Source organism: Methylorubrum thiocyanatum (assembly GCA_014138645.1).
In the GTDB taxonomy this organism is placed as follows: domain Bacteria; phylum Pseudomonadota; class Alphaproteobacteria; order Rhizobiales; family Beijerinckiaceae; genus Methylobacterium; species Methylobacterium thiocyanatum.
Map to the genome: position 1 here is coordinate 112,383 of JACJIB010000006.1, position 55,351 is coordinate 167,733.

At 70.4% G+C, this 55,351-nt stretch carries 53 protein-coding genes and 1 tRNA gene (2 of these 54 only partly in view); 32 read left to right on the forward strand and 22 right to left on the reverse strand.

What is annotated here, in order from left to right:
• Positions 1–443: the 3' portion of a lipid A biosynthesis lauroyl acyltransferase gene (locus HNR51_RS17220; RefSeq protein ID WP_012455533.1), read on the forward strand. Its footprint begins 532 nt before the window's first position; only the last 443 of its 975 coding nucleotides appear in the window; its start codon lies beyond the left edge, outside the window; the stop codon is at positions 441–443.
• Positions 444–471: 28 nt separating this feature from the next.
• On the opposite strand, the gene HNR51_RS17225 is transcribed toward HNR51_RS17220, so the two are convergent.
• The 3 genes from HNR51_RS17225 to HNR51_RS17235 all read right to left on the reverse strand — a co-directional run bounded on the left by HNR51_RS17225 (position 472) and on the right by HNR51_RS17235 (position 3,953).
• On the reverse strand, positions 472–1,731 hold the full coding sequence (locus HNR51_RS17225) for an aminopeptidase (RefSeq protein WP_012455534.1): 1,260 nt from the start codon (positions 1,729–1,731) through the stop codon (positions 472–474).
• A gap of 72 nt (positions 1,732–1,803) precedes the next feature.
• Entirely contained in the window at positions 1,804–2,097 is a 294-nt protein-coding gene (locus tag HNR51_RS17230) for a DUF2218 domain-containing protein (protein ID WP_012455535.1), read from the reverse strand.
• A 401-nt stretch (positions 2,098–2,498) separates the two neighbouring features.
• Complete coding sequence (locus HNR51_RS17235; protein ID WP_182555735.1) at positions 2,499–3,953, reverse strand: FAD-binding oxidoreductase; 1,455 nt, start codon at positions 3,951–3,953, stop codon at positions 2,499–2,501.
• Between the two features lie 204 nt (positions 3,954–4,157).
• On the opposite strand from HNR51_RS17235, the gene HNR51_RS17240 reads away from it, so the two are divergent.
• The 11 genes from HNR51_RS17240 (at position 4,158) to HNR51_RS17290 (ending at position 13,746) form a co-directional block, all read left to right on the forward strand.
• Positions 4,158–4,853: a fumarylacetoacetate hydrolase family protein gene (locus HNR51_RS17240; protein ID WP_182555736.1), complete on the forward strand. Its 696-nt coding sequence runs from the start codon at positions 4,158–4,160 to the stop codon at positions 4,851–4,853.
• Positions 4,854–4,900: 47 nt separating this feature from the next.
• Positions 4,901–5,377, forward strand: a complete 477-nt coding sequence (locus HNR51_RS17245) for an NUDIX domain-containing protein (protein WP_182555960.1) — start codon at positions 4,901–4,903, stop codon at positions 5,375–5,377.
• A gap of 153 nt (positions 5,378–5,530) precedes the next feature.
• A tRNA-Gly gene (locus tag HNR51_RS17250) sits at positions 5,531–5,605 on the forward strand.
• Between the two features lie 150 nt (positions 5,606–5,755).
• Positions 5,756–7,921: a tetratricopeptide repeat protein gene (locus HNR51_RS17255; protein WP_182555737.1), complete on the forward strand. Its 2,166-nt coding sequence runs from the start codon at positions 5,756–5,758 to the stop codon at positions 7,919–7,921.
• Positions 7,902–9,143: a DegT/DnrJ/EryC1/StrS family aminotransferase gene (locus HNR51_RS17260; protein WP_182555738.1), complete on the forward strand. Its 1,242-nt coding sequence runs from the start codon at positions 7,902–7,904 to the stop codon at positions 9,141–9,143. Before HNR51_RS17255 ends, HNR51_RS17260 begins: the two co-directional genes overlap by 20 nt.
• Positions 9,140–9,931: a WbqC family protein gene (locus HNR51_RS17265; protein ID WP_210280111.1), complete on the forward strand. Its 792-nt coding sequence runs from the start codon at positions 9,140–9,142 to the stop codon at positions 9,929–9,931. Before HNR51_RS17260 ends, HNR51_RS17265 begins: the two co-directional genes overlap by 4 nt.
• Positions 9,865–10,827: a glycoside hydrolase family protein gene (locus HNR51_RS17270; RefSeq protein WP_182555739.1), complete on the forward strand. Its 963-nt coding sequence runs from the start codon at positions 9,865–9,867 to the stop codon at positions 10,825–10,827. The genes HNR51_RS17265 and HNR51_RS17270 overlap by 67 nt, the downstream gene beginning before the upstream one ends.
• A gap of 13 nt (positions 10,828–10,840) precedes the next feature.
• Positions 10,841–11,797: a glycoside hydrolase family protein gene (locus HNR51_RS17275; RefSeq protein ID WP_182555740.1), complete on the forward strand. Its 957-nt coding sequence runs from the start codon at positions 10,841–10,843 to the stop codon at positions 11,795–11,797.
• The gene (locus HNR51_RS17280) at positions 11,794–12,297 is read left to right on the forward strand and encodes a GNAT family N-acetyltransferase (RefSeq protein ID WP_182555741.1); all 504 of its coding nucleotides are present in this window, start codon (positions 11,794–11,796) and stop codon (positions 12,295–12,297) included. Before HNR51_RS17275 ends, HNR51_RS17280 begins: the two co-directional genes overlap by 4 nt.
• Positions 12,294–13,046, forward strand: coding sequence for a class I SAM-dependent methyltransferase (locus HNR51_RS17285; RefSeq protein WP_182555742.1), 753 nt, complete (start codon positions 12,294–12,296; stop codon positions 13,044–13,046). Before HNR51_RS17280 ends, HNR51_RS17285 begins: the two co-directional genes overlap by 4 nt.
• A gap of 223 nt (positions 13,047–13,269) precedes the next feature.
• On the forward strand, positions 13,270–13,746 hold the full coding sequence (locus tag HNR51_RS17290) for a four-helix bundle copper-binding protein (RefSeq protein WP_012455689.1): 477 nt from the start codon (positions 13,270–13,272) through the stop codon (positions 13,744–13,746).
• A gap of 21 nt (positions 13,747–13,767) precedes the next feature.
• On the opposite strand, the gene HNR51_RS17295 is transcribed toward HNR51_RS17290, so the two are convergent.
• Positions 13,768–14,016: a DUF6894 family protein gene (locus HNR51_RS17295; RefSeq protein WP_182555743.1), complete on the reverse strand. Its 249-nt coding sequence runs from the start codon at positions 14,014–14,016 to the stop codon at positions 13,768–13,770.
• A complete protein-coding gene (locus HNR51_RS17300; RefSeq protein ID WP_182555744.1) occupies positions 14,016–14,729 on the reverse strand; it encodes a Crp/Fnr family transcriptional regulator in 714 nt (237 codons plus the stop codon). Before HNR51_RS17300 ends, HNR51_RS17295 begins: the two co-directional genes overlap by 1 nt.
• A 368-nt stretch (positions 14,730–15,097) precedes the next feature.
• On the opposite strand from HNR51_RS17300, the gene HNR51_RS17305 reads away from it, so the two are divergent.
• Both HNR51_RS17305 and HNR51_RS17310 read left to right on the forward strand, forming a co-directional pair.
• Positions 15,098–15,259, forward strand: coding sequence for a hypothetical protein (locus HNR51_RS17305; RefSeq protein ID WP_012455692.1), 162 nt, complete (start codon positions 15,098–15,100; stop codon positions 15,257–15,259).
• The gene (locus HNR51_RS17310) at positions 15,256–16,005 is read left to right on the forward strand and encodes a Crp/Fnr family transcriptional regulator (RefSeq protein ID WP_012455693.1); all 750 of its coding nucleotides are present in this window, start codon (positions 15,256–15,258) and stop codon (positions 16,003–16,005) included. Before HNR51_RS17305 ends, HNR51_RS17310 begins: the two co-directional genes overlap by 4 nt.
• Positions 16,006–16,117: 112 nt before the next feature.
• On the opposite strand, the gene HNR51_RS17315 is transcribed toward HNR51_RS17310, so the two are convergent.
• A complete protein-coding gene (locus tag HNR51_RS17315; RefSeq protein ID WP_182555745.1) occupies positions 16,118–16,396 on the reverse strand; it encodes a hypothetical protein in 279 nt (92 codons plus the stop codon).
• Positions 16,397–16,922: 526 nt separating this feature from the next.
• Here HNR51_RS17315 and HNR51_RS17320 point away from each other — a divergent pair.
• Positions 16,923–17,186: a hypothetical protein gene (locus HNR51_RS17320; RefSeq protein WP_141952544.1), complete on the forward strand. Its 264-nt coding sequence runs from the start codon at positions 16,923–16,925 to the stop codon at positions 17,184–17,186.
• Between the two features lie 107 nt (positions 17,187–17,293).
• Positions 17,294–17,719, forward strand: coding sequence for a phospholipase A2 family protein (locus HNR51_RS17325; protein ID WP_182555746.1), 426 nt, complete (start codon positions 17,294–17,296; stop codon positions 17,717–17,719).
• A 44-nt stretch (positions 17,720–17,763) separates the two neighbouring features.
• Here the strand turns inward: HNR51_RS17325 and HNR51_RS17330 are convergent, their stop codons facing one another.
• Genes HNR51_RS17330 through HNR51_RS17350 form a run of 5 tightly spaced genes read right to left on the reverse strand, consistent with a single transcriptional unit; the run spans position 17,764 to position 22,285 of the window.
• Positions 17,764–18,852, reverse strand: a complete 1,089-nt coding sequence (locus HNR51_RS17330; RefSeq protein WP_182555747.1) for an acyl-CoA dehydrogenase family protein — start codon at positions 18,850–18,852, stop codon at positions 17,764–17,766.
• 5 nt (positions 18,853–18,857) lie between these two features.
• Positions 18,858–19,415, reverse strand: coding sequence for an OsmC family protein (locus HNR51_RS17335; protein WP_182555748.1), 558 nt, complete (start codon positions 19,413–19,415; stop codon positions 18,858–18,860).
• A 10-nt stretch (positions 19,416–19,425) separates the two neighbouring features.
• Positions 19,426–20,283 carry an ABC transporter permease gene (locus HNR51_RS17340; RefSeq protein ID WP_182555749.1) on the reverse strand — a complete coding sequence of 286 codons (858 nt, stop codon included), beginning with the start codon at positions 20,281–20,283 and terminating at the stop codon, positions 19,426–19,428.
• On the reverse strand, positions 20,280–21,506 hold the full coding sequence (locus HNR51_RS17345; RefSeq protein ID WP_182555750.1) for an ABC transporter substrate-binding protein: 1,227 nt from the start codon (positions 21,504–21,506) through the stop codon (positions 20,280–20,282). The genes HNR51_RS17340 and HNR51_RS17345 overlap by 4 nt, the downstream gene beginning before the upstream one ends.
• A 23-nt stretch (positions 21,507–21,529) precedes the next feature.
• Positions 21,530–22,285 (reverse strand): ABC transporter ATP-binding protein, encoded by a 756-nt coding sequence (locus HNR51_RS17350; RefSeq protein ID WP_182555751.1) that lies wholly within the window; start codon positions 22,283–22,285, stop codon positions 21,530–21,532.
• A gap of 644 nt (positions 22,286–22,929) precedes the next feature.
• Here HNR51_RS17350 and HNR51_RS17355 point away from each other — a divergent pair.
• From HNR51_RS17355 to HNR51_RS17395, 9 genes are all read left to right on the forward strand, one after another.
• Positions 22,930–24,384 carry a carbohydrate porin gene (locus HNR51_RS17355; protein WP_182555752.1) on the forward strand — a complete coding sequence of 485 codons (1,455 nt, stop codon included), beginning with the start codon at positions 22,930–22,932 and terminating at the stop codon, positions 24,382–24,384.
• Positions 24,385–24,444: 60 nt separating this feature from the next.
• Positions 24,445–25,848: an LLM class flavin-dependent oxidoreductase gene (locus HNR51_RS17360; protein WP_182555753.1), complete on the forward strand. Its 1,404-nt coding sequence runs from the start codon at positions 24,445–24,447 to the stop codon at positions 25,846–25,848.
• 4 nt (positions 25,849–25,852) lie between these two features.
• Positions 25,853–26,623, forward strand: a complete 771-nt coding sequence (locus HNR51_RS17365; protein ID WP_182555754.1) for an ABC transporter ATP-binding protein — start codon at positions 25,853–25,855, stop codon at positions 26,621–26,623.
• Positions 26,624–26,647: 24 nt separating this feature from the next.
• On the forward strand, positions 26,648–27,529 hold the full coding sequence (locus tag HNR51_RS17370) for a branched-chain amino acid ABC transporter permease (RefSeq protein ID WP_012455705.1): 882 nt from the start codon (positions 26,648–26,650) through the stop codon (positions 27,527–27,529).
• A 4-nt stretch (positions 27,530–27,533) separates the two neighbouring features.
• The gene (locus tag HNR51_RS17375; RefSeq protein ID WP_182555755.1) at positions 27,534–28,577 is read left to right on the forward strand and encodes a branched-chain amino acid ABC transporter permease; all 1,044 of its coding nucleotides are present in this window, start codon (positions 27,534–27,536) and stop codon (positions 28,575–28,577) included.
• 36 nt (positions 28,578–28,613) lie between these two features.
• On the forward strand, positions 28,614–29,987 hold the full coding sequence (locus tag HNR51_RS17380) for an ABC transporter substrate-binding protein (protein WP_182555756.1): 1,374 nt from the start codon (positions 28,614–28,616) through the stop codon (positions 29,985–29,987).
• On the forward strand, positions 29,984–30,748 hold the full coding sequence (locus tag HNR51_RS17385; RefSeq protein ID WP_182555757.1) for an ABC transporter ATP-binding protein: 765 nt from the start codon (positions 29,984–29,986) through the stop codon (positions 30,746–30,748). The genes HNR51_RS17380 and HNR51_RS17385 overlap by 4 nt, the downstream gene beginning before the upstream one ends.
• A 30-nt stretch (positions 30,749–30,778) precedes the next feature.
• On the forward strand, positions 30,779–32,026 hold the full coding sequence (locus HNR51_RS17390) for an acyl-CoA dehydrogenase family protein (protein WP_182555758.1): 1,248 nt from the start codon (positions 30,779–30,781) through the stop codon (positions 32,024–32,026).
• Between the two features lie 237 nt (positions 32,027–32,263).
• A complete protein-coding gene (locus tag HNR51_RS17395; RefSeq protein WP_182555759.1) occupies positions 32,264–33,241 on the forward strand; it encodes a winged helix DNA-binding protein in 978 nt (325 codons plus the stop codon).
• A 122-nt stretch (positions 33,242–33,363) separates the two neighbouring features.
• Here the strand turns inward: HNR51_RS17395 and HNR51_RS17400 are convergent, their stop codons facing one another.
• Positions 33,364–37,032 carry a flagellin hook IN motif-containing protein gene (locus HNR51_RS17400; RefSeq protein ID WP_182555760.1) on the reverse strand — a complete coding sequence of 1,223 codons (3,669 nt, stop codon included), beginning with the start codon at positions 37,030–37,032 and terminating at the stop codon, positions 33,364–33,366.
• Positions 37,033–37,722: 690 nt separating this feature from the next.
• On the opposite strand from HNR51_RS17400, the gene HNR51_RS17405 reads away from it, so the two are divergent.
• The 4 genes from HNR51_RS17405 (at position 37,723) to HNR51_RS17420 (ending at position 40,898) form a co-directional block, all read left to right on the forward strand.
• The gene (locus HNR51_RS17405) at positions 37,723–38,652 is read left to right on the forward strand and encodes a helix-turn-helix domain-containing protein (protein ID WP_182555761.1); all 930 of its coding nucleotides are present in this window, start codon (positions 37,723–37,725) and stop codon (positions 38,650–38,652) included.
• A gap of 162 nt (positions 38,653–38,814) precedes the next feature.
• A complete protein-coding gene (locus tag HNR51_RS17410; RefSeq protein ID WP_182555762.1) occupies positions 38,815–39,291 on the forward strand; it encodes an Hsp20/alpha crystallin family protein in 477 nt (158 codons plus the stop codon).
• A gap of 254 nt (positions 39,292–39,545) precedes the next feature.
• Entirely contained in the window at positions 39,546–40,358 is an 813-nt protein-coding gene (locus HNR51_RS17415; RefSeq protein WP_182555763.1) for a universal stress protein, read from the forward strand.
• 90 nt (positions 40,359–40,448) lie between these two features.
• Positions 40,449–40,898, forward strand: a complete 450-nt coding sequence (locus HNR51_RS17420; RefSeq protein ID WP_182555764.1) for a host attachment protein — start codon at positions 40,449–40,451, stop codon at positions 40,896–40,898.
• 21 nt (positions 40,899–40,919) lie between these two features.
• On the opposite strand, the gene HNR51_RS17425 is transcribed toward HNR51_RS17420, so the two are convergent.
• The 3 genes from HNR51_RS17425 to HNR51_RS17435 all read right to left on the reverse strand — a co-directional run bounded on the left by HNR51_RS17425 (position 40,920) and on the right by HNR51_RS17435 (position 42,790).
• Positions 40,920–41,735 (reverse strand): universal stress protein, encoded by an 816-nt coding sequence (locus HNR51_RS17425; protein WP_182555765.1) that lies wholly within the window; start codon positions 41,733–41,735, stop codon positions 40,920–40,922.
• A 157-nt stretch (positions 41,736–41,892) separates the two neighbouring features.
• Complete coding sequence (locus tag HNR51_RS17430) at positions 41,893–42,537, reverse strand: BON domain-containing protein (protein WP_012455717.1); 645 nt, start codon at positions 42,535–42,537, stop codon at positions 41,893–41,895.
• Between the two features lie 34 nt (positions 42,538–42,571).
• Positions 42,572–42,790, reverse strand: a complete 219-nt coding sequence (locus tag HNR51_RS17435; protein ID WP_152277864.1) for a hypothetical protein — start codon at positions 42,788–42,790, stop codon at positions 42,572–42,574.
• 261 nt (positions 42,791–43,051) lie between these two features.
• Between HNR51_RS17435 and HNR51_RS17440 the strand changes: the two genes are divergently transcribed.
• The gene (locus HNR51_RS17440) at positions 43,052–43,912 is read left to right on the forward strand and encodes a universal stress protein (RefSeq protein ID WP_182555766.1); all 861 of its coding nucleotides are present in this window, start codon (positions 43,052–43,054) and stop codon (positions 43,910–43,912) included.
• A 52-nt stretch (positions 43,913–43,964) separates the two neighbouring features.
• Here the strand turns inward: HNR51_RS17440 and HNR51_RS17445 are convergent, their stop codons facing one another.
• The 4 genes from HNR51_RS17445 to HNR51_RS17460 form a co-directional block, all read right to left on the reverse strand.
• Positions 43,965–44,654 carry a helix-turn-helix domain-containing protein gene (locus HNR51_RS17445; protein WP_141952581.1) on the reverse strand — a complete coding sequence of 230 codons (690 nt, stop codon included), beginning with the start codon at positions 44,652–44,654 and terminating at the stop codon, positions 43,965–43,967.
• 286 nt (positions 44,655–44,940) lie between these two features.
• Positions 44,941–45,447 (reverse strand): response regulator transcription factor, encoded by a 507-nt coding sequence (locus HNR51_RS17450; RefSeq protein ID WP_182555767.1) that lies wholly within the window; start codon positions 45,445–45,447, stop codon positions 44,941–44,943.
• Positions 45,448–45,530: 83 nt separating this feature from the next.
• Complete coding sequence (locus HNR51_RS17455; RefSeq protein ID WP_182555768.1) at positions 45,531–46,172, reverse strand: response regulator; 642 nt, start codon at positions 46,170–46,172, stop codon at positions 45,531–45,533.
• 3 nt (positions 46,173–46,175) lie between these two features.
• Positions 46,176–47,714, reverse strand: a complete 1,539-nt coding sequence (locus HNR51_RS17460) for a sensor histidine kinase (RefSeq protein ID WP_182555769.1) — start codon at positions 47,712–47,714, stop codon at positions 46,176–46,178.
• Positions 47,715–48,084: 370 nt separating this feature from the next.
• Here HNR51_RS17460 and HNR51_RS17465 point away from each other — a divergent pair, with 370 nt between their 5' ends.
• Both HNR51_RS17465 and HNR51_RS17470 read left to right on the forward strand, forming a co-directional pair.
• On the forward strand, positions 48,085–49,005 hold the full coding sequence (locus HNR51_RS17465) for a universal stress protein (protein ID WP_239681515.1): 921 nt from the start codon (positions 48,085–48,087) through the stop codon (positions 49,003–49,005).
• A 198-nt stretch (positions 49,006–49,203) separates the two neighbouring features.
• Complete coding sequence (locus HNR51_RS17470; RefSeq protein WP_182555770.1) at positions 49,204–50,265, forward strand: HD-GYP domain-containing protein; 1,062 nt, start codon at positions 49,204–49,206, stop codon at positions 50,263–50,265.
• 98 nt (positions 50,266–50,363) lie between these two features.
• Here HNR51_RS17470 and HNR51_RS17475 read toward each other — a convergent pair whose 3' ends face one another.
• The 3 genes from HNR51_RS17475 to HNR51_RS17485 form a co-directional block, all read right to left on the reverse strand.
• A complete protein-coding gene (locus HNR51_RS17475) occupies positions 50,364–53,126 on the reverse strand; it encodes an ATP-binding protein (protein ID WP_182555771.1) in 2,763 nt (920 codons plus the stop codon).
• Between the two features lie 52 nt (positions 53,127–53,178).
• Positions 53,179–54,600 (reverse strand): TadE/TadG family type IV pilus assembly protein, encoded by a 1,422-nt coding sequence (locus tag HNR51_RS17480; protein WP_182555772.1) that lies wholly within the window; start codon positions 54,598–54,600, stop codon positions 53,179–53,181.
• A gap of 306 nt (positions 54,601–54,906) precedes the next feature.
• Positions 54,907–55,351 carry the 3' portion of a TadE/TadG family type IV pilus assembly protein gene (locus tag HNR51_RS17485; RefSeq protein ID WP_182555773.1) on the reverse strand. Its footprint extends 185 nt past the window's final position, so only the last 445 of its 630 coding nucleotides appear in the window; its start codon lies beyond the right edge, outside the window; its stop codon occupies positions 54,907–54,909.

Below are 55,351 nucleotides of genomic sequence, written 5' to 3' on the forward strand. Positions count from 1 at the left end.
CCATGGGGGGACTGGCCGCCTCGGGCCCCGGCGCGGTCTTCGCCATGCAGGGCGTGGTGGAGCGGGGGGGCCATCTCGGCCAGCTCATCGATCAGCACTTCACCCGCGGCGTCGTGGTGCAGTTCTTCGGCCGCCCGGTGCTGGTCAACCCACTGCTCGGCAAGCTCGCCCGCCATCACGATTGCCCGGTCCACGGCGCGCGGGTGGTGCGCAAGCCCGGCGGGCGCTTCCTGCTCGAACTGACCCCACCCCTCGACCTGCCCCGCGGCCCCGATGGGCTGATCGAGGTTCAGGGCGCGATGCAGGCGATGACGCGCGTGATCGAGGGATGGGTGCGCGAGCATCCCGGCCAGTGGCTGTGGATGCACCGCCGCTGGCGGCCCAACATGCTGCCGAAGGGCACGCTGCCGACGCAGCCCGCCGGAGGAGCGCCGGGCGCTTGAGTCCGGCGGGCGACGGATTCTTCAAAAATCAGTCGGCCCACTCGCCGCGGCGCATCACCGGCACCGCTTCGCCGGAATCGGTGATCCCGTCCACGTCGATCTCGGCCGAGCCGATCATCCAGTCGATGTGGATCAGGCTGCGATTGGCGCCGCGCTCGGCGAGATCCGCCTCGCTCAGACCCTCGCCGCCGTTGCGGAAGCACTTCGAGTAGGCCTGCCCCAGGGCGATGTGGCTCGCGGCGTTCTCGTCGTAGAGCGTGTTGTAGAACAACAGGCCCGAGGCCGAGATCGCCGAGGAGGCGGGCACCAGCGCCACCTCGCCGAGGCGGGCGGCGCCCTCGTCGGTGTCGAGCACCTTGGCGAGCACGTCGCTGCCGGTGCGCGCCTGCGCCTCGACGATGCGACCCTCCGAGAAGCGCACGCGGATGTCGTCGATCAGCGTGCCCTGGTAGGAGAGCGGCTTGGTGCTGGCGACATACCCCTCGACCCGCGCCCGATGCGGCGTGGTGAACACCTCCTCGGTCGGGATGTTGGCGTTGCAGACGACGCCGTTCTTCGCGGTCGTGGCGCCGCCGCACCATTCGTGGTCGTCGGCCAAGCCCACGGTCAGGTCGGTGCCGGGCCCGCGGAAGCGCAGGGCGGAGAAGCGCGAGCCGTTGAGCCGCTCGGTGCGGCGGGCGAGGTCGCGGTTGTGCTCGCCCCAGGCGGCAACGGGGTCGGCTCCGTCGATGCGCGAGGCGGAGAACACCGCGTCCCACAGGCGGGCCACCGCCTCGTCCTCGGGCAGATCAGGGAAGACCGTGCGCGCCCAGGGCTTGGTCGCCGCCGAGACGATGGTCCAGTTGGTGGAGAAGCCGGCGATCAGCTCCAGCGCCGGCACGTAGGCCTGGGAGCGCGAGCGGTTGGCGCGGGCGACCTTGGCCGGGTCCTGACCGGCCAGCAGGGACGGGTCGTCGCCGGAGATGGCGAGCCGGGCCGCCCCGCCGCGATAGGCATCGGCCATGCCGGCATAGAGCCAGCCGGCCGCCTTGTCGAAGGCCTCGTCCGGCGCGTGGGCGAAGCGGGCGAGGGTGGCGGCGTCGTCCGCGTAGAAGGTGGTGACCAGCGCGGCGCCGGCCTTGTAGGCGTGCTCGGTGATGGCGCGGGCCAGCGGCACCGCTTCGAGCGGTGCCGTCATCACCAGTTCCTGGCCCGGCCGCAGCCCAAGGCCGACCCGTACGGCGACCTCCGCCAGCCGGTCGAGGCGCTCGGTGAAGGGGAGGGCGGCCGTTCCCGGCGTCTGGCTCATGGGGTGATCTCCACGCTGTCCCGCCGCGCGCGATCGCCCCGGCTCGATGCGGGTGTCAGACCCTCACGCGGCTCAGGCCGCGCGCGACCACGTGATCTCGCCCAGATTCTCGCGGAAGGCAAAGCGAAGGAGATGGTCGGAGACCACATTCTCCAGCCGTGTCAGGCCGGCCGGGTCGGGCGTGGCGACCTGCATCAGCAGGGCGTCGGAGCTCGCCTCGAAGGTGCAGATGCGGTCCTCGCCGAACGGAACCCGGCCCTTGTCGCCGGTCTCCTCGACGGGAAACTTATGGCTCCAATGGCGGCAGAGCTGTTTCAGGTAGCGGCTGGCTTCCGCGGTCGGCACCCGGGCCTGCGAGATGGGCATCATGGTCTCCTTCAAGTTCGGTGCGGGCGGGAACGCGCGAAGGGCGCACCGCGAACTTCGCTTCGGATGGGGTACCCCCCCTCCCGCCGCTGCGGCGCATCGTCTTCCGGAGAAGCGGCGCCGCAATGCAGCATGTGGGATGAGGGCGTAAGATCGGCATGCGACGAAAACGGGGCGAGCCCTGCCCGCTGCGGTCGTTGCGGAGGGCGGCGGAGGGCCGATTGTCGAGTCGCAAGGGTTAACGATTCCATCATCCGGCGTGCGATTCCGGTTGCGCGCGAGGCGGTTTCCCCTCCGTTGAGCGAAGATCATGCCGCGTTCTTGTGCGTCGCACAATAACCGCCGGGCGGCGCGGCGCGTTCCCGCGTGCGCCTCGTCACGTCACTTTCGTGCGAGCAGGATCAGACCGGGAGGGAAGGGGGCGGATCGTCGGAGAGGGCCACGACCTTGCCGGGATTGAGCAGGTCGTCGGGGTCGAGGGCGCGTTTGAGCCGGCGCATCAGATCGAGGCCGACAGGGTCGGCGGTGCGGGCGAGTTCGTCGCGCTTGATCAGTCCGATGCCATGCTCGGCGGCGATCGAGCCGTCCATCCGCTCGACGATGCCGTGAACGATGGCGTTGAACCGGCTCCACTGGCTCAGGAATTCGGCCCTGTCCATGCCGACGGGCTGGGTCAGATTGAAGTGGATGTTGCCGTCGCCGAAATGCCCGAACGGGCAGGGCCGCAGGCCCGGCATCGCCGCCTCGCAGGCGGCACTCGCCTCCTCCAGGAAGTCGGCCAGCCGCGAGAGCGGCAGCGAGACGTCGTGCTTGATCGAGCCGCCCTCCGCCTTCTGCACTTCGGGCAGCAACTCGCGCAGGCGCCACAGGGCGGCATCCTGAGCGGCGCTGCCGCCGATCACCGCGTCCTCCACCAGCCCCGCCTCCATCGCCTCGGCCAGCAGCGCCTCCATCTCGGCGCGGGTCTCCGTTCCGGAGCGGGGCGAGGCCAGCTCGATCAGGGCATAGGCCGCGTGGGCGCGAGCGAGCGGCGGGCGCACGTCGATGCCGTGCGCCAGAACCATCTCCAGGCCGAAGCGGGGGATGTATTCGAAGGCGGTCAGCCCGCGGTCGGCGCCCGCCCGCAGCCGCTCGAACAGGGCGAGCGCGGCCCGCGCCGAGGGCAGGCCGACGAAGCCGACGCAGGTCGACAGCGGCTTCGGGTACAGCTTCAGGGTGGCGGCGGTGATGATGCCAAGCGTGCCCTCCGAGCCGACGAACAGGTGCTTGAGGTCGTAGCCCGCATTGTTCTTGCGCAGCGCCTTGAGCCCGTTCCAGATCCGCCCGTCGGCGAGCACGACCTCGAGGCCGAGCACGAGGTCGCGGGCATTGCCGTAGGCCAGCACCGCGAGCCCCCCGGCATTGGTGGCGAGCCCGCCGCCGATCCGCGCCGTGCCCTCCGCCGCCCAGGAGAGCGGGAACAGCATTCCCGCCGCCTCGGCCGCGGCCTGGACGTCGGCGAGGATCATGCCGGCCTCCACCGTCATGCTGGCACCGAGGGGATCGACGGCGCGCAGCCGGTCGAGGCGGTTGAGCGAGAGCACGATCCCGCCGAACGGCACGCCGCCGCCGACGAGGCCGGTATTGCCGCCCTGCGCCACCATCGACACCCGCGCCTCGGCGCAGGCCCGAACGGCGAAGGCGACCTCCTCGGTCGTGCCCGGCGCGACCACCGCCAGGGCGTGTCCGCGATAGAGCCCGCGCGTCTCGACGAGATGCGGCGCGATCTCCGCCGGATCGGTGCGCACGTGCCGCGCCCCGAGCCGCGCGGACAGCGTGGCGAGGAGGCGTTCTTGGGAGGAGCGGGCGTCGGTCATCGGCGGGTCGGCGGGAGCATCGTCCGGTTGAGATAGGCCGGCGGAACGGGGTTTGCACCGAGGCGGGAGGACGCCGGTGCGGAGGCGGCGGTGGACGGCGCGACGCGGCATGGCACGGTCCGGGCCGTCGCGGGTTTCCTTCCCGCGGCGCATCGCCGCCCGATCGTGTCGTGCCGTCCCATCGAAGACGAGGCTTGAGGCGCCATGCTGTCCGTGATCCCGAACCCGCCGCGCATCACGCTGCCGATCCATGGCAGCACCGACCTGTTCCCGGTGCGGCGGGTCTATTGCGTGGGCCGCAACTACCGGGCCCATGCCCGCGAGATGGGTGCCGACGAGCGCGATCCGCCCTTCTTCTTCCTCAAGCCCGCCGACACGCTCCAAGTCGCGCCCGAGGGCGCGACGCTCGAGCATCCCTACCCGCCGCGCACGGAGAACTACCATTTCGAGGTGGAGCTGGTGGCCGCCCTCGGGCGGGGCGGGCGCGACATCCCGGTGGAGACCGCCGGCACCCATGTCTACGGCTACGCCGTCGGCCTCGACATGACCCGGCGCGACCTACAGGACGAGGCCAAGCGGCAGGCGCGCCCCTGGGAACTCGGCAAGGCGGCGGACCTGTCCGCTCCCATCGGCCCGCTGCGGCCGGCCGGCGTCATCGGACATCCCCGGTCCGGCGCGATCACGCTCTCCGTCGACGGCAGCGAGCGCCAGCGGGGCGACCTCTGCGAGATGATCTGGTCGGTGCCGGAGCAGGTGGCCCTGCTCTCCACCTATTTCGAGCTTCAGCCCGGCGACCTGATCTTCACCGGCACGCCGTCCGGCGTCGGGCCGGTGCGGCGCGGTGAGACGATGAGCGCGCGCATTGAGGGCGTGGGGGCGATCGCGCTGAAGGTCGTGTGAGCGGCCCGAAGCGCGACGTCCGACACGCCGCCGTCTACAAGGCCGGCATGATCCTGAACCTCGATCGCCCCTGGCTTCATCGTCTCGCCCTGCGCGCCGCGCTCCTGACCCGCGGCATGACGCTCGGGGTGCGGGGCGTCGCCATCGACGGGGAGGGACGGGTCTGCCTCGTGCGCCACACCTATGTCGGCGGCTGGCACCTGCCCGGCGGCGGGATTGATCCGGGCGAGAGCGCGCCCGCGGCGATGGCCCGCGAGTTCCGCGAGGAGGCCGAGATCGTGGTGGCGCCGGAGGCCGGGCTGCGGCTGCACGGCTTCTTCCTGAATCCGGGGGCGCAGCGGCGCGACCACATCGCCCTCTACGTCGCCCCGGCCTTCACGGTGGCGGCCCCCAAGCGGCCCGACCGCGAGATCGCCGAGACCGGCTTCTTCCCCCTCGACGCCCTGCCACCGGACACCACCCGCGCCACCCGCGCCCGGCTCGCGGAGATCCGCGACGGCACGCCTCCGGCCGAGTTGTGGTGAGCCCAGGATGATGCGAGCCGCCGACGAAAACGGAGCCCCGGAAAAAATCTCGAAGCCGCTGCGAACTTGGCGCTTGCATCCCCCGGCAGAATGGTGTTTAGACAGCGCCACCGACGGGGCGCACACGAAGCGCCGCCCCGGACGGACAAGAGAGCGGGTGTAGCTCAGGGGTAGAGCACAACCTTGCCAAGGTTGGGGTCGAGGGTTCGAATCCCTTCGCCCGCTCCAGTTTCCTTCAAAGAACTGACCGACCTACGATAAGCCGCCCAGTGGGCGGCTTTCGTCGTTTCGGGCCTGCGGCAAGCCGCTGCCGTGGCGGCGTTAACGGTTCATTAGCCAAACAATTCCTAACGTCCGGCCGGTGCAGGAAGGCCGGGCATGCTCGAACATCGTACAACGCGCACGCTCGGGCAGGCCGCCGGAAAGGTCTCGGCCGCGGAGCCGGTCGATCGCTACCTCGCCAAGGCGGCGACGCACCGGGCGGCCGGCCGGTTCGACAAGGCGCGCCGCAACCTCCGGATGGCGCTCGACGCGGTGCCGGGCCACGCCGCCGCGCATTTCGAACTCGGGCTGCTCACCAACCGGACCGAGGCGCCAGCCGCCGCGGTGCCCCACTTCGTCGAAGCCCTCAGGGCCGCGCCCGAGCGGCCGGCCTACTGGCTCGCGCTGGCCACCACGCTGCTGACGCTGAACCGCGTCGGCGAGGCGCGCGCGCTGATGGAGCGCTTCCGCGACCGGGGCTTGCCCGACGACGAGACCCGCCGGGTCCTCAAGGACTTCGTCGAACAGGCGTTCACGCTGGGTCAGGCGCATTACGAGGCGAACGATCTGACCACCGCGGAGATCCTGCTCGACCTCGTCATCGGCCTGGACGACACCCACGCCAAGGCGACCCATCTCGCCGGCGCCGCCGCCGCCCGGCGCGGCCATCATCAGCAGGCCTACGACCTGTTCAGCATTGCCATCTACCGCGAGCCGGACAACGCCGCCTTCTTCAGCAGCCTCGGCGCGCTCCTGATCATCCTCGGGGACAACTCGGGTGCGATCGCGGCGCTGGAAAAGGCCGTCACGCTCGATCCGGATCTGGCCATCGCGCATTCGAACCTGTCCGGCGCGTTCCAGCGCGTCTCCCACCACGCCTCGGCCGTGAGCCATGCGCAGCGCTCGATCGCGCTCAATCCGAACTTCTCCGGCGCCCATATCAACCTCGGATGCGGCCTGAAGAGCCTCGGCCGCCTGCCTGAGGCGATCGCGAGCTTCGACCGGGCGCTGGCCCTCGATCCGCGCAACGTCGCGGCCCATTCCAACCGGCTCTTCGCCAAGCTCTATTCCGAGGGCGTCTCCCCCGAAGACTACGCCGCCGACGCCCGGAGCTTCGGGACGCGCCTCGCCGAGCCGCTCCTGCGGCGGCGGCCCTTCACCAACGATCGCGATCCCGACCGTCGCCTGCGGGTCGGGTTCGTCTCGGCCGACCTCTGCACCCACGCCGTCGCCCGGTTCATCGAGCCGTTCCTGCGCCACATCGATCGCGAGCGGTTCGAGACGCGCGCCTACATGACCCAGGCCGGGGAGGATGCGGTCTCGGCCCGCCTGCGCCCGCTCTTCGACGGCTGGCACAACATCACCGCCCTCGACGACGACGCGGCCGCCGACCTGATCGAGGCGGACGCCATCGACATCCTCGTCGACCTGTCGGGCCACAGCGCCGGCCACCGGCTGCTCGTCTTCGCCCGCAAGCCGGCGCCGGTCCAGGTCACCTGGATCGGCCACCCGGCGACGACGGGCCTGCGCGCCATGGACTACCGCCTGACGGATTTCGGCCACGACGAGCCCGGCCTCTCGGACACGCTCCACACGGAGACTTTGTGGCGGCTGCCCGGCGTGTCGGCCACCTACGAGGCCCCCGGCGACATCCCGCCGGTGCGCGCGCGCGCGCCGTTCGAGGAGAACGGCTTCGTCACCTTCGGCACGATGAACCGCATCGAGAAGATCGGTGATCGGGCCCTGGAGGCTTGGGCCGCCATCCTGCGGGCGCTTCCCGCCGCCCGCCTGTTCATGGTCGCCGCCGATGTGGACCGGCCGGAGATCCGAGCCCGGATCGAGGCGCGCCTGGCGCGGGCCGGGCTGCCGCTCGACCGGGTGCGCCTGCACCCGCGGGTCAACAGCGGCTACTACGCGCTCTATCACGAGATCGACATCGCCCTCGATTCGTTCCCCTATAACGGCGGCACCACGAGTTGCGACACGCTCGCCATGGGCGTGCCCCTGATCGCGCTGGCGGGCACCCATGCGGCGGCGCGCACGGGCGTCGCGGCGCTGACGGCGGTCGGACTCACGGACCTCATCGGAACGACGGCGGAGGATTACGCGGCCCGTGCCGTCGCCCTCGCCAGCGATCCCGACCGTCTGCGCGCGCTCCGCTCCGGGCTGCGCGAGCGCGTCTTCGCCAGCCCGCTGATGGATCACGCCCGCTTCGCCACGGATGTGGGCGACGCCTTCCGCGCCATGTGGAGGCGCTGGGCCGATGCGAACCGCGCCGCTTGACCCCGCCGCCGCGGCGGACAACCTCCTCACGGCCGAACGCCCGGTGCAGGCGACCCTGCGCCGGCTGGAGGAGGAATTTTCGCAGATCCTCGGCGCTGCTCCGGCAGCGGAGAGCGCGGCCGATCCGGTCTACGTCACGCGGCCGTTCCTGCCGCCGCTCGAAGAGTTCGAGCCGTTGCTGCGGCAGATCTGGCAGACGCGGATCCTGACCAATGGCGGCCCGTTCCATCGCGAGCTGGAGGCCCGCCTGCGCGCGCATCTCGGCGTGCCCGAGGTCGCGCTGTTCAACAACGCGACCACCGCGCTGATCATGGCCCTGCGGGCGCTCGACCTGTCGGGCGAGGTGATCACGACGCCCTATTCCTTCGTCGCGACCTCGCACGCCCTGCTCTGGAGCGGCCTCACCCCCGTCTTCGTCGATATCGACCCGGTGACCCTCAACCTCGACCCCAACCGGATAGAGGCCGCGATCACGCCGCGCACCCGCGCGATTCTGCCGGTCCATTGCTACGGCCAGCCCTGCGACGTCGAGGCGATCGGTGACATCGCCGACCGGCACGGGCTCAAGGTGATCTACGACGCCGCCCACGCCTTCGGCGTGCGCCACCGCGGGCGAAGCGTGCTCAATCACGGCGACCTCTCGGTCCTGAGCTTCCACGCCACCAAGGTGTTCAACACCTTCGAAGGAGGCGCCATCGTCTGCGCCGATCCGGCGATGAAGGACCGAATCGACAAGCTCAAGAACTTCGGCCACGACGGCGAGACGTCGGTTCCGGATGTCGGCCTCAACGGCAAGATGAGCGAACTGAACGCGGCGCTCGGCCTCGTCCAGCTCCGGCATATCGGCACGGCGCTGGCGCGACGGCAGGCGGTCGACACCGCCTATCGCGCGGGGTTGCAGGGCATCCCCGGCATCCGCTGCCTGGATTTTGCCGGGGAGGGCGCGGCCAACTACGCCTATTTCCCGATCCTGATCGGACCCGACTACCCGATCAGCCGCGACGCGCTCTACGATGCGCTCAAGCGCGACGGCATCCACCCGCGGCGCTACTTCCATCCCCTGATCTCGGACTTCCCGATGTACCGCACGCTCCCCAGCGCCCGGCGGGAGGATCTGCCGGTGGCGGCCGCGGCCGCCGACCGGGTGCTGTGCCTGCCGATCTACCCCGATCTCGATCCGGCGGTTATCGCCCGGATCGTCGAACGGATCGCGCAGCCATGACGGCGCCCGCCACGGCGGCGATCATGCAGCCGTATCTCTTCCCCTATATCGGCTACTTCCAGCTCATCGCCGCCGTCGATCAGTTCGTGATCTACGACACGGTGAAATACACCAAGAAGGGCTGGATCAACCGCAACCGCTTCCTGCGCGATGGTGCGCCGGTGACCTTCACGCTGCCGCTCGAGAAGGATTCCGACCATCTCGACATCCGCGAGCGGCGGGTCGCGGCGGGGTTCGAGCCCGACCGGCTCTGCGCCCAGATCGCCCAGGCCTATCGCCATGCGCCGCATCGGCACGAGACGATGCCGCTCGTGGAGGAGGTGCTGAGCTACGCGAGCGCCGACCTGTTCGACCACCTGCAGCACGGGTTGCTGCGGACCTGCGCGCATCTCGGCATCGCCACGCCGATCCGCACCGCCTCCGCGATCGAGGGCGCGACGGATCTGCGGCGGCAGGATCGGGTGATCGATCTGTGCGAACGGCTGGGCGCGGCGACCTACGTCAACCCGATCGGCGGCACGACCCTCTACGATCCGGCCGCCTTCGCCCAGCGGGGGATCGCCCTGCGCTTCCTGCGGGCCCGGCCCTTCGTCTATCCGCAGGGGCCGCACCCGTTCGTGCCCTGGCTGTCGATCCTCGACGTCCTGATGTTCAACCCGCGATCCGCGCTCGCGGCCGTACTGGCCGGCGGCTACGATCTCATCGAAGGGGAGGATGCCCCGTGCCCCGCTGGCGCAAGCTCGGCCGCGTGTTCGATCCCGCGAGCGTCGGCGGCCGCCCCTGGCTGAAATCCTTCGCGCAGGCGCCCGCCGCCCTGATCTGCGACGACGTCGTGCGGATGTACTTCTCCTGCCGGCCCGATGCCGACGCGAACGGCCAATACGTGAGCTACAGCGCCTATGTCGATCTCGACCGGAGCGACCTGTTCCGCGTGCGCGCGGTCGCCGAAGAGCCGATCCTGCCGCTCGGCGGCCCCGGCACCTTCGACGAGTTCGGGGTCTATCCGGTCTCGGTGATCCGCACCGGTGAGGCGGTGCGGGCCTATTATGCCGGCTGGACGCGCTGCGTCTCGGTTCCCTTCAACACGGCGATCGGCTGCGCGGTGAGCCATGATGGCGGGCGCCGCTTCGCGCGGCTGGGGCCGGGGCCGATCCTGCCCTACTCGCCGGACGAACCGTTCGTGATGAGCGGGCCGAAAGTCCGGCGCTTCGGCGACACGTGGTACCTGTTCTACATCGCCGGAAGCCTGTGGAAGCGGGTCGAAGGCCGGGCCGAGCCGGTCTACCGCATCCGCATGGCGACCTCGCCCGACGGGCTGACCTGGACCAAGGCGAACCGCGACCTGATCCCGCCGCGGATCGAGGCGGACGAGGCCCAGGCGAGCCCCGACGTGTTCGAGGCCGACGGGCGCTACCACATGCATTTCTGCTACCGCTACAGCGCCGGCTTCCGCAGCCGCGAGCGCGGCTACCGCATCGGCTACGCCTGGAGCACCGACCTCGTGAACTGGACCCGCGACGACGCGCGCTGCGGCATCGACGTGTCGGAGGAGGGCTGGGACGCGCAGATGATCAGCTACCCCCACGTCTTCACCGTCGATGGCCGGACCTATCTCGCCTATCTCGGCAACGAAGTCGGCCGCGGCGGCTTCGGCCTCGCCGCCCTCGACGGCGCTCTCGACTGACCGGCCCGCCCCCATGCGCTGGACCAAGCTCGGCCTCGTCTTCGACCTGCAGGCGCACCCGCTCCCCTTCGGCGGCGGCGGCTTCGCGCAATCGCCGCAGGCGCTCGTCCTCGAGGACCGGGTGCGGATCTTCTTCTCGACCCGCAGCCGCGAGCCGGACGGGCAGTATCTGAGCCACGTCGCCTTCGTGGACATGCGCAAGGATCTCGGCGCGGTGCTCGGCGTCGCGCAGCGGCCGGTCATCGCCGCCGGCGGCCTCGGCACCTTCGACGAGCACGGCATCTTCCCGATGAACGTGCTGCGCCATGGGGACCGCGTCTACGGCTACACCACGGGCTGGAGCCGCCGCGTCGCGGTGCCGGTGGAGACCGGCATCGGGCTGGCCTTCAGCCGGGACGACGGGCTGAGCTTCGAGCGGCACGGGACGGGGCCGGTCCTCTCCGCCACGCTCAACGAGCCCTTCCTCGTCGCCGACGGCTTCGTCCGCGTAATCGATGGCCTGTTCCACATGTGGTACATCTTCGGCACCGCCTGGAGCGCCGCAGGCGCCGGCGCAGCACCGGAGCGGGTCTACAAGATCGGGCACGCCACCTCCGCCGACGGCATCGCCTGGACCAAGGAGGAGGGCCGCCGCATCGTCGCCGACCGGCTCGGCCCGGAGGAGGCCCAGGCGCTGCCCTGCGTGTTCGACCGCGGCCCCCGCCGGCACATGGTGTTCTGCTACCGCGAGCCCGTAGGCTTCCGCTCCGATCCCGGCCGCGGCTACCGGATCGGGCATGCATGGTCCGACGACCTCGTGGACTGGACGCGGGACGACGCGGCGCTGCCCCTCTCCGGCACGCCCGGGGAATGGGACGCGGACATGCAGTGCTATCCCCACGTCTTCACCTGCGAGGGGACGACCTACCTCCTCTACAACGGCAACGCCTTCGGCCGCCTCGGCTTCGGCGCGGCGCGGCTCGACCCGTGACCGTCGCCCCCGCCATCGCGCGAAACCGCGCCCGGCCGGCGGATGTGGAGGCCCATCTGACGGCGTGCGCGCAGAGCTTCACGCCACCGCTCGGCGAGCGGCGGGCGATCCCCGACTACGCCGCCAAGCTGGTGGCCCGCGCCGAGCGGTTCGAGGCCTGGGACGGTCCGACCCTGATCGGTCTCGTCGCGGTCTACTGCAACGATCCGGCGCGCATCGCGGCCTTCGTGACGAATGTCAGCGTCGTGCCGACGCGGATGGGGATCGGCCTCGGGCGCCGCCTGCTCGCGGCGGCGATCACCCATGCCCGCGATCTCGGCTTCGCGCGGATGGCGCTGAGCGTGGATCGCAGGGCGGCGGCGCTGCGCCTGTATCGCGGACTCGGCTTCACCGACGACGGACGCGACGGGGACACGCTGCACCTCCGCCTCGATCTGAGGACCCCGTGCCCCGGCGCAGGCGCGGCATCACAGCAGCGAGACAGGGAGGCCCGGCCATGAGCGCGGCGCGCGACTTCGACCGTGAGACGCAGGACGTGGCGGGTCACCGCTACGCCTACGACTTCGACCTCGACGTGATGCACAAATACATGGTGCGCGCCTTCGAGCCGTTCTTCCGGCCGGGCCGGCTGCTCGAACTCGGCAGCTTCCGCGGCGACTTCACCCGGCGCCTGACGCCGTTCTTCGACGACATCACCTGCGTCGAGGCCTCGGGCGAGGCGATCGCGGCGGCGCGAGGCGCGTTCGGCGAACGTGTGCGCTTCGTCCACGCGACCTTCGAGGACGTGGTCCTGCCCGATTGCTACGATACGGTGGTCCTCACCCACGTGCTCGAACATCTCGACGACCCGGTCGGAACGCTTGCCCGCATCGACCGGGACTGGCTCGCCGAGGGCGGACGCCTGCTGCTCGCCTGCCCGAACGCCAACGCGCCGTCCCGGCAGATCGCGGTGAAGATGGGCCTGATCTCCCACAACGCCGCCGTCACCGAGGCCGAGCGGCAGCACGGCCACCGCTGCACCTACAGCCTCGACACGCTGGAACGCGACGCCGCCGCCGCAGGCCTCCGGGTGATCCACCGCTCCGGCGTCTTCTTCAAGGCGCTGGCGAACTTCCAGTGGGATGCCCTGCTGAAGACCGACATCGTCTCGCCGGCCTATCTCGACGGCTGCTACGCCCTGGGCCAGCTCTACCCGGACCTGTGCGCGAGCATCTATCTCGTCTGCGAGCGGGGTTCGCGTGGCGGTTAGAGCACCATCCCGACAGGTGACTTCCGGCCCTCGGGATGAGGCAAAACGACATCTCGAAGCAGGGTCGGGGAGGGATGCAGGCGACGCCGCGGGCCACGGGACGCGATGCATTCGGTCTCCCGATCACATCCCGCGGAGGACGGCTTCGCTTGCCTCCGGCGCAGCGGTAGGATGCCGCCCACGGCTTTGCGGCCGGATGCGCGAGCGAGGGGGCGAGGGCGAGATGGAACGTCGGGACTTCATCACGGCACTGGGTGCGGCGGCCGGACTGGCCTCGATGGCCGCCGTCCGAGCCCAGGCGGCGGAACACGATCATGGCCATGATCACGGGCACGACCACGGCGCTGCGGGCGGCCATCCCGAGCCTGCGACGCCGTTCGCGGCGCTGAAGGAGGCGAGTGCCCACTGCGTCTCGACCGGCAACGACTGCCTCAACCACTGCTTCGCCATGCTGGCGATGAAGGACACGAGCATGACCGCCTGCATGCGGGCGACCTACGACCTCGTGCATGCCTGCGCGGCGCTGGAAACGCTCGCCGCGGTGAACTCGCCCCACACCCGCGCCATGGCGCGGGCGGTGGCCGAGGTCTGTGCGGCCTGCGAGACCGAATGCGCCAAGTTCCCGGACATCGCCGCCTGCCGCGCCTGCCGCGATTCCTGCCGCACCTGCGCGGCCGAGTGCCGGAAGACGGCGGCCTGACCGCCCGGCGCGCATCGGGTCTCAGTCGCCCTGGTCCGGGAGAATGTCGCCGAACGGCACGGTGAGGACGGGCGTGCCGGCCTCGTCGACAACCTCGAAGGCGCAGACGAACCAGTCGCGGACGGCGTCGGAGCGGGTCTGCGCGACGAGGCCGCGCGCCGCCGCCAGGGCGTGGGCGCGCACCGCCTCCGGTCCCGGCAGGATCTCGCCCTCCGGATCCGGCGCACGCTTGCCGGGGCCGTAGTGCAGATGGAAGAAGTAGCGCGGCATCACACGCCCTCGATCAGCCGCGCATATTCCGCCTCCGGCACGCCGTAGCTGCCCTCGGCGAGGGCCTCCAGCAGCGTCCGGTCGAGCACGGTGATGCATCCACGCCGGCTGCGGATGCGCCCGGCGCCTTCGAGGTTCTGAAGCGCCAGCGTGACGCCAGAACGCTGGACGCCCAGCATCATCCCCAGGAATTCGTGCTTGATCAGCACGTCGTCGCCGTCGAGCCGGTCGTGGCACATCAGGAGCCACCGGGCGAGGCGCGCCTCGATGGTGAAGCTCGCATTGGCGAAGGCGGTCTGCCGGACCTGCACGACCTCGACCTGGAGGTAGCGCAGCAGCAGGCGCCGCAGCGGATCGCTCTCCTCGATGGCGGCGCAGAGCGGCCCGGTGCCGATCCGGTGCGCCAGACCGGGCACCTGAACGAAATGATCGTGCGGAACCTGACCGCCGCCGGTCAGAACCGGCACCACGCCGACCACGCCCTCGCGACCGATCATGCCGACCTCGACGCGGCCGTCCGATCCGCTCGCCGTGATCGAGCAGATGCCGTCCTCCGGAAAGTAGAGATGCTCGACCGCCACGCCGGATCGGATCAAGGGCTCCTGCATCGGCAGGTCCGTCGATTGGAGATGCGGCGCGATCCGGGCGAAATCCTCGGGCGGAAACGCCTTGAGAAGACGGTTGCGCACCACCGATTGCGGAGGATGAGCCATGGCTCCCCCTTTATTTCAAAGTGCACCGCAATCGGCGCCTGACATCGCGCGTTTCGTCTCGATCCGAAGTCCAGCCTATTCAGATGTGGCATCGTCGACGGATTTCAACATCAATCAACGAAAGCCCTGAAACGATATCGTTTTGCAACAAATATTGCGACACCCTCGGAATGTCGGGAATCGCACCTAAATTGGGACCTCACTTACGTGCTGCTCGATTGACCCGTAGAATGCCTCGCAATACTCCCGCTCGCCAGCGCCTTGCCTTGGGCCGCTCTCGCGTGGCGGGCAGTGCGTGAGAGGCATCGCGAACCGCTGCGCCGCCCGGCGTCGGAGCGGCTCGTGCGCTTCAGGTTTCGAGGGCGAGCATGACACAGCCGGACCACGGCGATTTCGTCCTGCCGGTCCAGACCGACCCGATCGTCGGCCTGGATCGGACCGCCTCCGCAGCGGCGCGAGGCCTCGCCGACCGGAGCCCGGCCCTCGCGGTGATGGCGGAACTGGCCGCTCGGGCGGGACGGGTCGAATGAAGGTCCTGGCGGGCGGTGGCGCGGCGGTGAGCGGGCCTGTCCTTCGCAAGCTGCAAGGCTTTGGAAGGCTGGAGGAAGCCGACACGGCGGCCCTGGCGCTGGTCGAGGCGGGGACGCGGCTGGTTCCGGCGGGCACCGATCTGATCCGCGAGGGTGACCGGCCCGAGGGCATGATCGCCGTCACCGAGGGGTTCGCCTGCCGCTACAAGCTGCGGGAGAACGGGGCGCGCCAGATCATGGCCTACCTCGTCCCGGGCGATGTCTGCGATCTCGACAACGGGGCCTTGAACCGGATGGACCACACGGTCGGGACGCTGTCCACCTGCCGGGTGGCGCGGATCATGCCCGAGACCGCTCGGGAGCTGCGTCAGCACCCCGCACTCGCCCGCGGTCTGCGCAAAGCCGCCCTCATCGACGAGGCGACCCTGCGCGAATGGCTGATGAATATCGGCCGCCGCTCGGCCGTGGAGCGCCTCGCGCACCTGTTCTGCGAGCTGCTCGTGCGCCTGCGGGCCGTGGGGCTGACCAGCGGCAACAGCTACGAACTGCCGATCACCCAGCTCGACCTCGCCGACACCACCGGCATGACCAGTGTCCACGTGAACCGCTCGCTGGGGGAACTCAAGCGCGAGGGGCTGATCGAGCGCAAGAGCAAGCGACTGACCCTGTGCGACCCGGCCCGCCTCGCCGAGGTCGCCGAGTTCCGGCCGGACTACCTGCATCGGGAGGAGCCGTTCTCGGCCTGAGGCCGGATCCGCCTCGACCGGGCAGCCCGGTCCGAGACGGCCGGGCCGCGCCTTGACGGCCGGACACGGGCGCAAGGCCCGCGTCCGAGGGACGCCGCCGAGGGACGCCGCCTCAGCGGTCGCGCGTCTTCGTGGTCCGCGAATCCTGGTTCTTGTTACCCTCCGCGGCGGGCGACGTTCCCGGAACACCGGTATTGCCCGAGCCGCCGCCCATCTCCCCGGCCTTCATGGCGTCGCCCTTCTGCATCTCGCCCGCCGTTCCGGCCCGGGAGGTGCCGGAGGGCGCCGACGGCTGGGCAGCGCCCTGGCCGGACGTCTCCTGTGCCGATGCGGTGCCGAGACCGCCGGCGAGAAGAAGCGCGGCAACACAAGCGGTGTGAATCTTCATCATGCAAGAACTCCTGAAAGTGATTCTATCGTAAACACGCAGACACCGCGATGTTCCAAGATTGTTTTTAGCTTATCTTTAATATTATTTTATACTTACGTTGACGCAGCCCTTGCCTGTTCGCTGAGAAATCTTGTCCATCACTGTGGCGCCGAGCGTCAGCACTCCCGGCGGGTCGACCGGACACCGTCGATCACCGTGCCGCACGACGCTTCGACCCGGCCGAGACCGGGCACACGGCGCTCCCCGGCGCCTTTCGTATCGGCGATACGTTACAACCAACGAAACCCGAACAACCGCCCAGAGCAGCAGCGTCTATCCGCAGTGTTTCTCCGGAGATCGTCTGATCATCCGCAAGCGTGTCGATCGTCGATCCTGCGAGTCCCGCTTGCCAGTCCCGATCCGGTAGAGAGGGAGCCTCGGACCTGCATCCGCACAGGCTCAAGGAACGAGCCGTCATCTTCTGGCGTTCATCGTCGGACCTTGGCCGGGAGCTTTTGCCCGGTCGGCGTGAGACAGGAGACGTTCGATGGTGAGGATCGGAACCCGCACGATGCTGGCTCTGATCGCCTTCTCTGCCGCCGGGACCGCCAGCGTGCGGGCCGGTGAGGAGGAGCAGGCCGCCCTCTGCCGCGACGACGTCATGCGGCTGTGCCTGACCTCGATCCCGGATCGCGGCCGCATCGTGAGCTGCATGCGGGCGCAGCGGGCGAGCCTCAGCCCCGGTTGCCGGGCCGTGCTCGACGAGGGGACCGCCGCGACGGCCGGCCGGCACTCCGCAAGCCTCCGCTGAGCCCCCCGGGTGTCCCCCTTGTTCCGCTTCACGCGGCAGCAGGCGCGGACCGTGCCGAGACGGCCCCCATGCCCGACTCCGATTCAAGACAGAGGAGACATCTCCCGATGAACCGCTCGATCCTCTCCCTCGTTCTGCTCGCCGGCCTGACGGCGCCCGCCCTCACCACTGGGCCGGCGGCTGCGGTCGAGGGCTCCCCGGTGCTGCTTCACGGCAATTACTGCGGGCCCGGCAACAGGGCGCCGGCAGCGCCGATCGATGCGCTCGACGCGGCCTGCGCCCGCCACGACGCCTGCACCCCGGACGGCGCACTGGCGCCGCGCGCCTGCAACCTGCGGCTTCAGGCGGAGGCCGAGCGCGTGGCCGACGACCCGCGCCAGCCGGAAGATCTGCGGATGATGGCCGGGCTCGTCGCCTCGGGCGCGGCCATGATGCCCTCGGCCCCGTCGGCCGCGCCGCGCGCCCCCTCCGCCGTGCCCGCTGCAGTCGATGTCGGGACGCAGCCCGACGCCGACCTGCTTCCCGACGAATAGCACGCCGGCGATCGAGCCCGAGCGGCGGGGCGTCGCGAGATCGCTCAGGCGCCCCGCGCGAGTTCCGTGGTGATGTGCTTCACCGAGGGCGTGACGATCGCCACGAACTGCGCCTCGCGCAGGCGCCGGAACGCCTCCGCCCCCTCCAGATAGCCGCGCGCGCCGAACTGGAGCATGGCCGCTTGCGCCGCCTCCAGTGCCAGCCAGGAAATATCGAGACGCAAGCGCAGGGTCTCCAGGAAGGTCGCGCGGTCGGTCTCCGTGTGAGCCTGCGCCGACATGGCGACGCGCGTGCGCAGGGCGTCTGCCCGCGCCTCGATCGCCTCCGGCCCGAGCGGCAGGAACGCCGCGTTCGCGCGCCCGCGTCCGTCCTCGCGCATCAGCGCAGCGACCCCGCGGGCGAGCCCGAGCCCCATCCCGGCCTGGAGCAGCACGAAGCCGTTGCGGATGCGCGGCACGAACGCGGCGGCGTCGTGGGTGATGACGTCTTCGTCGGCCAGATGCCCGTCGCGGATCATCACGGTGTAGGTGCCGGTGCCTTCGAGCGCGACGAAGCGGGCATTGGCCGCGATCGACACGGCCTCGCCGCCGGCCTCGAACAGCCCCATCACCCGCCGCCCGTCGGGGAGCGAGAGGATGCCGGCGAAGCGGTGGCCGGGACCCAGATTGGAGACCCAGGGCAGGCGCCCGCGCACCCGGTAGCCGTCGCCTGCGCGCTCGCCCTGGAGCGCCAGCGGCTCGATGCCGGAGAACGCCTTCATCGGGTTCGACAGCCCGGTGCCGCCGAGCGCCGCGCCCGCGGCAAGGGCCGCGAGGTGGCGGCGCGGGCCGGCCTCGTCGCCGCGGGCGAGATACCAGATCAGGGCGTCCTGGCACCACATGCAGAAGGCGGTGGAGAGGCAGGCCTGACCCGCCTCCGTCATCGCGTCGATGGCGGCGAGGAGCCCCGCCGCGGTGCCGTCGACGTGGTGCCCATACGCCCCGGCCGCCCCGAGCGCCCGCAGGATGTCGTCGGGATACGCTCCGGCATCGATCGCGCCGAGGCGCGGGCGTAAGCGCTCGCGCACGATCCCGGCCACGATCCCTGCGACGTCGGGCGGGAGGGATTCCGCGATGCGGGCGCTGGCGGCCATGGGTGTCACACCCGCGCCAGGGTGACGGAGACCGGGTTCTTCACCGTGTTGAGCACCGGCGACCATTGCCCGGCATGGGCCACGAGTTCGTCGAGTTCGGCCGGGCTCGCGCCCTCGATGTCGAGATGCACCTTGAGCCGGACCGTGGTGAGCCCGACCGGCTTCTCGGAGAGGTCGCCGGTGCCCCAGACCGAGGTGATGTTGATGTCGCCCTCCGACTCGACCTCGATGCCCTTCACGGTCCAGCCGCGGGCGATGGCGTTGGCCTGGAGCCCGACCGCAACGCAGGTGCCGAGGGCGGCGAGCAACGCTTCGGTCGGGTTCGGCGCGGTGTCGTCGCCGAGCAGGGCCGGCGGCTCGTCGACGATGTGGGCGTCGAGATTGCGGATGTAGTTCAGGTGGCGGAAGCGGCGCCCCTCGGCGACGGTGCGGGCGCGCACGGTCTTCACCACGCTCGGATCGGCCCGGCCCTTCTCGGAGAGGGCGTGCAGCCGCTCGCGGTCGATCGGCTCGAACACCTTCTCGAAGGTCTGGACGATTTCCTTGGCAGCGGTCACGGTCATGGTTGTTTCCTCAACTGGTGGGAATCCAGCGGGCGCGGGCGGCGAGCCGCCCGAGCACGCTGTCGAGGGCGTAGCCGATCAATCCGATCAGCAGGACGAGGGCGGCGAGCCGGTCGTAGGAGAGGGTGTCGCGGGCGTCATTGATGGCGTAGCCGAGCCCGCTCGTGACCCCGAGATACTCGGCCGGCACCAGCACGATCCAGGCGACGCCCAGCGCGAGGCGCAGGCCGGTGAGGATGTCCTGCAGCACCGCCGGGACGATGACGGCGCGCAACGCCGCAAGCCGGCCGGCGCCGAGGTTGCGCGCCATGGCGAGCCAGACCGGATCGACCCGCTTCACCCCGGCGGCGGTGGAAAACAGGATCGGCCAGATCGCAGCCGCCGCGATCAGGAAGACGATGGCCCCGTCCCAGCTCGGGAAAGCGAGCACCGCCACCGGCATCCAGGCGAGCGGCGAGATCATCCGCAGGAGCTGGAACGGCGGCTGCAGAATGCGTTCGGCCAGCGGCGCCGAGCCGACCAGCAGCCCGAGGGGCGCGCCCAGCAGAAACGCGGCCGCGAGGCCCTGTCCGATCCGGGCGAGGCTCGGCGCGGCGGCCCGCCACGCCTCGCCGGAGGCGATCAGCTCGGCGAAGGAGGCGAGGGCTGGCCCCGGCGCGAACCCGGCGAAGGCGGCGTAGGCCGGCACGCTCTCCAGAACCAGCCCGCCCGCGAACCACAGGGTGAGCAGCCCCGCGAGGCCGAGGAGCGGGGCCAGCCGGTTGAGGGCAGAAGCACCGAGCCGGGCACCCGTCCCGGCGCGACGCGGCTCCGGCGCCGCGACCGCGCGTTCGACGGCGAGGGCCGCCTCGGTCACGCCCCCGCTCACAGGCTCAAGGTCTCCTGGCGGGTGAGGGCGGCCTCGTCCGCCGTGCCCGGCCATTCGGGGTAGCGCTTGAGCGAGGCCCGCACGAAGCGGTCGTCGACGAGGTCGCGCGCGACGAAATCCGGGTCGAGACCTTTCAGGAAGCCGGCATCGCCCTCGACCACGGTGTTGCCCATCGCCTCGACGATCAGCTTGGTGGCCGACGGATAGGGCCAGGGCTGGAAGTCGATCCGCTGCGCCGCCCAGTCGCGGTGGCGGATCGCGCCGCTCGCCTCGTAGGCCGGACCGTAATCGGTGGTGGCCTTGATCACGACGTCGGCGGGCATCGGCAGGTAGCCGCGGCCCTCCTTCGAGATCAGCCGGGCGACCTCCTCGCGGTTCTTCACGCAATAGGCCTGCGCCCGCACGATGGCATCGACCGCCTTGCCGGCCCATTCCGGCTTGGCCGCGACCTGGCTCTCATGCGCGACCACGACGCAGCAGGGATGGTTCTTCCAGATATCGCCGGTGAAGCGCAGCATCCGCGCGCCGGCCTTCAGTTCGCCCAGCGCATTGAACGGCTCGGCGACGATGTAGCCGTCGATCTTGCCCGCCGCGAGCGCCGCCGGCATCTCGGGCGGCGCCAGGATCTGAAGCGCGCACTCGTTCGCGCCCGCCTCACCGCGGATCACCGGCGTGACGCCGGATTCGCGCAGCGCGTATTGCAGCACGACGTTGTGCATCGAGTACCAGTACGGCACCGCGACACGCTTGCCCGCCAGTCCCTTGAAGTCCTCGATCCCGCTCTTGCCCCCGACGACGATGCCCGAGCCGTTGGTGTGGGCCCAGGCCAGGATCTTGACCGGGAACTTGTTGTTGTAGCGCATCCAAACGGGAATAGGCTTCAGGAGGTGGGCGAGGTTGAACTTGCCCGCGGCAAAGCCCTCGACCAGCGCCGACCACGAGCGCACCGGGGTCGGCTCGGCGACCTTCAGGCCCGCCTCCTCGAAATAGCCCTTGGCATGGGCCACCAGCAGCGCCGTGGCGTCGGTGATCGGCAGGTAGCCGATCCGCACGGTCTCGTCCTTGGCGGCGTGCACCGCGCGGCCCGACAGGGCGAGACCGCCGCCCCCGAGCAGGGCGGCGAGACCACCGCGGGCGAGCGCGTCGAGGGTGTTGCGGCGCGTCCAGTCGGCGCGCGTCCATTCGTGGGTCCAGAGGGCGGACAGGTCGTCGGGGGCGGTCATCTGCGGTCTCGGGGAAGAGGGGATCAGGCGGCGCGGCCGGTCACGCCGGACGCGTCGCGGGAGAGGCGGCCGAGACGGCGGCGCAAATCCGCCTCCGCGTCGTCAGCGAGGGCGAAATCCGCGGCGATGCGGGCCGGGCGCCCGTCGAGCACCACGGCACGGGCCGCCAGCGCGGCGACGTCGGCGAGGTCGTGCGTGACGACGATCAGGGTCAGGTCGCGGGCGCGGGCGAGCCGCAGCACGTCGGCGCGCAGGCTCGCGCGCATCTCGGGATCGAGTGCCGAGAACGGCTCGTCGAGGAGCAGGATCGAGGGCTCGCTTGCCAGCGCCCGGGCCAGCGCCACCCGCTGCTGCTGACCGCCCGAGAGCTGGTGCGGTTTTGCCTCCCCGCGCTCGCCGAGGCCGAGGTCGTCGAGGAGACGGCGTCCGTCCGCCTCGCAGACCGCCCGGTCGCGGCCGAGGCGTCCCGACAGGCGGGCGGGCAGGAGCACGTTGTCGAGCACGCTCGCCCAGGGCAGCAGGGCAGGGCGCTGGAACATCACCGTGCAGCCCGGCACCGGCCCGCGCGACGGCTGCCCGTCGAGCCGCACCCGGCCGGAGGAGGGCGCGACGAGCCCGGCCATGATCTGCAGCAGGGTCGATTTCCCGACACCCGAACGGCCGAGAATGCCGACGCGCTCGCCGGCCGCGATCTCAAGATCGATGCGGTCGAGCACCGGACTCGGGCCGTACTGGTACGCGACGGCCGCGAGGGCGAGACGAGGGAGGGGACGCGACATGAACGCGATAGGGAACCTGGAGAAGTCGGACGCGGCCGAGACTGCACGGCCTGTCGCCAAAATGGCCGATCGCGCCCACGTAGATCAATGAAAGCAACGTTCAAATATCCAAGATAAGAGAAAGCATTCATCTCCGATCGGAGCGCAACAAAAAAGAATTATCTTTCAGACAAGGACGTAACTGCCGCAATCGATCCCGTGGTGGCGCCCCTTCGGGAAGCGGCCGCCCGCGGCGCGACGACGACCCGATCGCTCGGATGCAACGTGAAGGCGTTCAGCCGGATAAAACACCGTCTTTTACGCGAATTCAACGCTCGAAGCGCGCCATCATCCCTCTCTGCGACGTAGAGGGGAAAATGTTGTTCCAGCATCCCGCCGAAAAAAGGCAATCGCTTTCATTGACGCCGAAGAACTGATTGCAGAATATCGGTCCGCATTCGACGAGCATCAAACGAAGACAAGCAGATCTTCGTCGGGCTTTCGATGACATGCCGGCAAAGCGGGTGGATCGACATCCTCCCAGACCGGCCATTCCGCCGAGGCTCCGCATCAAGCGGGCCGACGCTTCTCCCCCCGATCCGCCTCACGTGCCTGCGCCCGCGCCGGACCGATGACCCCTGCGCGGCTGACTGAAGACGAGCCCGATGCCGAACGCCCTATCTCCGCCGGCCCGCGTCCTGCTGCTGAGCGCCGGCCTCGCCTGCGCCCTGCCGCTCATCGAGAGGCCCGCCCTGGCGCAATCGCCGAGCGCGGTCGAGAGCTTTACGGGTGAGGCCGGTCCGCGCACCGATCCGGAGACGATCGGCGTCGCGCCGGACGGCAAGGTGAAGTGGCACGGGCCGCTCGCGCCCTACGCCGCCTCGCTGGCGCTCGCGGGCCTGAGCTTCGACGTCAACGTCTACGACTTCTTCTTCGCAAATCCGAGTGCGGGTCTGCGGCCGGGACAGCTCTCGAACTCAGCCTATTACCTGCTGAGCCTCGACGCGGATCTGGAGAAGCTCGCGGGGGTTCCGGGCGGCTTCTTCCACATCACCCAGACCTTCTTCGGCCTGCGCTGGAACAACCGCAACATGGGCGCCGACATCGGCGACACCACGATCGGCTACCAGCCGACCTTCAACCGCGACGTCGCCCGGCTCTCGATCCTCACCTACGAGCAGCGCCTGCTCGACGACCGCCTCGCCATCGAGGTCGGGCGAACCCACCCGAACCGCTACTACGCGCTGCCGCCCTGCCAATCGAGCGTGAGCTGCTTCCAGGACATCCTGCAGATCAATGCCGGCCTGTCCTCGCCGCTCTACGGTGTCTGGGGCGCCAACGTCGCCTACAAGACCTCTCCCGAGGACTACATCCAGGCCGGCGCCTTCGCGGTCACGGGCCGCGCGAACTTCACCTCGGGCTGGGATTTCGGCCACGAGCCGCTCAACGGCGTCGTGACGCTCGCCGAGATCGGCCACGCCACCACCTTCGTCACCGATCCCTATCCGAGCCGCGTGGCGCTGACCGGCTTCTACAACACCGCCGACCACGAAGATAACTTCAAGACCATCTACGGCACCTCGAAGGGCCTCAATCCGAGCGATCCGGTGCGGCTGCGCTCGGGCACGTCGGGCGTGATCCTCACCGGCTCGCAGGTGGTCTGGCGCGCCGACGGCGGGGCGGACGCGTCCAACCTCAACCCGACCTCGATTCAGGCCTATACCAGCCTCGCCTACGCCCCCGACCCGACGGTGCCGATCCGCTGGAACGCGTTCGCCGGCCTCACCCTCCAGGCGCCCGACCAGAGCCGGCCGCTCGACCGCTACGGCGTCAAGGTCAACTGGCAGCGCATCTCCGCCGACTATGCGCAGTTCCTCGGCGACGCGAACTTCATCTCCGGCGGCAGCGGCGAAATCTATTCCCGTGACAAGCTGATTTTCGAGGCCAACGCCCATCTGGCGCTCGGCAAGGGCATCTTCTTCGAGCCGGTGGTGCAGTACCTCGTCAACGGCAACGCGTTCTGGAACCCCTACACCGCCAACCGCACCAAGGACGGCTTCTACGTCGGCGCCACGCTGATCGTGCCGCTCGGCCAGTTGCTCGGCCTCGCGCCGGGCTGAGCATCCCCGCCGAGCCCCGACCCCGCGCCGCCCGCCGATCCCCTCAACGGACGAAGCCTCATGACGCGCCAAATCCGCTTCAACGCCTTCGACATGAACTGCGTCGGGCACCAGTCGCCGGGCCTGTGGGCCCATCCGCGCGACCGCTCGTGGCAGTACAAGGATCTCGAATACTGGCAGGATCTCGCCCGCACGCTCGAACGCGGGATCTTCGACGGCATCTTCATCGCCGACGTCGTCGGCTACTACGACGTCTACAAGGGCTCGAACTGGCACGCCCTGCATCAGGCGGCGCAGATCCCGGTCAACGACCCGCTCCAGCTCGCCGCCCCGATCGCGCTGGCCACCGAGCATCTCGGCATCGGCATCACCGCCTCGACCTCGTTCGAGCACCCCTACACCTTCGCCCGCCGCCTCTCGACCGCCGACCACCACACCAAGGGCCGCGTCGGCTGGAACATCGTCACCTCGTATCTGGAGAGCGGGGCGAAGAATGTCGGCCAGTCGGGGCTCGGGCGCCACGACAACCGCTACGAGGTCGCAACCGAGTACGTCGAGGTGCTCTACAAGCTGTTCGAGGGCAGCTGGGAACCTGGCGCGGTCCTGCGCGACCGCGAGCGGCGGATCTTCACCGACCCGTCGAAGGTCCATGAGATCGACCATCGCGGCCGGCACTTCACCGTGCCGGGCTACCATCTCTGCGAGCCCTCGCCCCAGCGCACGCCGGTGCTCTATCAGGCCGGCGCCTCCGGGCCCGGCAAGGCCTTCGCGGCGGGACACGCCGAGTGCGTCTTCGTCGGCGCGCCGCTGAAATCCATGCTCAAGGCCTATGTCGCCGACGTGCGGGCCAAGGCCGTCGCCGCCGGCCGCTCGGCCCGCGACGTGCTGATCTACAACCTCACCACGGTCATCGTCGCCGAGACCGACGCGGCGGCGCAGAAGAAGTTCGAGGAATACCAGTCCTACACCTCCTACGACGGCGCGCTGGTGTTCATGTCGGGCTGGAGCGGGATCGATTTCGGCCAGTACGCGCCGACCGATCTGGTGAAGAAGGTCGAGACCAACGCCATCGTCTCGATGGTCGAGAGCTTCTCCTCGGCCGAGAAGCCGTGGTCGATCGCGGAACTCGCCCGCTGGGGCGGCATCGGCGGGATCGGCCCGGTCTTCGTCGGCTCGGCGTCCACGGTCGCCGACATCCTCCAGGAATGGGTCGAGGAGACCGATCTCGACGGCTTCAACCTCGCCTACGCGGTGACGCCGGAGACCTTCGAAGACACGGTCAACCTGCTGGTGCCCGAACTCCAGCGCCGCGGCGTCTACCCCAAGAGCTACCGTCCCGGCACCTTGCGCGAAAAGCTGTTCGGGAGGGGGCCGCTCCTGCCGGAGACCCACCCGGCCCACGGCTACCGCGACATCGCGGCGGTCAAGGCGCGCGAGGCCTCGCGCCTCGAGGCGGCGGAGTGAGGGGATGGCCGACCCGATCCTCGAACTCTCCGACGTGTCGCTCTCGTTCAAGGGGCTGAAGGCGATCAACCGTTTGAGCTTCTCGGTCGAGCGCGGCGAGATCTGCGCGCTGATCGGCCCCAACGGCGCGGGCAAGTCTTCGGCGCTCAACATCCTCAACGGCGTCTACCGGGCCGATTCCGGCCATGTCGCCTTCGACGGCCAGCGCCTGCGCTCGATCCGCCCCGGCGCGGCGGCCCGGCGCGGAATCGGCCGCACCTTCCAGCACGCGGCCCTGTTCTCGGGGCTCTCCGTCGTCGACAATGTCCTGGCCGGGCTCGCCCGCCACAGCCGCACCGGCCTCATCGCGCACGCGCTGGGGCTGCCGCGCGACGCGGCCGAGACGCGCCGCTTCCGGGCTGCCGCCGAGGAGACGCTGAGTTTCTTGGAACTCAGCCCCTACCGCGACCGCATCGTCACGACGCTCTCCTACGGCATCCAGAAGCGGGTCGATCTCGCCCGCGCCCTGGTGGCGCGGCCCACGCTGCTGCTGCTCGACGAGCCGATGGCCGGCATGAACGGCGAGGAGAAGCGGGCCATGGCGCACTTCATCGCGGCGGCGCGCGACGCGTTCGGCACCACCATCGTGCTGATCGAGCACGATGTCGGCGTCGTCATGAGCCTGTCGGACCACGTCGTGGTGCTCGATTACGGCCGAAAGGTCGGCGACGGCCCGCCCGACGCCGTGCGCAACGACCCGGCCGTGATCGCGGCCTATCTCGGCAAGCCGCATTGAGGGCCGCGCCATGAGGTTCTTCGCATGAGCTTCTTCCTGGAGACGCTCGCGGGCGGTCTGCTCGCCGGCGTGATGTACGCCCTCGTCGCGATCGGCTTCGTGCTGATCTACAAGGCGTCGGGCGTGTTCAACTTCGCGCAAGGGGCGATGGTGCTGTGCGCCGCGCTCACCTTCGTGACGCTCACCGAGCGCGACGTGCCGTTCTGGCTCGCCGGCCTGATCACGCTGGCGATCATGGTGACGCTGGCGGTCGCCGTCGAGCGGATCGTGCTGCGGCCGCTCGTGAACCGCTCGCAGATCACGCTGTTCATGGCGACGCTGGGCCTGTCCTACGTGATCGAGGGCGGCTCGCAGTTCGTGATGGGCGCGAGCGTCCACGAGCTCGATCTCGGCCTCAGCGACCTGCCGGTCGCGATCGGACCGATCCAGCTCAGCTCCTTCGACCTCGTGGCGGCGCTCACCGCCGGCGCGCTGGTGCTCGCCCTGTGGCTGTTCTTCGAGCGCACCCGCATCGGCGTCTCGCTGCGGGCGGTGGCCGACGATCCGCAGGCGGCGCTCTCCATCGGCATCCGGCTGCCCGTGCTCTGGGCCACGGTCTGGGCGGTCGCCGGGTTCGTCGCGCTGGTGGCGGGCCTGCTCTGGGGGGCGCGCCAGGGGGTGCAGTTCTCCCTCACCTTCGTGGTGCTGAAGGCGCTGCCGGTCCTCATCATCGGCGGCTTCACCTCGATCACCGGCGCCATCGTCGGCGGCCTCATCGTCGGTGCCGCCGACGCGCTCGCCGAGATCTATCTCGGGCCGCTGCTGGGCGGCTCGGTCTCCACCTGGTTCGCCTACGCGCTCGCCGTCGCCTTCCTGCTGGTGCGTCCGGCCGGGCTGTTCGGCGAACGCGCCATCGAGAGAGTCTGACCCGATGCCTCCTGCTCTCGCCGCCGCCCTCGCGCCGGGCCGACGCCTCGCGCTGCCCGCCCTTCCCCTGCGTGGGACCGGCCTCGCCCTCCTGCTCGCCGTCGCCTTCGTGGCGATCCCGCTGACGGCGAACGATTACTGGTACAACGCGATCCTGATCCCGTTCCTGATCATGGCTTTGGCCGGCCTCGGCCTGAACCTGACCATGGGCTATGCCGGCCAGGCCTCGCTCGGCACCGGCGCCTTCATGGCGGTGGGGGCCTACGCCACCTACAACCTGCTGCTGCGCCTGCCCGAGCTGCCGCTGCCGGTCAGCCTTGCCGGCGGCGGCCTCATCGCCGGGGCGGTCGGCCTCGTCGTCGGCCTGCCGTCGCTGCGCATCAAGGGCTTCTATCTCGTCGCCCCGACGCTGGCGGCGCAGTTCCTGATCGAGTGGGTCTTCAATCAGGTCGGCTGGTTCTCGAACGACGCCTCGTCCAGCGCGATCTCGGCTCCCCGGCTCGTCTTTCTCGGCCACGACCTGTCGAGCCCGGCCGGCCGCTACGCGCTGACGCTGACCAGCGTCACGGTCGTGACAGTCCTGGCCTGGCGCCTCGTCCACAGCCAGACCGGGCGCAATTGGCGCGCGGTGCGCGACGGCGAGACCGCGGCGGCGGTGATCGGCGTGCCCGTGGCACGGACCAAGCTCTCGGCCTTCTTCGTCGGGGCGGCCGTCAGCGGGGTGGCCGGGGCGCTCTGGGCCTTCGCCTATCTCGGCACGGTCGATGCCCGCAGCTTCGATCTCGACCGCTCGTTCCAGGCGATGTTCATCATCATCATCGGGGGCTTGAGCAGCCTGTCGGGCAGCTTCATCGGCGCGGCCTTCATCGTGCTGACCCCGATCCTGCTCACTCACCTGTCGAACGCGTTCCTCGGCGGCAGCCTCGACGGCGGGCAGATCTCGAACCTCCAGCGCATCCTCTTCGGCGCGCTCATCATCGGCTTCCTGATCAAGGAGCCGAACGGACTGGTCGCGCTGCTCGGCCGCCTGCGCCGCCCCGTCCGCTGACCCCTTTTCCCGAACATCCTCCCGGAGAAACGACCGATGCCCCGCCTGTCCAGCGCCCTGCGCTCCGCAGCCCTCGCCGCAAGCCTGATCGCCTCGTCAAGCCTCGTTCCAGCGGCGGAAGCGGCGGAAGCGGCCACCCGGTCGGCCAAGCAGTACATCCCGATCGCCACCTACCGCGTCGGCGCCTACGCCTCGTCCGGCACGCCGGTCTGGGGCGGGACCATCGATTACCTGCGCTACATCAACGAGGTCGAGGGCGGCATCAACGGCGTCAAGCTGGTCTGGGAAGAGTGCGAGACCGAGTGGGCGGTCGAGAAGGGCGTCGAGTGCTACGAGCGGCTCAAAGGCGGCCGCGAGGGCTCGCCGGCGCCGCTGTTCCTGCCGCACGGCGACCCGATCTCGAAGGCACTCACCGAGAAGTCGGTGGCCGACAAGATCCCGCTCCTCACCACCGGCTACGGCCGCACCGAGGCCATCGACGGGCGCGTCTTCCCCTACAGCTTCACCGTGCTGTTCAGCTTCTGGAGCGAGGCGTCCTCGGCCGTGAACTACATCGCCGAGCAGGTCGGGGGGAAGGACAAGCTCAAGGGTCTCAAGATCGCGACCGTCTACCACGACTCGCCCTACGGCAAGGAGACGCAGGTCCCGCTCGACCTGCTGGCCAAGACCTACGGCTTCGAGAACATCCAGATCGCGGTGCCGCATCCCGGCAACGACCAGTCGGCGCAATGGGCGCGCATCCGCCAGATCAAACCGGACTGGGTGTTCCTGCGCGGCTGGGGCGTGATGACCCCGGTGGCGATCAAGACCGCGGCCAAGACCGGCTTTCCCGTCGATCACATCATCGGCGGCATCTGGTCGGGCTCGGAGGAAGACGTTCGGCCCGCCGGCAGCGTCGGCAAGGGCTATCTCGCCATCACGCCGTTCCCGGCCGGCGCCGAGTTCGGCATCCTGAAGAAGATCAAGGCGGCGATCGTCGATCAGGGCAAGAGCGACCTGAAGGACCTCAAGAGCTTCGGCTCGGTCTACTACAATTCCGGTGTCATCGAGACGATCATCGCGGTGGAGGCGATCCGCACGGCGCAGGCCCGTTTCGGCCACCGCCCCCTCAACGGCGAGGAGACGCAGTGGGGCCTGGAGCACCTCGTGCTCGACGAGGCGCGCCTGAAGGAGCTCGGCGCGGACGGCCTCGTCCAGCCGCTGCGCCTCTCGGCCAAGGACCACGAGGGCGGCGGCGCCGGCAAGGTGCTGCAATGGGACGGCGCGAAGTGGACCATCGTCTCGAACGGCTGGGTCAAGTCCGACCGTGAGCTGCTCCTGCCGGTGATCTACGAACGCGCGGCGGCCTATGCCCGGGAGAAGGGCATCACGCCCCGCTCCGAGGACACGGCGGAGGCGGGCGCGAAATGAGCGCGCCCTTCCTCGACGTCGAGGGCATCGAGGCGGTCTACGGCGCCTCGATCCTGGCGCTCCGCGACGTCTCGCTCAGCGTGGCCAAGGGCGAGATCGTCGCGCTGATCGGCCCCAACGGCGCCGGCAAGACCACGACGCTGCGGGCGATCTCGAACCTGCTCGGCGCCCAGCGCGGCAGCCTGCGGCGCGGCGCCATCCGCTGGCAGGGCGAGGCGACCGGGCGCCTCGATCCGGCCGACCTCGTCGCCCGCGGCATCGTGCAGGTGCTGGAGGGCCGCCACGTCTTCGGCCAGCTCACGGTGGAGGAGAATCTGCTCACCGGCGGCTATCTCCGCCGCCCGAGCCGGCGCCGCCTCACTGACGATCTGGAGCGGATCTACGCGTGGTTCCCGCGCCTGAAGCAGCGGCGCGGGGCCAAGGCCGGCCTCACCTCCGGCGGCGAGCAGCAGATGGTGGCGATCGGGCGCGCCCTGATGACCCGGCCGACGCTGCTGCTCCTCGACGAGCCCTCCATGGGGCTCGCGCCGATCATCGTCGCCGAGATCTTCGAGATCGTCGCCCGCCTGAACCGCGAGGAGGGCGTCAGCGTCCTCGTCGCCGAGCAGAGCGCCAACCTCGTGCTCGACCATGCCCACCGCGCGGTGGTGCTGGAGAGCGGGCGCGTGGTCGCCTCCGGCTCCAGCGCCGAACTCGCCGCCAGCGGACGCCTCGGTGCGCTCTACCTCGGCGCCGACGCGACCCCTTCCACACGCCACTGAACGCCGTCCCACCCCAAGCGAGACCCGCCGATGAGCCAGCCCGATGCCGACTGGACTGCCTGGGGCACGCCCCCGAGCCCGCGCTACGAAGCCCTCGCCGCCCGCTTCCGGCCGGTCTTCGCCCGCATCCGCGCGGGCGCCGTCGCCCGCGAGCGGTCACGCGACCTGCCCCACGAGGCGATCGGCTGGCTGAAGGAGGCAAGGTTCGGCGCCCTGCGGGTGCCGGAGGCGGAGGGCGGCTTCGGTGCGAGCCTGCCCGACCTGTTCGGGCTGCTCGCCGAACTGGCGGAAGCCGATTCCAACCTGCCGCAGGCCCTGCGCAACCATTTTGGCTTCGCCGAGGACACCGTCGGCAGCCCGGCGGGCCCGCGCCGGACGCACTGGATCGAACGCCTCGCGGCCGGCGACCTGTTCGGCGGCGCGTGGTCCGAGACCGGCCCGGCCGCGGTCGGCACCTTCGCGACCCGCATCCACCGCAGCGGCGCGCGCTGGGGCCTGACGGGGAAGAAGGACTACACCACGGGCTCGCTGTTTGCCGACTGGATCGACGTCGTCGGCACCGGTGAATCCGGCGAGGAGACCTCGGTGGTGGTGCCGGCCAAGGCGCCGGGCGTCGAGGTGATCGACGACTGGGACGGCTTCGGCCAGCGGCTGACCGCGAGCGGCACCGCCCTGTTCGAGGATGCCCCCGCCATCGGCGAGCCGCTGCCGACGGCGGAGCGCTTCCCCTACGGCCCGGCCTTCTTCCAAGCGGTGCATCTGGCGACGCTGACCGGCATCGCGCGGGCGGCGGCGGGCGAGGTCGCCCGCGCCGTGCGCACGCGCAACCGCACCTACTCCCATGCGGCGGGCGCGCGTCCCAGCGCCGACCCGCAGGTGCTTCAGGTGGTGGGCCGGGTGCACGGGCTCGCCTACGCCGCGGGCGCGATCAACGGACAGGCGGCCCAGGCCGTGCAGCGCGCCTACGAGGCGCGGATCGCGGGTCTGCCCGAGGCGGAGAGCCACGCGATCAACGTCGCGGCCGAGATCGAGCTGGCGCAGGCCCAGAGCGTGCTGACCGGCCTCGTGCTGGAAGCCGGCACGATCCTGTTCGACGCGCTCGGCGCCTCGGCCACGCGCCGCGGCCTCGCGCTGGACCGCCACTGGCGCAACGCCCGCACGATCGCCTCGCACAACCCGCGCATCTTCAAGGACCGGGTCGTCGGCGACTATGCGGTCAACGGCACGGAGCCGCCCTTCCAGTGGAAGATCGGCCGCGTGCCCGAACCCCGCGCCTGAGGCCGGCGCTCACATTTCCGCGCGGGCGGGCGCTCCGCACGCGGAGGCAGGTTGCGCGGACATCCGCGACGCGCTCTAAGCCCGGTGCAACGGCACCGGGCCGATGCCGTTGTCCGGGGGGCGCTCGCAGACGGTTCGCTGCCGGGCCGCGCGATCAGGCCGCCTGATCGCGGTGCGGTCCACGGCGGGCGGCCCAGACTGTCCGGCCCCGCGATGAAACCGCATCGATCAGCTCCCATGCCGCACACGAGTGGTTCCCCGCCGGCCGGAGCAACGGACGGACAAACCGTCCGCAGCCTCGACCCGAGCCCGCCGGATCCGTCGCTGTTCCAGCGCTTCATCCCCGAGATCGCCCACCGCACGAGCGGTGAGATCCTGACCCATCCCGACTTCGCGGCGATGCGCCCGCGCTATGTCGCCGGCACGATGGCTTGCTACGAAATCGCCTCCTTTCCCGGAGGCTGGCAGAGCGCGGCCTATCGGGTCGCGATCATCAGCGCGATCATCTGCCTCCATGCGGCCTGGGATCCGGCCGACCGGGCGACGTGGCCGACGCTGGCGCGGCTCAAGGAGGCGGGAGCGACCTTCGGGCTCTCGAGCCCGCGGCAGATCGACGATCTCATCGCCCGCCTCGTCGAGACGAACTACGTCGTGCTGGAGCGTCCCGACGCCGACGGCCGGCTGCGGCTGCTGGTGCCGACGGACAAGCTCCTGGCCTGGGACCGCGTCCTGCTGTCATCCTATTACGGCGTGCTGCAGAACCTTTATCCGGACCCCGGATACGCTCCCGCCGTGGCCCGCGATCCGACCTTTCATCTGGCCCAGCGCCGGGTCTCGGTCGGGATGTTCCACGTCATCGGCCGGTTCATCGCGCGAAATGGCGACATCGTCCCGTTCCTGCAGATGTATCAGGGCTTCCAAGTCCTGATGCGGGTGATCCTGATGCGGGAGGCGGATGCGGAGGCCACGATCCGCGACGGTGATTTCTCCGACATCATGGCGCGCTTCGGGGTCTCCCGCTCCCATGTCCGCAACATCCTGGCGACGGCCGAAGCGGGGGGCCTGCTCACGCATGACGGCCGGGGACGCAAGCATCTCGCCCCGACACCCCGCGGTCTGGCGGCCGTGGACCGTTTCATCGCCGACACCCTCGCCTCGCACGACATGACCTATCGCATGGCGCTCGCGAGCCTGGAGGCGGAACCGGCCGCCTGATCCGACGGCGTGCTCCGCGAGCGGCCTCCCGCCGCTTGCGCCGGGCAAAAGAAAAGGGCCGGCTCCCGTGAGGAAGCCGGCCCGTCCCGTCGTCCCGAGCCGCGCGTTCGGCGCGGATCGGCTTACCGCAGGAGCTGCAGGATGCCCTGCTGCGACTGGTTGGCCAGCGACAGCGCCGAGATCGCCAGCGAGTTGCGGGTCGAGAGCGCCTGGGAGTTGGCCGCCTCCTCGTTGAGGTCGGCGCTCGTCAGGTTGGCCGCCCCCGTATCGAGCACGTTGATGATCTGCTTGGTGAAGTCCTGCCGGTTCTGCACCACGGCGAGGTTCGAGCCGAGCGCGGCCGCGCGCGACTGGAGCTGGCTGCTGGCGCTGTTAATTTGATCGACGATCTTCTTGATGGCGCTGCTCTCCTGGAAGTTGGTCTGGCCCACCGCCGAGAGGCCGAGGCTGGCCGCGCTGGTGGCGCTGCCCTGGACCTTGAGCTGCGAGGTGCCCTTCTCGTTGAAGTTGATCGTGAGGTTGTCGCCGGACAGGAGGTTCACGCCGTTGAACCCGGCATCCGAGGCGAGCTGGTCCATCTGCTTGAGCAGGTCGTTGTAGGTCTGCACGAGGTTGTTGCGGGCGTTGAAGCCGTCGCCGCCGAGATTGGCCGACGCGGTGCCGGTGGTGAACGGGTTGCCGGTCCCGTTGGCGACGATCGACAGGTTCTGGGCCCCGACGTCGTTGGAGGTCGTGATCGAGATCTTGCCGGTCAGCGAGTCGATGGTTGCCTGGGCGTTGGCCGGGGCCAGCGCCTCGTTGAGCTGGGCCAGCGTCGAGACCTGGCCCGGCGCGGTGCCGAAGGTGACGGTGGCGGTGGTCATGGCCGTTCCGCTCCCGACCTGGACGGTGAGCGACTTGCCGGCGAGCGCGCTCTGCGAGGTCGGCTGGCCGGCGCCCGACGCGAAGTTCGTCGAGGCGAAGCCCAGGTTCGACACCTTCGAGGTGGCGGTCGAGCCGTCCCCGAGCTGCACCGCGGTGGTGGAATCCGCGGCGGTGAAGCTGAACTTGTTGGTCGTCGCGTCGTAGCTCGCGGTCACGGCGCCGTTGGTGGCCGCGCCGACCTTCTGCGTGAGCGAGCCGATCGTGTCGGTCGCCGTCAGGTTCACGGTCTGGCCATTCACCGAGAAGCTGTCGCCGCCCTTGAAGCCGAGCGTCGAGATCAGCGTGGTCAGGCCCGGATCGAAGGTGCCGGCGACCGCAGCCTCGGTGCTGGCGAGCCCCAGCGTGTTGAACTCCGAGCCCTTGATCGTGAAGGAGGATCCGTCGGCGCCCCCCGTGAAGGTGAGCTTGTTGCCGTCCTTGCCCGCGGTGACGCCGGTGAGCGAACTCTTGGCGTTGATGGTGGCGATCGCCTGATCGAGCGTGGCCGAGGCCGCGATGGTGATGTCGGTGCCGTTGACGGTCACCGTCTGCGCCGCGCCCTGGTTGTTCACGACCCTTCGCTCGATCCCCGAGAATCCGCTCGAGGCGGAATTGCTCGACTGCACGGTGAAGGACGAGCCGTCGACCTTGCCGGTGAGCTTGATCTTGCCGGCGTTGTCGGGATCGACGCTGGCGCTGACGCCGGTGGCCGAGGAGCCGGTATTGGCGTCGTTGATCGCGGCGATCACCGCGCCCTGGGTCGCGCCGGCGGCGATCGCGATGTCCTTGCCGTTGATCGTCAGCGTCTGGGCGGAGGGCGCCACGCCGTTCTCGACCGTCTGCGGGCTGGTCGAGAAGCCGAGCGTGTTGTTCGCCCCGCCCTGCACCGTGAAGGACGCGCCCGAACTCGCCCCCTTGAGCACGAGCTTGCCGTCGGCCGTGCTGGAGGCCGTGACGTTGGTGGTGGTGGACTGGGCGTTGATCGACGCGACGGCGCCGGCCAGCACCGAGGCCGCGCTGTCGCCGGCATTGCCGCCGCTGATGGTGATGTCTGTGCCGTTGATCTTCAGCGTCTGGCTCGCCGCCGCGGTGCGGGGCGCGGTCAGCGCCGTTGACGTGAAGCCGGCCCCGGTCCCGGTGATGCTGAGCGCGTCGCCGTTGCTCTTGCCTGTGATCTTGATCTTCCCGCTATCGATCGTGGCGGTGATCCCAGAGGCGGTTCCCAGCGTGTTGATCTTCGAGATTGCCGTCTCGAGCGTGTCGTTGGCGGCGAAGTTGACCGTGATGTTCGTCGTCGTGCTGCCCGTGGACGCGATCGTGATCGACGTGGCGGCGGTGGACGGCGAGAAGGTGGCACCCGTGACCGTGCCGGCGACGGCGTTGGCCGGGCCGGTGAAGGTGCCGCCGCTCGTGGTGGCGGGCGTGCCCGTCGGGGTGTAGGCGCCGCTCACCGTCGCCGCGAGGCTCGTGCTCGTCGGCGTCGCCGAGAAGCCGCTGGAGGCCGGGTTGGAGGAGGCGACGGTGAAGGCGGAGCCGTCCGCCTTGCCGGTGAGCAGCAGGCGGGCCGCGTTTGCCGGATCCTTGGCGGCGGTGACGCCGGTGGTGCCGGTCTGATTGTTGATCGCCGTCACGGCGTCGTCGATCGAGCCGCCGCCCGCGATGGTGATCTGCGTCCCGCTGATGGTCAGGGTCTGGCTCGCCGCTGCGGCGCCGTTGGCGGTCGTCGTCGCGGTCGAGGCGTAGCCGAGGGTGTTGCCGGCCTGACCCGTGACCGTGAAGTTCGAGCCGTCGGCCTTGCCCGTCAGCACGAGACGCTGGCTGCCGCCGACCGTCTCGATGCCGGCCGACACGCCGGTCGTGCTGGTCTTGGCGTTGATCGCGTCGATGGCGGCCTTCGTCACGTCGGCCGCGCTCGCCCCGGCATTCCCGCCCGCGATGGTGATCGCCTCACCGTTGATCGTCAGGGTCTGGCTTGCCGCCGCGACGTTCCCGCTCGACGCATTGGTCGCGGCCGTGGTGAAGCCGGTCTCGTCCGTGTCCTGAGCCGTCGTCTTGACCGAGAAGGCCGAGCCGTCGCTCTTGCCCGTGAAGCTCAGCTTGCCGCTGTCGTTCTTGGCCGTGATCCCGAGGCTGCTGAGCTGGGCGTTGAGCTTGGTCACCGCGGTATCGACGGTGTCGCCGACGGCCAGGTTGATGCTGGCGGTCGTCGTGCTGGTGGGGCTCGTCGCGTAGGTCACATTGATCGTCGCGGCCGAGGTGAGGGTCGTGAAGGTCGACCCCGCCACGGTGCCGGCGACGGCGTTCGCGGGCGCCGTGAACGCGGATGCGCCCGTCGCCTTGGCCACCGTCGGCGTCGTCGCGGTGAAGGTGGTGCCGCGCATCGTCGACGGGGCGGCGGTCGGCTGGTAGTCGACGCTGCCGGCCACCTTGGCCGGCACCGCCGCGCTCGGGAGCCCGGCGGTGAGGGTGCCGATCGCGTTGTCGGCCCGCGCCACGGTCGGGCCGGTGGAGAGCAGGTTGGCGGCCGTCGCCCCGTTGAGGCTGGTCGAGACCGTCGAGGCCTTGGAGGTGAAGGCATTGGTCGAGGCGAGCGCCTGCTGCGCCGTCGACTTGAGCTGGCTCGTGAGGTTCTGGAGCTTGGAGAGACCGGTATTGGCCGCCTGGATCGTCTGAACGCCGTTCGAGATGCCGTCGAGCAGCGAGGACAGATCGGTCGAGCGCGCGCTCAGATTGGTGGCGGTGAAGAAGTTGATCGGGTTGTCGAGCGCCGAATTGACCTTCTTGCCCGTCGAGAGCCGGCTCTGCGTCGTCGCGAGCAGGCTCGCGGTATCCTGAAGCGAGAGCAGGTTCTGCCGCGTCGCGGCCGAGAGCGTGATGCTGGAAGACATGGGGCGACTCGATCCTCGTGGAGCCGACGTGTCGGCGGTGAGGGGATCAAGCGCCCGGCGCAATTGATGCCGTTCTAAGTATTTTTGGATGATAACGCTGATTATGTCTCAAATAATCTCAATATAGTCACCAATCATCTCAAATGATTATTTGGTATATATTCATATCATAAAAGTCGCATTCCGTCTCAAGGTGATGCGCAAACCGGCGACACGGCCATTGCCGGCCGCCCGCGGCTCTTGCACATGCCTGTTGCACGGGCGGACTGACGCTGGAGAGGCTTTGCTTTGTTCCGGCCTGCATCGCCTGAGACCGACGGCCCGAACGACAGGGATCGTCGCAAAATTTGACGACGCGACCGGATTGTCCCGTTTTGAGACAAGCGGTACCTCTTGAATGATCGACGGAAACGCCTGGAATGACTGAAAAACCAGCGATAATCCAATGATTATCCCTGAAATTTCTCCTCTATCACTCGCATTGTCAGGATATAAAATGCGTATTTACCATATTTAAACCGGAGATCCCGAAAATCTTTACAGTAATATCGACGCATCTCGGGCCGTAAGCCCGGGACGGACCGCGACATCCTTTTCAGAGACTTGCCAGCAATGTCGGTGATTCTTCGAAACCACTTCGCACCGCCGGCAGATCCTGCCGCTTTACGCGAAAATTGGATCGCGGCCCTGTTGCCGATCTTCCAGGCCACCCTGCCGAGCGGACGCCTGCTGTCCGGTCCGATCGGAATGGACAATTATCATCTCGGCGATCTGCTTGTGGGTGAGGTGCGGGCCCCGGCCCAGATCTTGGAACGGACGCCGCGCATGGTCGCGCAACAGGGCCTCGACCATCTGTTGCTTCAGTTCTACCATTCCGGCACCAGCCGGGTCGAAGTGGCCTGGGGCGAAACGGACGTGGCGGCGAACGCCTGCATCCTGTTCGATCTCGCCCAGCCGGTCACCGTCGTCGCCGAGCCGGTCCACGCGACCAATCTCCTGCTGCCGCGCGCCCTCGTCGCCGAAAAGGTGCCGAACATCGAGGCGCTGCACGGCCACGCCTTCGATTACGCATCGGATCGCATCAGCCGCCTGTTCTTCAATTGCGTGCGCGAACTCGTGGACTGCGTCGATGTCCTTGAGGTCCACCAGCTTCCGCATGTGAGCCAGGCCGTGGCGATGCTCGGCAGCGCCTGCCTGCGCGGACAGGCGGCGGACCGGCCTTCGGGCGACATGCAGTTGAGCATCACGATCCGGCAGCATATCGAGAAAGAACTCGCCTCGCCGCATCTCAATGCCGAGACGCTCGCGGAGCATTTCGGCCTCTCCCGGGCGACCCTCTACCGGCAGTTCGTCGCGGAGGGCGGGGTGCAGCGCTTCATCCGCGAGCGGCGCCTGCTGCGGGCGATGAAGATGCTCACGCAACCCGGCCCGGCGGGACGGCCCCGCGTCTCGGCGGTGGCCTACGCTACCGGCTTCTCCGACGAGAAGACGTTCAGCCGCGCCTTCAAGCGCCGGTTCGGCTTCCTGCCGCGGGAGACGGAGGTCGGCTCCAGCGTCTGGGGCCGCACCACAGACGCGCAGCCGGTGCTCCAATCCTGGCTCAGGGAACTCGCGGCCTGATCCTGCCCTGATCGCGGCCTGATCCGGACACGCGCGCTGCCTCTCGCCTCGGCGGCGCGACGATGGGCGCGTCGGCGGTTGATCCACCGCAACGCCGAGACCGCGCCCGGGGCGCAGATTCTCCCGAGCGGCCGCCCGGAGCCGCCTGACGGGAGATGATCCATGAATCTCAAATCGCTCCTCACGCTCGGCGACCGCTCCCACTCGGCCGCGGGCGAACAGCGCCCCCTGGCGCTGCCCCCGCACCGCATGATGGAGCAGATGCTCGGCGACCTCCGCTTCGGCCTCCCCTTGTTCCAGGGCGGCGCCGAGCCGCGCATGGACATCGTCGAGAAGGACGGGCAGGTCGAGATCACCGCCGAGCTGCCGGGCCTCGCGCGCGACGACGTCAAGATCGAGCTGGCCGACGACACTCTCGTCATCAGCGGCGAGAAGCGGCAGGAGAAGGAGGCGACCGAGGGCGCCCGCAAGGTCACGGAGCGCTCCTACGGCGCCTTCGTGCGCACCCTCGAACTCCCCGCCGGCATCAAGGCCGAGGACATCCAGGCGAGCATGGACAAGGGGATCCTGACGGTGCGGCTGCCCAGGACCGCCGCGGCCCCGCCCGAAGCCAAGCGCATCGAGATCAAGGGGCCCTGAGGCCGGTCAGGATCCGGCTGCGGAAGGCGGCCCGGCCCTGTCCCGGATCAAGGCGGGGAGGGCCTTTGCGCTGGATCAATGTCCGCCCGGCTGCCGGGCCTAGCCTCGGCATCCGTGGGGCGGAGCCTGGGGAGAGACCTTTGAGGGCAGACCTTTGAGGGCGAGGCCCGCGCGTCTTCCCCCGGCATCGCGCCCTTCCCGGCTCCCATCCCCGGCCGGTCCCATCGTCCAGCCCGCGCGGCAGGAGTTCTCCGATGACCTATGCCAGCATCATGGTGTCCGTCGATCTCGGGACGCAGGCGCGCAACCGCGTCCACCTCGCCGGCCACCTTGCCGACGATTTCCGCGCCCGGCTGATCGGCGTCGCGGCCGAGGAGGCCTCCTACGCCGTGCCGCCCGTCGGCCCGATCCCAGCGAGCGCCTACGCGCTGGCGGCCAACAACGAGATCATCCTGGCCGATCTGAAGCGCGCCCATACCGTCTTCGAGGAGGCGGCGGGCGGGCGCAGCCGCGTCGAGTGGCGCTCCAACCTCGACTTCCCCCTGCCGTTCCTGATCGGGCAGGCGGCGGCGGCCGACCTCATCGTGGCCGGCCGCAAGCCCGAAACCGGCCCGCTGCTGTGCTCGGTCGATCCCGGCGATCTCGTCATGCATCTCGGGCGGCCCGTCCTGGTGGTGCCGCCCGACACCGATCACCTCGACGTCCGGCGGGTCGCAGTCGGGTGGAAGAACACCCGCGAGGCCCGCCGCGCGATCCGGGACGCGCTGCCCTTCCTGAGCCGGGCCTCCCGGGTCATCGTGGTGTCGATCGACGACGGGCAGGGCGCGGACGACACGGCGGACGCCATCGGCTTCCTCCAGGCCCACGACATCGACGCCGTCGCGATCCGCCGGGAAGCCCGCGGCGCTCCGACCGCGCAAATTCTGGTCGAGGCGGCGTCCGAGCAGGCGGCGGACCTGATCGTCGTCGGCGCCTACGGCCACGGCCGTCTGCGGGAATGGGTCTTCGGCGGGGTCACCCGCGATCTGCTGGCCGGCGCGCCCCTCTGCTGCCTGATGAGCCACTGAGCGAACCGCCGGCCACGAACCGTCGGCAACGAACCTCCTGCCCGGCGCCGCGCGATCACCGAGGCGATGCCCCATGCAGAGACCCACGCGATGACCGAGACGTCCCACCTCAGGATCCCCCACGGCGGCTACGTCCTCGTCGGCGACGGCCGCGGCGCCCGGCTCCTGCGCAACGAGGGCCACGCGCGGCATCTCAGCCTCCAGGTGCAGCACCGGTTCGAGGCGCCGCCCAACCCGCCGACGCGGGCGCAGGGCACGGACCGGCCGCCCCGCGTCCGTCAGGGCGAGTATCGCAGCGCGATCGAGCAGACCGACTGGCACGACCGCGCCGAGCAGGTTTTCGCCGAGGAGGTCGCGGCGGCGCTGGGGCGCCTCGCCGACGCCATCCCCGCCCTGGTCGTCATCGCTCCGCCGCGCATGCTCGCGCAGCTGCGGCAGGCGATGCCCGACCGGCTCAAGCCCGCCGTCATCGCCGAAATCGACAAGGACCTGGCCAAGCTCTCGGTGGACGAGATCCAGCGCCGCCTCACCCCAACCTGAAACCGCCTCGAAGCCCCGCGCTCAGTGGCTCATCAGGCAGCAGACGGAGGTCGTCTGCAGGATGTCGCGGGTCGCGCCGCCGAAGATCCACTCGCGCAGGCGGCCGTGGCCGTAGGCGCCCATCACGACGAGGTCCGCGCCCTCGCGCTCGGCGAAGCGCAGCACCGCATCGCCGGCGCCGATGGCCGGGCTCGGCAGCAGATGCGTCGTGACCGCGAGGCCGTGGTCCGACAGGTAGGCGGCCGCCCCCTCGGCGCCCGCGTGATGCGCGTCCGGGCCCACGGCGACGATGTGGATCCGCTGCGCGCGGCTCAGGAGCGGCAGGGCGTCGTGCACGGCCCGGCGCGCCTCGCGGGTGTCCTTCCAGGCCACGACGGCGCATTCGATCGCGAGGCTCTCGAGGCCGGGCGGCGCCACGAGAACGGGGCGGCCGACCGCCATCAGCAGGGCGCCGGTCGGGACGGCCATGGGACCCGGATCGCCATCGGCCGCCCCCTGCCGGCCGACGACCACGAGATCGGCCTCGCGCGCCTGCTCGGCGAGGAAGGCGAGGGGGTCGGTCAGCGCCGCGCGCCACGCCCTCCGGTTCGCCTCGCCCGCCTCCCGCTCGAACAGGGTCCGCGCCCGCTCGAGCGCCTCGCGCGTCCGCTGCTCCTCGTCCTCGTAGATCCGCTCGACCGCCAGCATGTCGCCCACCGGCATGGGACCGGGGACGCGGCACGCGCCGACGCCGATCAGCCTCGCCCGGAAGCGCGCCGCGAGCCCTGCGGCGAGCTGAACGCGGTCCGCGGCGGCGGCGGCGAGATCGACGGAAACCATGATGGTGGCGATCGTCATCGTTCGGCCCCTCCCACGCCCGGGCGCGCCGGCCCGGACGGCATCCTCGCCCGCTCCGGCGGGCCGGACCTTGATCCCTCTCAAGCGACGGCAAGGCGCGGAAAGGCCGCCCCGACGTCGCCGCCTTCTTTAAGCGACCTTCCTGGCCCCACCGCCGTCAGGCGAGCGTTAGGCGGTCCTCGACCGCGGACACGCCGGGAACCGACCATGCCGCCCGCTCGGCCAGTTCGCGCTCGCGCCAGACATCGACGCAGCCGTCGAGGATCACCTTGCCGCCCTCCACGCTCACCCGGATCGTGTCGGGGGCTTTCGCGCTCCGCTTCAGCGCTGCGCGGATGCGGGCCCGGACCTCGTCGGCCCGGGCCGCGGGCTTCACGGCGATGAGGTTGACGATGTCGGTGACGCCGGCGAGGCGGCGCAGGGCGCGGTCGACCGCCGCCTTCTGGTGGTAGCGGGGTACGCTGCCCTCCAGGGTGACGCAGCCCCGCTCGACCTTGAGCGCGATGGATCGCTCCGGGATCTCCACATCCCATTCCAGCACCCGGGCGCAGCGGTCGGCCAGCGCCTCGTCGCCGATCCGCGGGTTGTCCGGATAGCGGACCTCGATCTGCTCGACCACGGCGCGCACCCCGCGCACCCGCAGCGCGGCCCGCTCGGCGATGCCCTTCTCGGCATAGTTCCGCACATGCCCGGTGAGCGTCACGACGCCGTTCTCGACCGCGACGCCGATCTGCGCCGCATCGATCATGGGCGCGAGTTCGAGCTCGTCGAGCACGTGCCGGCGCACGGTGATGTCGTCCATCTCCCGCCTCCTCGCTCCGAAGGGCTTCAGCCGCTCACAGGACCACCAGGAACAGCGCCGTCGTCACCACGGCGGCCACGATGGCCAGGGCGAGGGCCTGCAGGCTTGGCAGCGTCTCGTAGCGGGCGATGTCGGTGACGACGTCCGCGGCGGCCTGCGCGCCGGCGCCCGCCTCGTGGCGCGGCACCGGCCCGGCCGGCACCCGCGCATAGCGCACCGTCTCGATATAGGTGGATTGAAGCACAACGCTCATCGCTCGCTCCCTTAGTTCGTCCAATGGGTGCCATCCTGCGCCGCCGGCCGGCCCGTGCCTTGATCCAGCGCAAGGCGTCCGCGGCCGGCCCGCCGCAGCCTCGCCCCGCGGGAGGCCGCCGGTTCCAGGGGGCCGGACCTCGACCCGGCTCCTCGCCCCGGTTCTTCGCTTCGGCTCCTCGCCCCGGTTCCTTGCGCTGGATCAACGCGGCCGCGGGTCGGTGCGGCACTCTCCGGGCCGTGTCCGTCACCGGAGAAGACGATGCCGAAGCCGCCGACCGCCGCCCCCACGGGCCTTCGTGACATTCTCGTCGGCCTCACCGAGGAGGGCCGGGGCGACGAGACCGCGAGCGCGCTCAGCGTCGGCCTGTCGCTCGCCGGCCTGACCGGCGCCCATCTCACCATCCAATCCGCCGCCCGCCACCTGACCTTGGTCGCCGGAGCGGGCTGGGGCTTCGTCAACGACCTCGTCGTGGAGGAGAACCGCCGCCTGAGCGCCCGCGCCCGGGCCGTCGCCGAGCGCGCCGTGACGGAGGCGGCGCTCGAAGGCATCAGCTGTTCGATCGAGGTGCCCGCGCTCGCCTATCCGGAGCTGGTCGGGCGGCTCACCGCCCGCGCCCGGCTCGCCGACCTGACCGTCCTCGACGCCGAGGCGCGGGAACTCGACCTCGACCGCGACCTGATCGACGGCGTCCTCTTCGGGAGCGGGCGCCCGCTCCTCGTGGTGCCGCCGGGCTGCGATGCGTTCTCGGCCCGGCGGATCCTCGTCGCCTGGGACGGCAGCGCCCAGGCGGCGCGGGCCGCCAACGACGCGCTGCCCTTCCTTCGGGCGGCCGAGGCGGTGGAGATCGTGTCCGTGGTCGGCGAGAAGGATCTCTCGACCGCGGTGGCGGGCGCCGAGTTCGCGCCGCATCTGGCCCGCCACGGCGTGAACGTGTCGGTGAACAGCGTGCCGGTTCAGGGCGACGCCGCGCAGACGCTCGAACGCCAAGCCAGCCTGTTCGGCGCGGAGATGCTCGTGATGGGCGCCTACCGGCATTCGCGCCTGAAGGAATGGCTCCTCGGCGGCGTGACGCACGCGCTGCTCACCCGCAGCCCGGTCCCGCTGCTCCTCGCCCACTGAGCGCCGGCCGAGTGCAGGGTCTGAGTCGGCGTCGGGAGGCCGGGGCGCCGGCTCACGCCTCCGCCACGGGGCGGAGGCGGCCGCGGTGCAGCGTGATCCGCCGGCTGGCCGTGCGGCGGAGCGCGCCGTCCTCTTCGAGCTGCGAGAAGGTGCGCGAGACGGTCTCGATGGTCAGACCGAGATAGTCGGCGATGTCGCGCCGCGTCATCGGCAGGGCGAAGGTCCCGGTGCCGCCGAAGCGCCGGTCGACCTCGATGAGGAAGGCGGCGAGGCGGCCCTGGGCCGAGCGGCGCCCGAGCAGGAGCGCGAGATCCTGGGCGTCGCGCAGGCTCGCCGTGGCCATGCTCCAGAGCTGGCAGGCGACCTCGGCGCTGCGGGTGGCGGCGCGCTCGATCGGCCGCCGGGGGAAGATCAGCACCCGGGTGTCAGAGAGCGCCTCGGCCGTATGCCAGTGGGTCTCGCCTTGCTCGAAGCCGAACAGGTCGCCGGCCAGGTGGAAGCCGGTGATCTGGCGCCGTCCGTCGTTGAGCATCTTGTGGGAGCGCACCGCTCCCTCGACGACCCGGTAGACGAAGCCGGCCTCCTCCCCCTCGCCGTAGACCTCCTCCTCGCGGGCATAGGCGTAGGGCGTGCCGATGAGGTCGGGGCAATCGGCGAAGAGGCCGCTTCCGTGGATGCTCCGCAGGGATGTGCGCGGATCCGCGGCGGCCGGCGAGAATCTCCGTGTCGGCTTGATGCCCATCGCTGCGCTCCTCATCCGTCTCGATGGGGCGAGAGTGGGCGCGCCGCGGCGGCGGCGATATTCCGGTCACTCTCTTAAGTGGGCCTGCTTAAGGAGGACTACGTAGGGATGCAGAGCGGCTTCGCCTCGACTCCATCCGCAGGAGCACTTGCGCGTCACTTGCGGACCTCTTGCCGCTCCCTTGCCGACCTCTGTTGCGAGTCCTTCGCCGGGCCCGTTGCAGGCCGGTTTCCGGTGCGTTGCGCGAGATCAACGCCGTGCGGCGCGCCGCCTGTCAGCCTTTCGATCAGCCGGAGCAGGGAAGGCGCACGCCGTGCCCCCCCGCCGTTGCGCCCTGGGCCGATCCGCGCAAGCCGCCGCGCCCGCAAAGTCCCGCGGCGGGCTCCTCCTCGTCCCGCCACGGCTGCCGGCGGCCGCCCGGCCCGGTCGTCACCAGTTCCAGAACCCCCTCGAAGACGAGGGGCTTCTCGACCACGGGAAGCCCGGCGGCCCGCGCCCGCAGCCGGATGCCCGGATCGGGGTGACCGGTGATCAGGACGACGGGAACGCGGGCATCGAGATCCCGCAGGCGGCCGAACACTTCGAGGCCGTCCATGCCCGGCATGACCTGATCGAGCAGCACGAAGGCCGGGCTCGGGCCGGGAAAGGCCGCCAGCAGGTCCGCCCCGCTGGCGAAGGACGAGACGCGGTGCCCCGCGCTCTCGAACAGGAAGCAGGTCGAGTGCAGGACGGCCGAGTCGTCGTCCACGACGTAGACGAGGCTCGGAGCGGGCAACCCTGCGGAGGATGACATGGGACGGTCGCCGGGTGGAATCGCGGATCGGACGAGGCGGAATCCCATCATGGGCCTGCTCCCGGCGCCTGCCTTGATCGTCCTCAAGCGAGCCCGGCCAGCACGGCCCAGCGCACCAGTTCCTGAAGCGTCCCCGCCCGCGTCTTGGCCATGACCTTGGCCCGATAGATCTCGACGGTGCGCGGAGAGATGCCGAGCCGGCGCCCGATCTCCTTGCTGGTCCCCCCGGCCACCAGATGGTCCAGAACCTGACGCTCGCGCTCGCTCAGGGTCGCCAGCCGCCGCACGAAGTCCTGCAGGGAGGGGTGCAGGGTCGGATGCAGCGCCGGATCCAGGCTCGGATCCATCCCGTTCTGTCCGCCCCGCTCCAGGGCGCCGTACAGCGCCTGGAGGAGCGCTTCGCCGTCGAACGGCTTCTCGATGAAGTCGCAGGCTCCGAGCTTCATCGCCTCCACCGCGAGCGGCACGTCCCCGTGCCCGGTCATCATCACGACGGGATGCGTGTGACCGGCCGAGCGAAGGCAGCGGAACAGCGCCAGCCCGTCGAGGCCGGGCATGCGGATATCGGTGAGGACGCAGCCCCGGACCGGCCGCGCCAGCCGCTCCAGCAGGATCGTCCCCGCCGCGTAGAGCCGCACGTCGAAGCCGGCGGTGTCGAGGAGGAAGGCGACGGAGTCCCGCATGGCGGGATCGTCGTCCACCACGTGCACGAGCGCGGGCGCCATCGGCTACAGCCCTCCCTCGGGTGCCGTCGGTAGGGTCAGGCGGAAGGTCGCCCCGCCGGCGGCGTTGCGCTCGACCCAGAGGCGACCGCCATGCGCCTCGACGATGGTGCGGCAGATCGAGAGCCCGACGCCCATGCCGCCGTCCTTCGTCGTCACGAAGGGCTGGAACAGCCGGTCCGCCACGGCCTCCGCGATGCCGGGGCCGGTATCCGACACGGCGATCTCGGTCCAGTCCGGCGCGACCCGCCGCGCCGCGACGGTCAGCTCGCGCCGCCGCCCCCCCTGCATCGCCTCGAGGGCGTTGCGCATCAGGTTGACCAGCACCTGCTGGATCTGCACCCGGTCGGCGAGAACCGATCCGATCCCTCGGTCCGGCACGACGCGCGCCGTGACGCCCTGCTCGCCGGCACCGGCCAGGGTGAGGGCGCCGGCCTCCTCGATCATCTCGGCGACGGGCTCGGCCCGCTTCTCCGTCTCGCCGCGATCGACGAACTCGCGCAGGCGAGAGATGATCTGCCGGGCCCGCAGCGCCTGCTCGGACGCCTTGTCGAGAACCTCCCGCGCCCGGGCGATGGTGTCCGGGCCGGGCTGGGTCAGGAGGCGGCGGCAGCCATTGGTGTAGTTGCTGATGGCGCCGAGCGGCTGGTTCAGTTCGTGGGCCAGCGTCGTCGCCATCTCGCCCATGGCGCTGAGGCGGGAGACATGCCCCAGCTCGGATTGCAGTTCCTGAAGCCGGGCCTCGGTCCGCTGCTGTTCGGTGAGGTCGTTGATGAAGCCGGTGAAGAAGACCTGATCGCCCGAGCTCATCTCGCCGACGGCGAGTTCCATCGGGAAGGTCGAGCCGTCGCGCCTGCGCCCCGTCACGGTCCGCGTGGTGCCGATGATCCGGCGCAGGCGCGTGCGCTGGTAGCGCGCAAGGTCGGCGTCGTGCCCCGTCTGCACCGGCTCCGGCATGAGGATGCGGACGTTCTGCCCGACCGCCTCGCCGGCCGCGTAGCCGAACAGGCGCTCGGCCGCCGGGTTGAACGAGTGGATCAGCCCCGCCTCGTCGATGACCACCATGGCCTCCGGCACGGTGTCGAGGATCGAGCGGAGATGGGCCTCGCGGGTGCGCAGCTCCGCCTCCACCTGCTTCTGTTCCTCGATGCTGAACACGACCCCACGGTGCCGGCGCGGCCGGCCCTCGGCGTCGAGATGCACTCTCCCGCGGGAGCGCAGCCACTGCCTCCGCCCGTCCGGTTGCAGGACGCGGTAATCGACCTCGTAGCTGCCGCCGCTTCGCAGAACGCCCTCAATGGCCTCGGCGCGGACCTGGCGGTCGTCGGGATGCACGAGCTCCTGCGTCGCGGCAAAGCTCGTCAGCCGCTCGGACGGCGTACCGAAGAGGCGGGCGCAGGCCTGCGTGGCGCTGACGTGGCCCGTGGGAATATCCAGGGACCAGATGCAGACGCCGACCTCATGCAGGGTCTGCCGAAAGTCCTCCACGGTCAGCCCCTCGTCGCGGCTCCGCTCCGGACCGGCCGCGGCCTCGGGGAGCGTCATCACGTCCACCTCGGAAGTCTCTGCGGGGATCTCGAATCTCATTGCCACACGACACAACCAGGAATCATGTCATTTGTTACGATATAATTCGGTTTCTTCTAAGTTTTCATGGGGAAATCAAGCCGTGTTGTACCTATGTTATGCAAATTTATCCTGCTAACACAACCATCATTTGCAACGAATTCGCTTCATAGGCTGAGTCCGGGCCGACTTTCACAACTTCCGCTCTCTGGTCGCGCTATCGACTAGGCTGGCGACCACGCTGCCGGCCCTGCGCGGCTCGGCGATCCGGGGGCGGCCCTTTGCGCTGGATCAAGGCCGGGCGGCGCCGGCCGTTCCAACGGTGGGGTAGTCCAGAGGGGAGCCCGCCATGTCCAGCCCTGTCTCGTCCAGCCATGCCTCGCCCACCCGTGTCTCGTCCAACCATGTCTCGTCTCAACGGCCGCCCTCCGCGCTCACCGGCCTGCGCGACGTCCTCGTCGGCATCGCCGTGGAGAACGAGACCGAGACGGCCTCGTCGGCCATCGGCTACGGCCTGTCGCTGGCCCTGTCCGCGGGCGCCCATCTGACGCTTCAATCGGCCTCCTGGCGCCTCTCGGGCGACGACCGCTGGATCAGCGGCTTCGACGACGGCAGCGTGGCGGAGATCGACCACCGCCTCGACCGGCTGGCCCGCGCCATCGCGGCGCGCGCCGCGGGGGACGCGCTCCTGGCGGGCGTGGTCTGCACCACGGAGACGCCGAGCCTGCCCTATCCGGCCGTCATCCACCGGCTGGCCGCGCAGGCGCGCCTGCACGACCTGACGATTCTGGATGCCGAGGCCTGGACCTACGACCTCGACCGGGAATCGATCGAGACGACCCTGTTCCGGAGCGGCCGCCCGGTCATCGCCGTACCGCCGGGGCATGCCGCCTTCGCCGGCCGCCGGATCATCGTCGCCTGGGACGGCAGTGCCCAGGCGGCGCGAGCCGCCAACGACGCGCTGCCGTTCCTGCGCGCCGCCGAGGCGGTGGAGATCGTCTCGGTCGGCGATGCGGCGGAGATCCGCGATTCGGTGCCCGGTGCCGAGTTCGCGCCGCACCTCGCCCGCCACGGGGTGAACGTCACCGTCAACGACCTGCCCGTCTCCGGCTCGATCGGGGACACCCTGCGGAGCCAGGCCGGCCTGTTCCGGGCCGACATGATCGTGATGGGCGCCTACCGCCATTCCCGCACGCGCCAGTTCTTCTTCGGCGGCGTGACGCGCGGGCTGCTGCGGAACTGCCCCGTCCCCCTGTTCCTGTCCCGCTGAAGGAAGCGGCCTCCGCGCGCGGGCCGACCAAGCATTCGCTAACGTTTCCGCCCGATATGACGGCCGGGCGGACGAAAGCGGCACCCCGCTTCACCTTCCGGCAACCCAGGGCGGGGTTACTGGCCCGGTCCATCCTGAGGCCGCCGTCAGAGCGCCCGGCTGGGCATGGGGGACCGAACAGTCCTGGGACACCGTGTGATGCTGGCTCTCGTCCTCGACGACGCCGAAATGAACAACCTGGTGATGGTGGCCTCCCTGCGGCCGCTCGCCGGATGCCGGCCGCACGATTTCACCGTGCCGGCCGACGCGCTCGCCTTCGCGCAGGCGCGGGCCTCCGAGATCGGCATCGTCATCACCGACTACGATATGCCGGGCATGGACGGCATCGCCTTCATCCGGGCGGTCCGGCGCATCCCCGGCCTCGCGAACGTGCCCGCGATCATGGTGACGAGTCACGACCAGCGCAGCTTGCGCCGCGAGGCCCTGGAGGCCGGCGCCACCGACTTCCTCACCAAGCCCGCCGACGCGGTCGAAATCCGGGCCCGCGTGACGAACCTGCTCGCCCTCTCCGAGGCCCACCGGCTCCAGCGCGACCATGCCGCGCAGCTCGCCCGGGAAGTCGCGACGGCGGTGGCCCTGGTCGAGGAGCGCGAGCGCGAGATCGTCTCGACCCTGATGCGGGCCGCCGAGCACCGGGATTCCGACACCGGCGACCACATCGCCCGTGTCTCCGCCTATGTCGGGCTGATCGCCGAAGCGATGAGGATGACGCCCGCCGAGACCCGGCAGATGAGTCTGGCCGCGACCATGCACGATGTCGGCAAGATCGCCGTGCCGGACGCCATCCTGCTCAAGCCGGGCGCCCTGACCCCCGAGGAGCGCCGCGAGATGGAGCAGCACGCCGAGCGGGGCCGGCGCATCCTCAGCGGCAGCGCCTCGCCCGTCATGCGCCTCGCCGCCGAGATCGCGGGAAGCCACCACGAGCGCTGGGACGGCACCGGCTACCCGCAGGGCTTGACCGGCGAGGCGATCCCGCTCTCCGGCCGGATGGTCGCGGTAGCCGACGTCTTCGACGCGCTCACCACCGAGCGTCCCTACAAGCAGGCGTGGTCGCCGGAGCGCGCCCGCGCCTACCTGCAGGAGAATGCCGGATCGCACTTCGATCCGGAGGTGGTCGCGGCGTTCCTGAGCCGCTGGGAGCAGGTCCAGACCTTCCTCGCCCTCGGCCGCGACGGCGCGCCCATGCCGGACGCCGCCTGATCCCAGCCGACGCTCAGACCGATCGATCACCCCCGCGCATGCGGGGCAGCGGGCGTCCGGTCTGAACCGGCGCCCGCCGGATCGACGAGCCAAGCGCCTCAGCCGACCGCGCGCCGGCCACCGGTCGTTGCCTCGCCGCCTTGCGCGTCCTCATCGGGCATCCCCAGGCGGAGACGGAGCGCGTCCAGCGTGCGGACGAGCAGGGGGCTCAGGCCGGACACCGCGTCGGCGAGGGAGGCCAGGCCACCGGCCGGATGGCCGTCGCGCGCCGCCCGCTCGATCGCGCCCACCCGGTCCTTGAGCTGCACCGCCCCGATATTGGCGCTCATCGACTTGAGGCTGTGGGCGGCGCGGGACAGGGCCAGGGCATCGCCGCTGGCGAGGGCGGCGTCCAGCTCCGTGAGGGCCTGCGGCGCCTGGGCGACGTAGAGCCGGAGGATGCGCGCCAGGAAGTCCCGGTCGCCGAGTTCCTCGAGATTGGCGAGCGTCGGCTCGTCGAGCAGGGCGTCTTCCGAAGCCTGCGCCGCCGGCCTCTGCGACGGCACGGTCTGCGTGGCGTAGCCGCCGGCTGCCGGCAGATGCTGCGCCAGCACGGCCCCGAGCTGGGCCAGGGTGAACGGCTTGGCGAGCATGCCGTCCATGCCGGCCGGCCGCCAGGAATCGGCCCCCTCGCCGACGACGTGGGCGGTGAGGGCGACGATCGGCACGCGCCCGGCGCCGTCGCGCGCCTCGCGGGCGCGGATGGCGGCGGTTGCACTGAACCCGTCCAGCACGGGCATGCTGCCATCCATCAGGACGAGGTCGAAGCGGGCCGCGGCGGCGGCCTCAACGGCGGCTTGGCCGTCCTCGACACAGACGATGTCGCGCACGCCGAAGCGGCCGAGCGCCTCGGACGCCACTTCGCGGTTGACGGCGCTGTCGTCGGCCAGGAGCACCCGCGCCCCGGCGAAGGAGGGCAGGGACGCGACCGTGCCGTCCCCCGCGCCGGAGGTTTCGGCCTGGACTTCGACGGAGAGCGGCACGCCCTCGGCCAGGGCCGCGAGGAGCGGGCGCCACTCGGCCTGCGTGAGAGGCCGGCGCAGGACGGCGTCGGCGAGGCCGGCGCGCAGCAGCCCGGTTCCCGAGGCGTCGCCGAGCGGCACCAGGGCGACGACGCGGCCCGCGCCCTCCGGACGGCGGCCGCTCGCCGACAGGGCGGCGGCGTCGATGAACCAGTGTCCGTCCCCGGCTTCCACGGGACGGAAGCCCGCGGCCTCGAGATCGGCGGCAAGCGCGATCCGCGTCGCCCCGCCGACCGCGTCGAAGCGGATCGCGGCGGAGACCGCGGGCGCGCGGCGGACCGGCGGCGCGGCGGGATCCGCGCCGTCCGCGGGGATGCGCGCCCAGAAGGTCGACCCCTCGCCGAGGCGGCTCTCGACGCCGACGCGCCCGCCCATCGCCGCGATCAGACGCTCGGCGATCGACAGCCCGAGCCCGGTGCCGCCGAACCGGCGGGCGATCGACTGGTCGGCCTGGGTGAAGGCGGTGAAGATCCCGGCGAGCCGGTCCTCCGGAATGCCGATGCCGGTATCGGAGACGGCGATGCACAGGACCGGCCCGGAGGCCGAGGCCTCCATCGTCATCCGCACCAGGACATGGCCGGCGGCGGTGAATTTCAGGGCGTTCGAGACGAAATTGCCGAGCACCTGACCGAGCCGCACCGGATCGCCGAGGAGGAAGCGGGGCACGTCCCCATCGATCTGCGCCGCGAGGTCGAGCCCCGCTGATGCCGCGCGCTCGGCGAACAGGGTGACGACGGTGTCGGCGACGTCGCGGGGGCTCAGCGGGATCCGCTCCACCTCAAGGCGGCCGGATTCCACCTTCGCGAAATCGAGGATGTCGTTGATGATGGCGAGCAGCGACTGGCCGGAGCGCGCGATGACCTGGGCGTAGCGCTGCTGGCGCGGCGGCAGCTCGGCCGAGGCGAGGAGTTCGGCCATCACCAGCATGCCGTTCATCGGCGTGCGGATCTCGTGGCTCATGGTCGCGAGGAAGACGGACTTGGCCGCATTGGCCTCGTCGGCGGACTGCTTGGCCTCGATCAGGTCGTGGGTCCGCAGCCGGATCTCCTCCTCCAGGCCGGCATTGTGGCGGGCGATCGCCCGGTCGCGCTCGTTCACGGCCTGCAGCAGGTCGTTGAAGCTCGCGGCCAGTGCCCCGACCTCGCGGCTGCCGGCCGCCTCGGCGCGCTTCGTGTAGTCGTGGCCGAGGCGCACCCCGTCCATGGTCCGGGCCAGGGCGGCCAGCGGCCGGGTGACGCCGCGCTGCAGCCCCATCGACACGGCGAGCCCGAGCGCCAGGGCGAGCATCCCGGCCAGCGCCGCCGTCAGGCCGACCTCCGCGATGCGCCCGGCCAGGTCGCGGTTGTCCGAGACCAGGACGACGCGGCCGATGGGGCGGGCATTCTCCAGGATCGGGACCGAGACGCGCAGCGTCCGCGTCGTCATGAGCGCCAGCGGCGAGACGGAGCCCTGATCGAGATCGATGTCGTTGGCGAGGCGCAGCCCGATGCCCTGCTCGGCAAGGATCTGCCCGTCGCCCCGCTCGACCGCGGCGTAGACCAGGGCCTGCCCGTGGGCGATCGCCCGCAGGCTGCTCTGCGCGGCGCTCTCGTCCCCCTGCGCCGTGGCCTGCGCGGCGCTCGCGGCCAGGATCTGCGCGGTCATGCGCAGGAGTTCGCGCTTGGCCGCGGCGTAGCGCTCGACCTCGCGCCACGTCGAGAGGCCGGTGAGAAGGAGCAGGGCAAGCGCCACGGCGCCCGCCACCGCCAGGGCCAGCCGCCCGGACAGGGAGCGGATCGGGTTCGGGAAGGGGACGCGCACGGGATCTGTCTCGCGGTCGGGCGGATCGGTGCTCCGGCACGGATCGCGATGGTTACTGGCTGATGACGAGCCGCCCCGAGATCGGGCCGACTCCCTGCGGAAGCGGAACGCTCGAGCGGTTGTAATCCGCGTTGAGGAAGAGGTTGGGCCCCTCGTAGAGGTTGATCTGCTGGGCCACGACGACGGTGTAGGCGGACAGGTCCGCCACGGGCCGGCTCGAATCGATCACGAGGCGGCCGGCCGGCAGGTAGATGGTGCCGAGCATCGTCCGGGCGTTGTCGCTGATGATGCGGTAGATCCGCATCGGCTTGCTGACGTTGAGCGGGGGCGGCGTCGGCTTGATCACGTCGCCGAGCAGGGTATCGACGGCCAGCACCGGATCGATCGGCAGGGTGACGGAAGGGTCTTCGGCCATCAGCAGCCCCGCCATCACGCCGGTCGTCGGCGCCGACAGGTCGATGGTCGTCCGCTTGTCGAAGAGAAGCCCGCTGTTGTTGCCGCTGAAGTAGAAGCCGACGTCCCGCCCGATCATCGTCGCCCTCTTGTCGACGATCAGCGGGCCGTCCTTCATCACGTAGATGCCCGGCCGCAGGGTGACGACGGCATCCTTGGTGACGTGCAGTCCGCCGCAATAGGTGCCGGGATCGAGGGTGACGGACGCCGCGACGACGTTCGTGCCCTTGCTCTTGCCCGTCAGGACGTCGGCGAGGCGGAGGATCTCGGGAAGGATCAGGCAGTTCCCGGACGCCGGGGCCGGCCGGTTCCGGAGCGGATCCTGGATGACCGGGCAGCCGGTCTGCGGTTGGGGCGTGAAGTTCGCGCGATCGTCCTTAAAGCCGCCCGCGGAGCAGATCGTCTGCGCCCGGGCCAGCGCGCCGTCGCGGCCGACCATTCCCGAGATGCTGCTGGAATTCGAGTAGAGGGCGCAGTCGTAGGCGGTGACCTGGGCGTTGCGTTCCATGTTGAACGCCCCGGCGGCGGCGGGATCGAGCGCCAGCATGCACAGGCGCATCCGGCCGACGACGCTCGCCTTCGCCCGCGCCGAGATCGGCATCGACGCCATGCCGACGAAGGCGCCGAAGGTGAGCTTGATGACCTGCTCGGCGCGTGCCTCGACGCTCGTCTTGTCGGGGGCGACGGTGACCTGGACAGTGACCGGCACGTCGGCGGGGGCCTTCGCTTCGGTCTGGATCGTCTGGGTCGTCAGCCCGACGATGGAATCGGTGCTCGACACCACCAGCTTGAGGGCGTTGCCGCCGGCCATCACGCCGGCATCGACCGCGCTCTGGAGCTGCGTGCGGGCGGAGAGGACCCGCGCGTACTCGATCCCACCGCCGACCAGACCGATCAGGGTGGAGGCCGCCAATCCGAAGATCACCGCCACCGCGCCGTCGCTCTCGTGGCGCAGGCGCGCCCAGGCCCGGTTCCACCCGATCCCGCGCTGACGTGCTCCCTTCGCCCCACCCGCCACCATCGTGACTTTTGCCCTGTTGCCGGCCGTCTCCCGTCCTCCTGCGTAATTCTCCCGAGTTAATAGGACATAGCGACAGAAGTCGGCTCAGCGCGCGTACAATTTACGCAGGATTCACGCTGACAGGGGCCTCCTGCAACCTATAGGAAAGATGGAAGCCGTTTTCGACCTGATAGCACCGGCCCGAACACTCGCAAGACTTGTCCCGACGCGCTTGCATGCGGCGAACTGGTCCGCACGTCATCGAACTATGCACGGAAATCTGCTCGGGGGTCGGGCGAACGGCCGGTTCGGGCGACGCCGCGCGGATCAGGGCGGACAGGGCTTTCCGCCCGGCAGCACCACCTCGACCTGCCCGTTCGTCGCGGTGCCCTCGCGGACCGGCCACGCGGCCCTGCTGGTGAAGATGAGATTGTTGAGAAACGGGAAGAAGGAGAACAGCGGCCGGTAGGACAGCCGCGTCTCGGCCATCACGAAGCGGTCTCCCTTCGAGGCCGTCCCCGCCGGCGGCGGCCCGATATCGGACCCGACGGCGCGGGCCTCGGCGGCCTGCTGGACGCTGGAGCAGACCCGGGCCACGACGTCGTTGCCGACGCGGTACACGCCCCCCGCGGTCAGGACGACACCGAGGCCGGACAGGCTGTAGGGCGCGGCCACGACCTGGGCCGCCGCGACCACGTCGCTGAGATCGCCGTAATCGTTCTTGGAGGCGAGGTCGGCCATCGCGATCGTGGCCTGGGTGAGGCGGCTGTTC

Excerpts from the sequence above, each read along its gene's own strand:
- HNR51_RS17225 (WP_012455534.1), bottom strand. The coding sequence starts at position 1,731 with ATGAGCCAGACGCCGGGAACGGCCGCCCTCCCCTTCACCGAGCGCCTC.
- HNR51_RS17230 (WP_012455535.1), bottom strand. The coding sequence starts at position 2,097 with ATGCCCATCTCGCAGGCCCGGGTGCCGACCGCGGAAGCCAGCCGCTAC.
- HNR51_RS17235 (WP_182555735.1), bottom strand. The coding sequence starts at position 3,953 with ATGACCGACGCCCGCTCCTCCCAAGAACGCCTCCTCGCCACGCTGTCC.
- HNR51_RS17240 (WP_182555736.1), top strand. The coding sequence starts at position 4,158 with ATGCTGTCCGTGATCCCGAACCCGCCGCGCATCACGCTGCCGATCCAT.
- HNR51_RS17245 (WP_182555960.1), top strand. The coding sequence starts at position 4,901 with ATGATCCTGAACCTCGATCGCCCCTGGCTTCATCGTCTCGCCCTGCGC.
- HNR51_RS17255 (WP_182555737.1), top strand. The coding sequence starts at position 5,756 with ATGCTCGAACATCGTACAACGCGCACGCTCGGGCAGGCCGCCGGAAAG.
- HNR51_RS17260 (WP_182555738.1), top strand. The coding sequence starts at position 7,902 with ATGCGAACCGCGCCGCTTGACCCCGCCGCCGCGGCGGACAACCTCCTC.
- HNR51_RS17265 (WP_210280111.1), top strand. The coding sequence starts at position 9,140 with ATGACGGCGCCCGCCACGGCGGCGATCATGCAGCCGTATCTCTTCCCC.
- HNR51_RS17275 (WP_182555740.1), top strand. The coding sequence starts at position 10,841 with ATGCGCTGGACCAAGCTCGGCCTCGTCTTCGACCTGCAGGCGCACCCG.
- HNR51_RS17285 (WP_182555742.1), top strand. The coding sequence starts at position 12,294 with ATGAGCGCGGCGCGCGACTTCGACCGTGAGACGCAGGACGTGGCGGGT.
- HNR51_RS17290 (WP_012455689.1), top strand. The coding sequence starts at position 13,270 with ATGGAACGTCGGGACTTCATCACGGCACTGGGTGCGGCGGCCGGACTG.
- HNR51_RS17295 (WP_182555743.1), bottom strand. The coding sequence starts at position 14,016 with ATGCCGCGCTACTTCTTCCATCTGCACTACGGCCCCGGCAAGCGTGCG.
- HNR51_RS17300 (WP_182555744.1), bottom strand. The coding sequence starts at position 14,729 with ATGGCTCATCCTCCGCAATCGGTGGTGCGCAACCGTCTTCTCAAGGCG.
- HNR51_RS17305 (WP_012455692.1), top strand. The coding sequence starts at position 15,098 with ATGACACAGCCGGACCACGGCGATTTCGTCCTGCCGGTCCAGACCGAC.
- HNR51_RS17310 (WP_012455693.1), top strand. The coding sequence starts at position 15,256 with ATGAAGGTCCTGGCGGGCGGTGGCGCGGCGGTGAGCGGGCCTGTCCTT.
- HNR51_RS17315 (WP_182555745.1), bottom strand. The coding sequence starts at position 16,396 with ATGATGAAGATTCACACCGCTTGTGTTGCCGCGCTTCTTCTCGCCGGC.
- HNR51_RS17320 (WP_141952544.1), top strand. The coding sequence starts at position 16,923 with ATGGTGAGGATCGGAACCCGCACGATGCTGGCTCTGATCGCCTTCTCT.
- HNR51_RS17325 (WP_182555746.1), top strand. The coding sequence starts at position 17,294 with ATGAACCGCTCGATCCTCTCCCTCGTTCTGCTCGCCGGCCTGACGGCG.
- HNR51_RS17330 (WP_182555747.1), bottom strand. The coding sequence starts at position 18,852 with ATGGCCGCCAGCGCCCGCATCGCGGAATCCCTCCCGCCCGACGTCGCA.
- HNR51_RS17335 (WP_182555748.1), bottom strand. The coding sequence starts at position 19,415 with ATGACCGTGACCGCTGCCAAGGAAATCGTCCAGACCTTCGAGAAGGTG.
- HNR51_RS17345 (WP_182555750.1), bottom strand. The coding sequence starts at position 21,506 with ATGACCGCCCCCGACGACCTGTCCGCCCTCTGGACCCACGAATGGACG.
- HNR51_RS17350 (WP_182555751.1), bottom strand. The coding sequence starts at position 22,285 with ATGTCGCGTCCCCTCCCTCGTCTCGCCCTCGCGGCCGTCGCGTACCAG.
- HNR51_RS17355 (WP_182555752.1), top strand. The coding sequence starts at position 22,930 with ATGCCGAACGCCCTATCTCCGCCGGCCCGCGTCCTGCTGCTGAGCGCC.
- HNR51_RS17360 (WP_182555753.1), top strand. The coding sequence starts at position 24,445 with ATGACGCGCCAAATCCGCTTCAACGCCTTCGACATGAACTGCGTCGGG.
- HNR51_RS17365 (WP_182555754.1), top strand. The coding sequence starts at position 25,853 with ATGGCCGACCCGATCCTCGAACTCTCCGACGTGTCGCTCTCGTTCAAG.
- HNR51_RS17370 (WP_012455705.1), top strand. The coding sequence starts at position 26,648 with ATGAGCTTCTTCCTGGAGACGCTCGCGGGCGGTCTGCTCGCCGGCGTG.
- HNR51_RS17375 (WP_182555755.1), top strand. The coding sequence starts at position 27,534 with ATGCCTCCTGCTCTCGCCGCCGCCCTCGCGCCGGGCCGACGCCTCGCG.
- HNR51_RS17380 (WP_182555756.1), top strand. The coding sequence starts at position 28,614 with ATGCCCCGCCTGTCCAGCGCCCTGCGCTCCGCAGCCCTCGCCGCAAGC.
- HNR51_RS17385 (WP_182555757.1), top strand. The coding sequence starts at position 29,984 with ATGAGCGCGCCCTTCCTCGACGTCGAGGGCATCGAGGCGGTCTACGGC.
- HNR51_RS17390 (WP_182555758.1), top strand. The coding sequence starts at position 30,779 with ATGAGCCAGCCCGATGCCGACTGGACTGCCTGGGGCACGCCCCCGAGC.
- HNR51_RS17395 (WP_182555759.1), top strand. The coding sequence starts at position 32,264 with ATGCCGCACACGAGTGGTTCCCCGCCGGCCGGAGCAACGGACGGACAA.
- HNR51_RS17400 (WP_182555760.1), bottom strand. The coding sequence starts at position 37,032 with ATGTCTTCCAGCATCACGCTCTCGGCCGCGACGCGGCAGAACCTGCTC.
- HNR51_RS17410 (WP_182555762.1), top strand. The coding sequence starts at position 38,815 with ATGAATCTCAAATCGCTCCTCACGCTCGGCGACCGCTCCCACTCGGCC.
- HNR51_RS17415 (WP_182555763.1), top strand. The coding sequence starts at position 39,546 with ATGACCTATGCCAGCATCATGGTGTCCGTCGATCTCGGGACGCAGGCG.
- HNR51_RS17420 (WP_182555764.1), top strand. The coding sequence starts at position 40,449 with ATGACCGAGACGTCCCACCTCAGGATCCCCCACGGCGGCTACGTCCTC.
- HNR51_RS17425 (WP_182555765.1), bottom strand. The coding sequence starts at position 41,735 with ATGACGATCGCCACCATCATGGTTTCCGTCGATCTCGCCGCCGCCGCC.
- HNR51_RS17430 (WP_012455717.1), bottom strand. The coding sequence starts at position 42,537 with ATGGACGACATCACCGTGCGCCGGCACGTGCTCGACGAGCTCGAACTC.
- HNR51_RS17435 (WP_152277864.1), bottom strand. The coding sequence starts at position 42,790 with ATGAGCGTTGTGCTTCAATCCACCTATATCGAGACGGTGCGCTATGCG.
- HNR51_RS17440 (WP_182555766.1), top strand. The coding sequence starts at position 43,052 with ATGCCGAAGCCGCCGACCGCCGCCCCCACGGGCCTTCGTGACATTCTC.
- HNR51_RS17445 (WP_141952581.1), bottom strand. The coding sequence starts at position 44,654 with ATGGGCATCAAGCCGACACGGAGATTCTCGCCGGCCGCCGCGGATCCG.
- HNR51_RS17450 (WP_182555767.1), bottom strand. The coding sequence starts at position 45,447 with ATGTCATCCTCCGCAGGGTTGCCCGCTCCGAGCCTCGTCTACGTCGTG.
- HNR51_RS17455 (WP_182555768.1), bottom strand. The coding sequence starts at position 46,172 with ATGGCGCCCGCGCTCGTGCACGTGGTGGACGACGATCCCGCCATGCGG.
- HNR51_RS17460 (WP_182555769.1), bottom strand. The coding sequence starts at position 47,714 with ATGACGCTCCCCGAGGCCGCGGCCGGTCCGGAGCGGAGCCGCGACGAG.
- HNR51_RS17465 (WP_239681515.1), top strand. The coding sequence starts at position 48,085 with ATGTCCAGCCCTGTCTCGTCCAGCCATGCCTCGCCCACCCGTGTCTCG.
- HNR51_RS17470 (WP_182555770.1), top strand. The coding sequence starts at position 49,204 with ATGCTGGCTCTCGTCCTCGACGACGCCGAAATGAACAACCTGGTGATG.
- HNR51_RS17480 (WP_182555772.1), bottom strand. The coding sequence starts at position 54,600 with ATGGTGGCGGGTGGGGCGAAGGGAGCACGTCAGCGCGGGATCGGGTGG.